Origin of the sequence: Streptomyces sp. NPDC051133, from assembly GCF_040682635.1 — a bacterium.
In the GTDB taxonomy this organism is placed as follows: Bacteria; Actinomycetota; Actinomycetes; order Streptomycetales; family Streptomycetaceae; genus Streptomyces.
The window spans coordinates 1-56,476 of record NZ_JBFBBK010000017.1 but is presented as its reverse complement, the minus strand read 5'-3'; the positions used below and the strand labels follow the sequence as shown (position 1 = coordinate 56,476).

Here is a 56,476-nt window from a genome sequence, read left to right as displayed (position 1 = left end):
GCGAGGGTGAGGACGGTGCCGTGGACGCGGGCGGCGACCAGGTTCGCGGCCACCAGCGCCGTCGACCCGCCGACGGAGCCCGCCGTGTGCACCCGGAGCATGGGCTTGCCGACGGCGCCGAGCGCGTCGGCGAGGTACAGCTCGGGCATCATCACGCCCTCGAAGAAGTCGGGCGCCTTGCCGATGACGACGGCGTCGATGTCGGCCCAGGTCAGCTCGGCGTCCTCCAGCGCCCTTCGCGCCGCCTCCCGGACGAGTCCGGCGATCGACACGTCCCGGCGGGCGGCCACGTGCTTGGTCTGGCCGACGCCTACGACGGCCACGGGCTCCTTGCTCATCGGGGATCCCCTTCGAGTACGGCGACCAGGTTCTGCTGCAGGCAGGGGCCGGAGGTGGCGTGGGCGAGGGCGCGGTCGGACGCGCCGCGGTGGATGCGGGCGGCGGCCTCGCCGATGCGGATGAGGCCGGCGGCCATCACCGGGTTGGCGGCGAGCGCCCCGCCGGAAGGGTTGACACGGACGTCGTCGCCGAGGCGGAGCGCCTTGCGCAGCACCACCTCCTGCGAACTGAACGGCGCGTGCAACTCGGCGGTGTCCACGGGCCGTTCGAAGGCACCGGCCTTCTCGGCGGCCAGCCGGGACGAGGGCGAGTCGGTGAGGTCGCGGACGCCGAGTCCGTGCGCCTCGATGCGGTGGTCGATGCCGCGGATCCAGGCGGGCCGCGCGCACAGTTCCCGGGCCCGGTCCCCGGCGGCGAGGAGCACGGCGGCGGCGCCGTCGGAGACGGGCGGGCAGTCTCCGGTGCGCAGCGGGCGCACGGCGTAGTCGCCGGGCGGGGTACGCCCCTTGAGCTGGGCGTGCGGGTTGGCCTCCGCGTCCGCCCGGCTGCGGGCGCCGACGGCGGCGAGGGCGGACTCGTCGGTGTCCCCGGCGTCGAGGAGTGCCTGGGCCTGGAGGGCGGCGAGGGCCACGGCGTCGGGCCACAGGGGCGCCAGGTAGTACGGGTCGAGCTGACGGGTCAGCACGTCCCGCACCGAGCCCGGCGAGCACTTGCCGTAGGAGTAGACGAGCGCGGTGTCGGCGTCGCCGGTGAGCAGCTTGGTCCAGGCCTCGTACAGCGCCCAGGCGCCGTCCATCTCGACGTGCGACTCGGAGATCGGCGGCCAGGCGCCCACGCCGTCGAGGGCGAGGGTGAAGGAGAAGGCGCGGCCGGCGAGGTAGTCGCTGGAGCCGGAGCAGGTGAAACCGATGTCGGCGGTCTTCAGGCCGGTCTGCGCGAGGACCTCGTGCAGCACCGGCATGAGCATCTCGACCTCGGAGGACTCCGCGGTGGAGCGCCGGTGGCCGGTCTGGGCGAAGGCGACGACGGCGATGTCCCGGACGCGGGCTTCTTCGCTGGTCACAGCAGCTCCTTGTACGTCTCGTAGTCCGCGTCGGGCTCGCCGGTGGGCCGGTAGTGGTCGGGATAGCGCGCTCCCTCGGTCCACACCGGCTCCACGCGCAGTCCCATGCGGACCCGGTCGTAGGGGATGCCGCCGATCCGGGCGTGCAGGGCGAGGTCGGCGCCGTCGAGGGCGATGTGCGCGTAGACGTACGGGACCTCGATGTCGAGATTCGCCGTATGAGCAGCCTTGATGTTGACGATGCAGAAGGTGGTGACCGTGCCCCGGGGGCCCACCTCGACCTGTTCCGTCGTGGCGAGTCCGCAGGTGGGGCAGGCGCCCCGCGGCGGGACGTACACCTTGCGGCAGGCGGGGCAGCGTTCGCCGACGGTACGGCGTTGCGAGAGGGCGTCGATGTAGGCGGTCTGGGCGCGGCCGGGCGAGTAGGTGTAGTCGAGGCGGGCGGGGGCGACGATCCCGGTGACCGGGGCGTCGAACGCGCCGCTGTGGCCCGCCGGTCGCTCCACGGCCCCGTCGTACGGCTCGAAGCAGGCGATGTCGGTGATGGCGCCGGTGCGTTCCGCGGCCCAGCGGACGCGTACCCGCATGCCGGTGCGGACGGCGTCGGGGCCGGGGGCGTCGAGGGCGTGCAGCAGGGCCGTGTCGGCGCCGTCGAGCCGGACCAGGACCCAGGCGAAGGGGGTGCCGAGGGGCTGGCCGCGGCGCGGCTCGTGGTTCCACGCCCAGGTGGTGACCGTGCCCGTGGGGGCGACCTGCACCAGATCGCGGATCTCCTCGGCGGTGACCGGGTCGTACTCGACGGGGGGCACGAGGATGCGTCCGTCGGTGGTCCGCACGCCGAGCACGACGCGTTCGCGCAGGCCGGTGAGGAAGGCGCTCTGGACGGGTCCGAGGGAGCGGGTGAAGGGGAATTCGACGACGAGGGGGGCGCTGAGGACTTCGGACATCCTGACGGACTCCTTCGACGGATCAGGCGCGCGACGGATCAGGCGCGCGACGGATCAGGTGCGCGACGGTTCAGGCGCGCTTGTAGACGGGGGGCCGCTTCTCCGCGAAGGCGCGGGCGCCTTCCTTGGCGTCGGCGGTGTCGAAGACCGGCCAGCCACGGGCGAGTTCGGCGGCGAGCCCGTCGGTCTCGGTCATCTCTGCGGTCTCGTACACCGAGGCCTTGACGGCCTCCACGGCGAGCGGCCCGCAGGCGTTGATCCGCGCGGCGATCTCCAGGGCCTTTTCGAGGGCGGTGCCGTCGGGCACGACATGGCCGATCAGGCCGATGGCGGCGGCCTCCGGGGCGCTGTACGGGCGCCCGGTGAGCAGCATCTCCAGGGCGTGGGTGCGCGGGATCTGGCGCTGCAGCCGGACGGTGGAGCCGCCGATCGGGAACAGGCCGCGCCTGACCTCGAACAGGCCGAACGTCGCGGACTCGCCCGCGACCCTGATGTCGGTCCCCTGGAGGATCTCGGTGCCGCCGGCGACGCAGTGGCCCTCGACGGCGGCGATCACCGGTTTGCGGGGGCGGTGATGGCGCAGCATGGCCTTCCAGTGCAGGTCGCGGTCGGCCTTGAGCCGGTCCCGGTACTGCTCCCCCGCCATGCCGTTCCCGGCCAGCGCCTTCAGATCCATGCCGGCGCAGAAGGCGCCGCCGGCCCCGGTGAGGACGACGGAGCGGACGTCGTCGTCCTCGTCGGCCTCGACCCAACCGTCGTACAGGCCGACGAGCATCGGGAGCGAGAGCGCGTTCCTGGCGTCGGGCCGGTTGAGCGTGAGCACCAGTGTGGCGCCTTCGCGCCGGACGGTGAGGTGTTCGGTCCCACCCATGGGCCATCTCCCCTCGGTAAGAACGAGAACAGGTTGCAGGAGCCGGGAAGGCACTTCAAGGGTTTTCTGACAGACAGTCAGATTTATTGACGCGGGCCCTTCCCAGTTGCCACGCCCTTTGCTCTGATGACCGACGAACCGACGGATGCGCCTTTCTTCGTCCGGCTGCCGGGGTCAGGAGGAGCGGTGGAGTACAACCTTGCCGATCTGTTCGAGTCGGTCGTCGACGTGGTTCCGGACCGCGAGGCGCTCGTGTACCTCGACCACCCCGGCACGGGTGCCGAGCGCCGCCTGACCTACGCCGAACTGGACGCGGCCGCCAACCGCGTCGCGCATCACCTGATCGACAGCGGCATCCGCCCCGGGGAGCACCTGGGGCTGCACCTGTACAACGGCGTGGAGTACCTGCAGACGGTGCTGGGCTGCCTGAAGGCACGGGTCGTCCCGGTCAATGTCAACTACCGGTATGTCGAAGAGGAGTTGGTGTACCTCTACCGGGACGCCGACCTGGTCGCGCTGGTCTACGACGCCGAGTTCGAGGAGCGGGTGGCGGGGGCGCTGCCGCGCGCGCCGAAGCTGCGGCATCCGCTGCGGGTGGGTACGGCGCCGGCGGCCCGGGTACCCGGGGCGGTGCCCTTCACCGACGCGGAGGCGGCCGCCTCACCCGGGCGGGGCTTCGCGGCGCGCTCCGGCGACGACCAGTTCATCGTCTACACGGGCGGTACGACGGGGATGCCCAAGGGCGTGATGTGGCGCCAGGAGGACCTGTTCTTCGCCGGGCTGGGCGGCGGGGCGCCGACGGGTGAGCCGGTGAAGGCCCCGCAGGAGCTGGCCGAGCGGGTGGCCGCGGGCGGCTCGGGGATCACCTTCTTCCCCACTCCCCCGCTGATGCACGGCACCTCGACCCTCACCGCCTTCATCGGCTTCGGCTTCGGCCAGCGTGTCGTGCTGCACCGCAAGTTCGTCCCGGAGGAGGTGCTGCGCACGATCGAGCGGGAGCGGGTCACCAGCGTGTCCCTGGTCGGCGACGCGATGCTCCGGCCGCTGATCGACGCGCTGAGCGGGCCGATGAAGGGCACGGACTGCTCGGCCCTGTTCAGCGTCTCCTCGTCGGGCGCGATCATGTCGGAGACGGTGCGCCGGCAGTTCCGGGACCTGGTACCGAACGCCGTGCTGCTGAACAACTTCGGCTCCTCGGAGTCCGGGTTCAACGGCACCGCGACGGACGACTCCGGACCCGAGCGCGGCTTCCGCATCCGGGTCAACTCCCGCACCCTGGTGGTGGATCCTGCGACGCACGAGCCGGTCGCCGTCGGCGAGATCGGCCGGGTCGCCCAGTGCGGCCATGTGCCGCTCGGCTACTACAACGACCCCGCGAAGACGGCCGAGACCTTCTTCGAGAAGGGCGGGCGGCGCTGGGTGCTGCTCGGCGACATGGCGACGGTCGACGAGGACGGTGTGGTCACCGTCCTCGGCCGGGGCTCGCAGTGCATCAACACCGGGGGCGAGAAGGTGTACCCGGAGGAGGTCGAGCAGGCGCTCAAGGCCCATCCGGACGTGTACGACGCACTGGTCGCCGGGGTTCCGGACGCCACCTGGGGCAACCACGTGGCGGCCGTGGTGCAGCTGCGCGCGGGAGCGCCGCGCCCCTCGCTGGCCGACATCCAGGGCCACTGCCGCACCCGGCTGGCCGGCTACAAGGTCCCCCGCCAGCTGGTCATCGCGGAGTCCATCCAGCGCTCGCCCAGCGGCAAGGCGGACTACCGGTGGGCCCGGGAGGTGGCGGTGGCGGCCGATCACCGGTAGGCGGTCGGGGCCGTTCACCGGCAGGTGGTCGGGGCCGTTCACCGGCAGGTGGTCGGGCCGATCACCGGCGGGCGGTGGCGGTCGCTCACCGGCGGTCGAGGAACTCCTCCAGCACCGCGAGGAACTCCTCGGGGCGGGTCTCGTGCACCAGGTGCCCGGCGTCGACGGTGACCAACCGGGCGTCCGGAATCAGCTCCGCGAGCCGGGCGACCTGGTCCTGCGGGACGAGGCTGGTGGGGCCACCCGCGATGACCAGCGTGGGCATGGTGATCCGGCCCATGTGGTCCCACCACACAGGATCGGGCGCGTTGCGCTGCTCGTCGGCGGTCAGCACCATCGCCCAGTCGAACGGCAGCTCCCCCTCGGGCCGTTCGGCGCGCGGCCGGGGCGGGTCGAGCGGCACGGGCGCGCACACGTCCTCCAGGACCAGGCGCCGTACGGCCTCGGGGTGACGCTGGGCCAGCAGGTAGGCGACGAGACCGCCGAGCGAGTGGCCCACGACGTCGGCGCCGTCCGGGCCGAGCGCGGCGAGCAGGGCATGGACGTCCTCGCACATCGTCTCGGCCGCGTACTCGCCCGGCCAGTCACTGCGGCCGTGGCCGCGCAGGTCCGGGGCGTACACCCGGCGCGGGCGCGGGGGTGCCGCGAGCCGTTCGGCGACCCGGGTCCAGTCCGCGCCGTCGGCGCCCCGGCAGTGCAGCAGCAGGACGGGCGGGGCGTCGGCCGGGCCCCAGGCGCGGTAGGCCAGGGTGATGCCGTTCGCCTCGACGGTGTGCGGCGCCGTGACGTCCGTGCCGTGCGCGCCGTCCGGGCCGCGCGCTCCCGGGCCGCTCACTCCGCCGACGGCACGGTCGTGTCCGCGGGGGCGCCGAGGAAGGCGAGCACGCGGCCGGCGAAGCGCTCCGGATCGTCCAGCCAGGGGTAGTGACCGGCGCCGGGCTGCACGGCGACCTCACCCCGTGGGAAGGCGTCGGCGGTGCGGCGGGCGAGGTCGGGGCGGGGGCCGCCGTCGAGTTCGCCCGCGAGGACGAGGACCGGTGCGGAAAGGGCGGCGAGGGCGGTGCGGGTCGCGTCCGGCGTGAAGGCGCCCTCGCCGAAGTAGGCGTCACCGGCCTCCTCGTTGGTCTGCGACAACTCGGCGTCCGTGTGCGTCCGGGCAGCGGCGTCCCAACGGCCGAAGAAGAAGGGCAGGAACACGTCGTCGAACTCCGCCTCACCGGCCAGCCAGGCCCGGAAGGCGGGGAACGCCTCGGCGAACCAGGGCTCGTCCGCGCGCAGTCGGGCCGCCGCCAGCCGGTCCTCGGGGGTGGCCCGCATGCCCAGCGCCGAGGGATTGGGAGTGATCAGCACCAGCCGTCGTATCCGGTGCGGGTGACGGGCCGCGTAGAGCATCGCCAGGGCGGCGCCGGCCGAGTGCGCGAGCAGATCCATGTGCTCCAGCCCCATGTGTGCCCGCCACACCTCCACGTCCTCCACCATCCGGTCGCACCGGTACGTCGCCGGGTCCGCCGGCACCGCGGAGTCACCGGTGCCCCGCAGGTCGAGCAGGGCCAGCCGGCGGTGCGCGGTCAGGCCGCCGAGGTCCCCGAGATAGGCGGAGGCCCGCATGGGGCCGCCGGGCAGGACGACGAGCGGGTCCCCGTCACCCCGCAGGTGATAGGCGAGCCGGGTGCCATCGGCCATGGTGAAGTGCGGCATGCGCCTGATCGTCTCAGTCTTCGGGACGACTCGACCAGCCATTTTCGTCTCGTACGAAAAATCTCCGCAGCCCTCTTGCCTGGAACCGCACGGCCTGAATTACTGGCCCCGAACACATCGACCGAATGATCGGTCGTCCGGAATGTGAGGCTGACGAGGGAGACGTCCCGATGGCGGATGCGACGGACCTGCTCGACGCGGGCGAGCGGCTCGGGCCCGAGGAGCTGCGGGCGCTGCAGCTGGAGCGGCTGCGCGCCTCGCTGCGGCACGCGTACGACCACGTGCCGTTCTACCGGGAGTCCTTCGACAAGGCCGACGTCCGCCCGGAGGACTGCCGCTCCCTCGCCGATCTCGCCCACTTCCCCTTCACGACCAAGGCCGACCTGCGGGCGAACTACCCGTACGGCATGTTCGCCGTACCCCGGGAGAGGATCCGCAGGCTGCACGCCTCCAGCGGGACGACGGGACGCCCCACGGTGGTCGGCTACACGGACAACGACCTCTCCCTGTGGGCCGACATGGTGGCCCGGTCGATCCGGGCGGCCGGCGGGCGCCCCGGGGACGTCGTGCACGTGGCCTACGGATACGGCCTGTTCACCGGCGGCCTGGGCGCGCACTACGGTGCCGAGCGCCTCGGCTGTACGGTCGTCCCGGCGTCCGGCGGCATGACGGCCCGGCAGGTGCAGCTGATCCAGGACCTGGAGCCCGGCGTCATCATGGTGACCCCCTCCTACATGCTCACGCTGCTCGACGAGTTCGAGCGGCAGGGCGTCGACCCGCGGGGCACCTCGCTGCGCGTCGGCGTGTTCGGGGCCGAGCCGTGGACCGAGCAGATGCGGCGCGAGATCGAGGAGCGGTTCGGGATCGACGCCGTCGACATCTACGGGCTGTCCGAGGTGATCGGCCCCGGTGTGGCGCAGGAGTGCGTGGAGACCAAGGACGGCCTGACCGTGTGGGAGGACCACTTCTACCCGGAGGTGGTCGACCCGATCACCGGCGAGGTGCTGCCGGAGGGCGAGCGGGGCGAGCTGGTGTTCACTTCGCTGACCAAGGAGGCCATGCCGATCGTCCGCTACCGCACCCGCGACCTGACCCGGCTGCTGCCCGGCACGGCCAGGGTCTTCCGGCGGATGGAGAAGATCACCGGGCGCAGCGACGACATGGTGATCCTGCGCGGGGTCAATCTGTTCCCGACCCAGATCGAGGAGATCGTGCTGCGCACTCCCGGTGTGGCACCGCACTTCCAGCTCCGGCTGACCCGGGAGGGCCGGCTGGACCGGCTGACCGTCCGGGCCGAGGCCCGCCCCGGCGCGACTCCCGACGCCCGGGAGGCGGCGGCCCGGTCCATCGTGGCGGCCGTCAAGGACGGCGTCGGCGTCTCGGTCGACGTGGAGATCGTCGAGCCGGAGTCGCTGGAGCGCTCGGTGGGCAAGATCCGGCGGATCGTGGACCTGCGGCCCCGGGTCGCCGGCTAGGGCCTTTCCTTCAGATGTGCGTGCCGGACCCCGCGACCCCGGCACGATCCGAAGGAGGGGGCCTGTCGGTCCGGGAGACGCAGCTCACACGCGTCCGTGTCACAGGGGGCCGGGCCGTCCCGTCTCAGGGGTGTATCCACGGACCACCACGGAGGAGCACACCATGGACGCGCGACTGGACTACTTCGCGAGCCCGACCGCGGGCAAGGCCCTCAAGCACTTCATGTCGGCGGGCAGGGCGCTCAAGGACTCGCCGCTGCCGGCCACGACGCAGGAGCTGGTGGCGCTGCGCGTGAGCCAGATCAACGGCTGCGCCGTCTGCGTCGACATGCACACCAAGGAGGCCGCCGCCGCCGGCGAGACCCCGGTGCGGCTGAACCTGGTCTCGGCGTGGCGGGAGGCCACGGTGTTCACCGAGGCCGAGCGGGCCGCGCTGGCACTGGCGGAGGAAGGGACCCGGGTCGCGGACGCGGCCGGCGGCGTCGGCGACGCGGTGTGGGCGCACGCAGCCGCGCACTACGACGAGGAACAGCTCACCGCCCTGGTGATCCTGGTCTCCTTCATGAACTCGGTGAACCGGCTGAACGTCATCACCCGGCAGCCGGCCGGCGCCTACGAACCCGGACAGTTCCACTGACACAGCCGGGCGGAACGGTGCACGGGAGAGGACGCGGTGTGAGCAAGGCCGAGGAGTTCGAGGAGCTGCGGCCGCTGCTGTTCTCGGTCGCCTACCGGATTCTGGGCAGTGTGGGCGAGGCCGAGGACGCGGTGCAGGAGGCCTGGCTGCGCTTCGACGGCTCGTCGGCCCGGCCGGTGTCGGCCAGGGCCTACCTGTCGGCCACGGTGACCCGGATCTCGATCGACGTGCTGCGCTCCGCGCGCGTGCGGCGCGAGCGGTACGTGGGCCCCTGGTTCCCCGAACCGCTGCTGAGCGATCCGTACGAGGACCCGGCGCGGTCGGTGGAGCTGGCTGACTCGGTGTCGATGGCGGCACTGCTCCTGCTGGAGCGGCTCAGCCCGCTGGAGCGGGCGGTGTTCGTGCTGCGGGAGGTGTTCGCCTTCGGGTTCGACGAGGTCGCCGCGGCGGTGGGGCGTTCCGAGGCGGCGTGCCGGCAGCTGCTGGTGCGGGCGCGGCGGCACATGGAGGCCGGGCGGCCGAGGTTCGCGGCGGACCGGCGGGAACGGCAGGAGCTGGCGACACGGTTCTTCGAGGCGTTGAAGGACGGCGACGTGGACGGACTGCGACAGCTGCTCGCCGCCGATGTCCAGTTGACCGGGGACGGCGGCGGCAACGCCCCGCAGCTGGCCGGAGCCGTCGTGGGCGCACAGAAGGTCGCCCGGCTGCTGGGCACGGTCTTCCCCTGGCTGTTCCGGATCGGTGTGTCCCTGGAGCCGCACGAGGTCAACGGCCAGCCGGGGGCGATCCTCCGCGACCGGGACGGCAGGGTGCTCCACACGCTCGCCCTCGACGTGCTCGACGGGCGGATCCAGGCCGTGCGCACGGTGGTCAACCCCGACAAGCTCGGCCACATCGGCCCGGTCGCCGACGCCTGGGCCGTCGACCGCGAGGTGAGGCAGGCCCGGCGGCGGTGAGCCGGCCCGTCGGGGGTGAGCCGGCCCGTCGCGATGAGCCGGCCCATCGGGATGAGCGGGCCCATCGGGATGAGCCCGCCCGTCGGGATGGGCCCGCCCGTCGGGATGGGCCCGCCCGTCGGGATGAGCCCGCCCGTGGGCGGCCGGACCGACGCCCGGCGGGACCGCGGGAGCCACCGGCCGACCGCCGTCGCATCGACGTACCCCGAAACGTCGTCGGCGGCCTATACTCCCCAGCCATGACGGACAGTGCCCCCACCCCGGACCCGGACCTGGTCAACGCGCTGCGGGCGCTGTCGAACCCGATGCGGCTGCAGATGCTGCGCTGGCTGCGCGAGCCCGGGCGCCACTTCCCCATGGAGGCGGCCATCGCCGACCCCGCCGAGGTGGGTGTGTGCGTGAGCCACATCCAGGCCAAGGCCGGGCTGGCCCAGTCGACCGTGTCGGCCTACATGGCCGAACTCCAGCGGGCCGGGTTGGTCCGGGCGACCCGGGTGGGCAAGTGGACCCACTACAAGCGGGACGAGCAGCGCATCGCCGAACTGGTCACCGAGCTCGGACGGACCCTCTAGAGCCGCACCCGCGCCTCCTCCTCGGCGTGCCACCCTGGCATTCATATCGAAATTCTGCGATATTACGAATCGACGATTCACGCTGTCCACCTCAGCGAGGGAGCACACCGATGGACCTCGGCACGTTCGGGATCTACACCTTCGACTTCGAACACAGGCCGGCCGCGCGGATCCGCGACTCCGTCCAGGAGCTGGAGGAGCTGGGCTGGGGGACGCTCTGGGTGCCCGAGCTGCTCGGGCGGGACGCGTTCACCCACGCCGGGTACCTGCTCTCCTGCACGCGACGGCTGACCGTCGTCAACGGCATCGCCCGGATCTGGTCCCGGGAGGCACGCCGGACGCACGGCGCCGCCCTGCTGCTCGCCGACGCCTACCCGGGCCGGCATGTGCTGGGCCTGGGGTTCGGCGGGGACCCGCGCCCGGGGGTCAAGCCCCTCGCCGCGATGGCCGCGTACCTCGACGAGCTGGACACCCTTCAGACGCCCAACCCCCGCCCGGACCGACCGGTCCGGCGCCTGCTGGCCGCGTACGGCCCGAAGATGCAGCGGCTGGCCCGCGACCGCGCCGACGGCGCCCAGACCTACCACGTGAACACGGCGCACACGGCGCAGGCCCGGGAGATCCTCGGACCGGAGGCCTTCCTGGCCGTCGAGCACGCGGTGCTGTTCGAGAGCGACCCGGTCCGGGCCCGCACCCTGGCGCGCGAGCACCTGCACGGCTATCTCGGGACCCCGTACAACATCGCCAAGTTCCGCCGACTCGGGTACACGGAGGACGACCTCCGCGACGGCGGCAGCGACCGCTTCGTGGACGACCTCGTGTTCTGGGGCGACCCGGACACGGTCGTGCGGAAGCTGCACGGCCACCTGGACGCGGGCGCCGATCACGTGGCCGTGCAGGTGATCGGCGTCGAGCCGGGCGCGTCGGCGCTGCCGCACTGGCGGGTGCTGGCCGACGCGCTGCTGCCGGCGAGGAGCCCGGCTAGCCGCCGAACCGGTCCCGCAGCTCGCGCTTGAGGATCTTGCCGCTGGCGTTGCGCGGCAGCTCCGCCACGAACAGCACCCGTTTGGGCGCCTTGAAGGGCGGGAGCTTCTCCTTGACGTGCGCGACGAGCTGTTCCTCCGTCACCTCGCCGCGCGCGACGACGACCGCCGTGACGGCCTCGATCCACCGCTCGTCGGGCAGTCCGATCACGGCGGCCTCGGCGACGGCCTCATGGCTGTAGAGGACGTCCTCAACCTGGCGCGAAGCGACCAGCACACCACCGGAGTTGATGACGTCCTTCACCCGGTCCACGATGGTGAAGTACCCCTCCGCGTCGCGCACCGCGAGGTCGCCGGAGTGGAACCAGCCGTCCCGGAAGGCCTCGGCGGTCTCCTCGGGCTTGTCCCAGTAGCCCTCGCACAGCTGCGGTGAGCGGTAGACGATCTCGCCCGGGGTGCCGTCCGGAACGTCCTTGCCCTCGTCGTCCACGACCCGGGCGTCCACGAACAGCACGGTACGGCCGCAGGAGCCCAGGCGGCCCTCATGCTCGTCGGGTCCGAGGACGGTGGCCAGCGGGCCGATCTCGCTCTGCCCGAAGCAGTTGAAGAAGGCGAGCCCCGGCAGGCGTTCCCGCAGCCGCCGCAGCACGGGCACCGGCATGATCGAGGCGCCGTAGTAGGCCTTGCGCAGGCCGCCGAGGTCGCGGGTGGCGAAGTCGGGCCGGCCCGCCAGGCCGATCCACACGGTGGGCGGCGCGAAGAGGCTGTCCACGCGGCCCGTCTCGATCAGCTCGAACAGCCGGTCGCCGTCCGGGGCGTCCAGGACGATGTTGGTCGCGCCCACGGCGAGGCAGGGCAGCAGGAAGACGTGCATCTGCGCCGAGTGGTACAGCGGAAGCGCGTGCACCGGCCGGTCCCCGGCGCTCAGGTCGAGGGCGGTGATCGCGCTCAGGTACTCGTGCACCAGCGCGCGATGGGTCATCATCGCGCCCTTGGGCAGGGCGGTGGTCCCGGAGGTGTACAGCAGCTGCACCAGGTCCTCGGTGCGCGGCTCGGGCCCGTCGTACGGCGGTACGTCCGGCAGCCGCGCGAGCAGCGAGTCCTCGGCGTCCCGCAGCGTCAACACCCGTACGCCGTCCGGCACATGGCCGGCCAGGCCGGGGTCGGCGAGCACCAGGGTGCTGCCCGACTGGCCGACCAGGTAGGCCAGGTCGTCACCGGTGAGGTTGTGGTTGACCGGCACGTGCACCAGGCCGGCCCGGGCGCAGGCGAGGAACGCGATCAGGTAGGCGTCGGAGTTGTACCCGTAGGCGGCGACCCGGTCGCCGGGGGCGATGCCCTGCGCGAGCAGCAGGGAGGCCGCGCGGGAGACGGCGTCGTCGAGTTCCTCGTACGTCCATGCCCGCGCGTCGTACTCCAGCGCGATCCGCGCCGGGGTGCGCCGGGCGCTGCGCCGCAGCACCCCGTCGACCGTGCTGCCGTGTCCCTGCGTCATGGCTCATGATCCTGGGTCCGTCGCGGAGGGAGGTCAAGCACCCGCGGGGCGGCAACGGTCCTTCGCCGCAGGCGCCTTCTGCTTCCGCGTGCTTCCGTGCGCCCCTGTGGAGAAACGTTTTTGGACACCGGGCAGCGTTGAACCTGGGCAGGACATGATGCAGTCAACTCCGTGACAGATGCACCGGTTTACGCGTCACGTCGGACAGGAGATACCCATGAGTCGTGCTGTGTCTGAACAGAAGCGAACGTGGACGACAGGTACTGCACCCGGCATATTCCCACTCCTAGGCCACGGTATCGCCTTCTACCGCCGGCCGTTGGCTTTTCTGAATTCTTTGCCCGCGCACGGGGATCTGGTCGAGATACGGCTGGGCCCCCAGCGCGCCTGGATGGTGTGCCACCCGGAGCTGGCGCACGAGGTGCTCATGGATCCGCACACCTTCGACAAGGGCGGCCCGCTGTACGACAGGCTCGGGAAGCTGATGGGGGACGGTCTCGTCACCTGCCGCCAGCCGGCGCACCGGGACAAACGCAGGCTGCTGCAGCCCGCCTTCCGGCCTTCCCACGTCGCCGTTTACACGGACCTGATCACGGAAGAGGCCGACGCGGTGTGCGCGACGTGGCAGGCCGGCCGGACGGTTCCCGTCACCGAGGCGATGATGGGCCTCACGACCCGCGTGATCAGCCGGGTGCTGCTCTCCGACTCACTGGACGACACCACGGCCGCCGAGGTGCGGGACTGTCTCACCGATGTCGTCCGGGGTCTCTTCGTCCGCACGGTCGTACCGATCGACGCCCTGTTCCGCCTGCCCACACCCGCCAACCGCCGCTACCGGCGGGCGCTCGCCCGGCTGCACGCCATCATCGGCACGGTGATCGCGGAGCGCCGCCGGGGCGCCGACCGTGACGACGTGCTGGGCACCCTGCTGGCGGCGACGCGCGGCGACGGCGAAGCGAAGGCGATCACCGGCCAGGAGGTCCACGACCACCTGATCACGCTGCTGCTCACGGGCGCCGAGACGCAGGCACTGAGCCTGGCCGCCGCCTTCAGCCTGCTGGCCCGCCATCCGGAGGCGGAGCGCCGCCTGCACGCCGAGCTCGACTCCGTCCTCGCCGAAGGCCGGCGCCCCGGTCCCGACGACCTGCCGCACCTCGTCTACACCCGGTGCGTCGTCTCCGAGACGCTGCGCCACTCGTCCCCCGGCTGGCTCTTCACCCGCGTCGCCACCAGGGACACGGAACTCGCCGGGTGCCGGCTGCCCGCGGGAGCCGCCGTTCTGTACAGCCCCTACCTCCTGCACCACGACCCCGCGTCGTTCCCCGACCCCGAGCGCTTCGACCCGGACCGCTGGCTGCCGGGCCGGCCCACCGTCGGACAGCGCCGCGCGATGATGCCGTTCTCCGCGGGCGGCCGCAAATGTCTCGGCGACGAGTTCGCCATGGTGGAGGCCGTGCTGGCGCTGGCGACCCTCGCCGGCCGCCGACGGCTGCGCCATCTGCCGGGGTACGTCGAACGGCCACCGCGCCCCGGGATCACGATGGGGCCGCGCGCCCTGGTCATGGCCTGCGAGGCCCGTGCACGAGCAACGGGCGCCCCGCGCCCGTCGGAACCCCGGACGGCAGGAGACCACCATGTCGGCAACGCATGAGGAAGTCACGCTCGGCCCACCGGACGAAACGGCGGTCCTCAGCCTCCGTGACCTGATCGACGCCCACCTCCGCATGCCGTTCCCGCGCCGGCGCAACCCCCACGCGTCCGAGGCCGCGGCCGGGGTCGACGCATGGCTGTGCACGTGGGGTCTGAGCGACGAACCGGGCGTGCCGGAGATGATCGCCCGGACCCGCCCCGCCGAACTCGCGTGCTGCACCAGCCCCACCGTGGATTCCGGTCTCCTCCGGATCGTGGCCCGCCAGATCGCCTACCAGTTCGTCTTCGACGACCTTGCGGAGGACGTCGGCCGGCGCTCCCCGGACGCGCTGCTGCCCATGCTGTGCGAGAGCGTGGAGATCCTGCGTGACGACCGGCCGCCCACCACTCCCCTCGGAGCGGCCCTGGCCGATCTCCAACGGCGGGTCAGGGAGCGGAGCACACCCGCGCAGGCCGCGCGGTGGGCCTGGCAGAGCCGTGAGTACGTGCACGGTCTGCTGTACGAAGCGGTGGCCCAGTCCCCGCGGGTCCTCCTGCGGACCCGGGACTGCACCTCGATACGGTCGCTGACCGCGGGCGTCCAGCCGTTCTACCCCCTGTACGAGGCCGCCCAGCCACGGGAGCTGACCGCCGCCGAGCTCCACCATCCCGGTGTGCGGCGGCTGAGCCGCCTGTCGGCCGACGCCGCGGTGTGGACGGCCGACCTCTTCTCCGCGGTGAAGGAACGGCGCTCCGGCGAAATGATCAATCTGGCCCTGGCCCACCAGCGCGCACACGGATGCTCTCTGCAGACCGCCGTCCTCCTGGCCGTCCAGCAGATCAACCGCACGATCGAGGAGTTCCAGGAGCTCCACGAGGAGCTGGCACCGGAGCTGAGCCCCGCGGGCGCCGGCTACGTGCAGGGCATGATCGGCTGGATCCGCGGGTGCTACGACTGGTCGCGCACGGTGCCTCGCTACGCGGATGCGGCGTCGGTGCCTGCCGTGCCGTAGGCACTCCTGGCGTGCTCCCGGGACAGCGCCACCGGGAGATGCCCATCAGTGGGTCCTACCCCACGGATGGGCATTCTCCCACCTGCGGTCCGTGATTCACCCTTTGGTGCCCAAACCGGGCTGACCCACCGGGACGGGGCGTACGCTCGGCTCCGCGAGCCGAGCGACAGAAGGCGGTACGGCACATGGCGACGGAGCCGCGGCACCCGGTCACGAAGCAACGGACGTTGATCGAGCGCCGACGGGAACTCCAGGCCCTCGACGCCGCGTTCCGGGAGCTGCGACGCACCACCGACGGCGTGCCGCGAGCCAGGCGCAGGGGTCTGCTCGCCTTCAGCGGGCCCGCCGGACTGGGCAAGACGGCGCTCCTCACGGAAGCCCGCGACCGGGCCGCGGCCCGCGGATTCACCGTGCTGTCGGGCCGGGGCGGCGAGAAGGAACAGGGGTCGGCGTTCCGGGTGGTGCGCCAGGTGGTGCAGCCCTCTCTGGCCAGGATGGAGGGGCCGGAACTCCGCGCTTTCCTGGGCAGTTGGTACGACGTCATGGCCGCCGTGCTCGGTCTGGAGGCGCAGGGCCCCGCACCGGACCCGACCGGCGTCCGCGAAGGCCTCGACTGGGTCATGACCCGGCTCACCATGAAGAAGGCGCCCGTCGTCCTCTTCCTGGACGACCTGCACTGGGCGGACGCCGAATCCCTCAGCTGGCTCGTCTCGTTCGCGTCGCGGGTCGACGACCTTCCCCTGCTGATCGTGGTCGCCTACCGGCCCGACGAGCTGCCGCCCGAGGCGCGCGAACTGCGCGCGCTCGCCGGGGATCACGGGGAGCGCCCCCACGGCCTGGCGCATCTCACCGCCGACGGCGTGGCCCGGATCATCAGGAAGGAAATCGGCGCGGCGGCGGAGGACGTGTTCTGCAAGGAGTGCTGGTCGGCCACCGGCGGCAGCCCGTTCGAGGCGGTGGAGCTCGCCTTCGGGCTCGCCGAGCGGAGACTGACCGGCACCGTGAGCGACCTGCCCGCGATGCGTGAGCTCGCCGCGGCGATCAAGGGCCCGGGGCTGATCGAGCGGCTGGAAGGGCTCGGCACCGCGACCGTTCGCTTCGCGCACACCGCGGCCGTCCTGGGCTCGCCCTTCTCGCCGCGGCTCGCCGCGACCATCGCGGTGCTCGGCGACGAGGCCACCGCCGAGGCCACCCAGCAGCTGCGCGCGGCCCGGATCCTCTCCGAGGGGCACGGCCCCGAGGGGGAGCTGGAGTTCGTCCACCCACTGATCGCCACGACGATCTACCGGTCCATCCGCACCGGTTTCCGCGCCGGTCTGCACAACGCGGCGGCGGAGGCCGTCCTCACCGCGGGGTACGGCGCCACGGCGGCCGCCCGGCATCTGCTGGAGGTGCCCTGCGAGGGCAGCCCCGAGACGGTCGCGTGTCTGCGCGAGGCCGCTCGCGAGTACCTGCGCGCCGGGGCCACCGAGTCGGCCCGGCGGCTGCTGACCCGCGCGCTGCAGGAGCCGCCCCAGCCCGAGGACCGTGCCGCGGTCCTGCACGAACTCGCGTGCGCCACCTTCCTGATCGAGCCGACGGCCACGGTGCGCTACCTGCGCGAGGCGCTGGCCGAGCCCGACGTCGACCCCGATCTGCGCGCCTCCGTCGTCTACCGGCTGACGACGGCGCTGGCCCACACCGACCGGCTGGCCGAGGCAGTGACCGTGGCCGCCGAGGAGGCGAAGCAGGCCACGAATCCGCGGGTCAAACTGCGGATGCAGGCGGATCAGTTCGTGTGGAGCACGATGCGTGCCGACGATCCCGACTCACCCGCCCGCTCCCGGAGGCTGGCGCGTCTCGCCGAGCAGCTGCCCGGCCGCAGTCTGGAGGAGCGCTACATCCTGGGGCTGCGGGCCTGGGACGCCGTCCTGCGCGGCGAACCACGGCAGACCGCCCTCGCGTACGCCGAGAAGTCCCTGCGCGGCGGCATGAGCTGGACCGACGAGAACCGGGGCTTCGAGGTACCCCTGTCGGTCGCGCTGGTGTTCATGTACGGCGACCGGCCGCGCCGGGCCGAGGAGTTGTTCGAGAAGGGGATCGCCGAGTGCGCGGGCAAGGGCTGGCACGGCTCCCATCTCGCCTTCGGCCAGACCATCGCCGGCTACGTCCGCTACCACCGGGGCTGCCTGGCGGAGGCCGAGGACCTGGTCCGGGAGGGGCTGCGCACCGCCGACAAGGTGGACGGGGTGGTGGCCGCCCGGTGGTACGGGGTCAGCGTCCTGATCCAGACCCTGCTGGCCCGTGGGCGGGTCGTCGAGGCGCGCGCCCTCGCCGACGAGCACCACTTCGGTGACATGACGCCGAACGCCGTCATCTACCCCGACCCGCGCACCGTGTACGCGGAGCTGCTGCTGGCGGAGGGACGCCACGCCGAGGCGGCACCGCTGCTGTCCTCGGTGGGAGACTGGCTGGACAAGCGGGGCTGGCGGAACCCGGCCTGGTGCCCGTGGCAGCTGCACCTCGCCTCCGCGCTCGCCCCCACGGCCCCGGACAGGGCGGCCGGCCACGCACGGGACGCCGTGAAGCGCGCCCGGGACTTCGGCGCCGCCTCCGCCGTCGGCCAGGCCCTGCACACGCTCGCGGAGGTGACCGGCGGGCCGGCGGCGCTCGACCTGTACGCGGAGGCCGTCGACCACCTGGAGCAGTCGCCCGCCGCCTACGAACTCGCCCGCGCCCAGGTCGGCCACGGCGCGGCGCTGTCCCGCCACGGGCGGCTGCAGGAGGCCGCCGACCGGCTCTACCGAGGGCTGGAGGGAGCCGTCCACTGCGGGGCCGAGGCGCTCGCCGCCCGGGCCAGGGCGCAGCTCTCCGCGTCCGGAATGCGTCCGTTGCCGCTGCGGTACGCGCAGGCGGACACGCTCACCGCGCAGGAGCGCCGTACCGCCGAACTGACCGTGCAGGGACACTCCGCGGCCGTCGTCGCCAAGGAACTGCGCCTCACCGAGCAGGGGGTGCGGCATCTGCTGTCCAGCGTCTACCGCAAGATCGGCACCGACGCCGTCGGCCTCGCCGGGTTCCTTCAGGCGTGAACCCGGCGCCGCCGGTGCCGTGGGGCGGTCACACCGCCCGCGTCCGGCCCTCCCAGTACGGGTCCCGCAGCCGTCGCTTGTACAGCTTGCCGTTGGGGTCGCGGGGCATCTCGGCGATGAAGTCGACGCTCTTGGGCCGCTTGTAGCCGGCGAGCCGCTCGGCGCAGTGGTCGAGGAGGGCCGTGGCCAGGGCCGGGCCCGGCTCGTGACCGGGGGCCGGTTCGACGACGGCCTTGACCTCCTCGCCCCAGTCGTCGTGGGGGATGCCGAAGGCGGCGGCGTCGGCGACGCCCGGGTGGGCCAGGAGCACGGACTCGATCTCGGCCGGGTAGATGTTGACCCCGCCGGAGATGATCATGTCGATCTTGCGGTCGCGGAGGAAGAGGTAGCCGTCCTCGTCCAGGTAGCCGAGGTCGCCCACGGTGAAGAAGTCACCGATGCGGTTGCTGCGGGTCTTGGCCTCGTCCTTGTGGTAGGAGAAGCCGCCGGTGTTCATCTTCATGTAGACCGTGCCCAGCCGGCCGGGCGGGAGCCGGTTGCCGTCGTCGTCGAAGACGGCGAGCTCGCTGATCGGCCAGGCCCTGCCGACCGTGCCGGGCTTCTTCAGCCAGTCCTCGGCGGTGGCGAAGGCACCGCCGCCCTCGCTGGCCGCGTAGTACTCCTCCACGCAGTGCCCCCACCAGTCGATCATGGCCCGCTTCACATGGTCCGGGCAGGGGGCGGCGCCGTGGATGGCGTGCCGCATGGCGGAGACGTCGTAACGGGCCCTCACCTCCCGCGGGAGCGCGAGCAGTCGGTGGAACTGGGTGGGCACCATGTGGGTGTGGGTGCACCGGTAGGTGTCGATGAGGCGGAGCATCTCCTCGGGGGTCCACTTGTCCATGAGCACCAGGCGGTGGCCGATGTGCAGGGACGCGCCCGCGAACTGCAGCACCGCCGTGTGGTAGAGCGGCGAGCAGACGAGGTGGACGTTGTCGTCGAACGGCCGGATGCCGAAGATGCCGAGGAAGCCGCCCAGATAGGCCTCCTCGGGCGCCTTGCCGGGCAGCGGGCGGCGGATGCCGCGCGGGCGTCCGGTCGTACCGGAGGTGTAGTTCATGACCCAGCCGAGTTCGCGGCCGGCGGGCGCGGACTCCGGCTGTCCGTCGAGGAGCCGGGCGTACGGGCGGAAGCCGTCGGCCTCGCCGACCGCGTAGCGGTGGGTGGCGGGCAGGCCCGCCTCGTCGGCGGCGGCGCGCGCGGCACCGGCGTACCGCTCGTGGGCGATGAGCACCTTGGCACCGGAGTCGGCGACGATCCAGGCGATCTCCGGGCCGACGAGGTGGTGGTTGACGGGGACCAGATAGAGGCCGGCCTGGGTGGCGGCCAGGTAGGCGGTGAGGAACTCGACGCAGTTGGGCAGGACGACGGCGAAGGCGTCGCCGCGCTCCAGGCCGGCCGCGCGCAGCCCGTGGACAAGCCGGTTGGCGGCGCCGTGCAGACGGCCGGCGGTCCACTCCTCGCCGTCGGGGCCGACGAGGGCGGTGCGGTCGGGGTGCTGGGCGGCCTGGGCCCAGAAACCTGCGGGGGGTGTGCTCACGACTGGCCGCTCCTTCCGGCGATGCGGTTGATGCGGTCCACGGCCCGCTCGAAGCCGCGGGTGAGGTCGTCGACGACGGCCTGGACGCTGCGTTCGCTGCTCATCCGGCCGACGATCTGGCCGACGGGCGTGCCGAGCAGCGGGTCGATCTCGTACCTCTGGATGCGGGACACCGCCTCGGCGACCAGCAGGCCCTGCAGTGGCATGGGCAGGGTGCCGGGTCCGGCCGGGTCGTCCCAGGCGTCGGTCCACTCGGTGCGGAGCTGGCGCGCGGGCTTGCCCGTGAGGGCGCGGGAGCGGACGGTGTCACCGGACCCCGCGGCGAGGAGCTTGCGGGTGAGGGCGGCCGAGTGCAGATCGGCCTCTGTGGTGGTCAGCCACAGGGAACCCAGCCACACCCCCTGAGCGCCGAGTGTGAGGGCGGCGGCCACCTGCTGTCCGCTGCCGATGCCGCCGGCCGCCAGGACGGGCAGCGGGCCGACGGCCTCCACGACCTCGGGCGTGAGCACCATGGTGGCGATCTCCCCGGTGTGGCCGCCGGCCTCGTAGCCCTGCGCGACCACGATGTCGATGCCGGCTTCCCGGTGCTTGCGGGCGTGCCGGGCGCTGCCCGCGAGGGCGGCCACCAGCACACCCCGTTCGTGGGCGCGGGCGACGACGTCGGCGGGCGGGGAGCCGAGGGCGTTGGCGAGGAGCCGGATCGGGTAGCCGAAGGCGACGTCGAGCTGGGCGCGGGCGACCTGCTCCATCCAGCCGGTGATGCGCCACCCGGACGCCTCGCCCTCGGCCAGCTCGGGGACGCCGTACCGCGCGAGGGTCTCGCGCACGAACTGCCGGTGCCCCTCGGGGATCATCGCCTCGACGTCCGCCTCGGTGACCCCTTCCACCTTCTTCGCGGGCATGACCACGTCCAGCCCGTACGGTCTCCCGTCGGCGTGCGCGTCGAGCCGGTCGAGGTCGCGTTCGAGATCCTCCGGGGCCGTGTAGCGGACCGCGCCGAGCACCCCGAAGCCGCCGGCCCGGCTGATGGCCGCGGCGACGGCGGGGAACGGCGTGAAGCCGAAGACGGCGTGCTCGATTCCCAGGCGCTTGCTCAACTCCGTCTGCATGGGCGCAGGATGCCGCAGCCGCCCCGCTGACGGAAGACCCGTTCTGACGTTCCGTCAGATTCTTTGTGCCGTCAGATTCTCTGTCCCGTCAGATTCGGTTCCGGCGTCACGCGGTCGCTTCCAGCACGGCCATCGCCGCGTTGTGCCCCGGCACCCCGCTCACCCCTCCCCCGCGCACGGCCCCCGCGCCGCACAGCAGGACGTTGGCATGGCCCGTCTCCACGCCCCAACGGCCGGTGTCCGCTTGCGCGTAGGGCCAGGACAGGGCCCGGTGGAAGATGTTGCCGCCGGGCAGCCGCAGGTCCCGTTCGAGGTCGAGCGGGGTCTTGGCCTCGATGCAGGGGCGGCCGTCGGCGTCGGTGGCCAGGCAGTCGGCGAGGGGTTCGGCGAGGTGGGCGTCGAGCTGGGCCAGGGTCGACTTCAGCAGCTCCTCGCGGACGCCGTCGTTGTCCCGGTCGAAGAGCCGGGCCGGGGTGTGCAGGCCGAACAAGGTGAGCGTCTGGTAGCCGCGCTCGGCCAGTTCGGGCGCGAGGATGGTGGGGTCGGTCAGGGAGTGGCAGTAGATCTCCGAGGGCGGGGTGGCGGGGAGTTCGCCGGCGGCGGCCTGGGCGTGGGCGGTGGCGAGCTGTTCGTAGCCCTCGGCGATGTGGAAGGTGCCGGCGAAGGCCTCGCGCGGGTCGGCGGCGGGGTCGCGCAGCGTGGGCAGCCGCTCGAGCAGCATGTTGACCTTGAGCTGGGCGCCCTCGGCCGGCTCGGGCGCCCGGTCGCCGGTGAGGGCGGCCAGTTCCTGCGGGGAGGCGTTCACCAGGACGTGCCGGGCGGCGGCGACTCCCTCGCCGTCCGCCGTGCGGTAGGTGACCTCGGCCCGTCGTCCGTCGGTGTCGATCCGGACCGCCTCGTGCCCGGTGGCGACGACCGCCCCGGCGGTGCGGGCCGCTGCGGCGAGGGCGTCCGTGAGGGCGCCCATGCCGCCGACCGGCACGTCCCAGGCGCCGGTGCCGCCGCCGATGACGTGGTAGAGGAAGCAGCGGTTCTGGGCCAACGTGGGATCGTGGGCGTCGGCGAACGTGCCGATGAGGGCGTCGGTGAGGACGATGCCCCGGACCAGGTCGTCGTGGAAGTTCTCCTCCACGGCGACGCCGATCGGCTCCTCGAACAGCGTGCGCCAGGCGGTTTCGTCGTCGATGCGGCGGCGCAGCTCGTCACGGGTGGGCAGGGGCTCGGTGAGGGTCGGGAAGACCCGCTCGGCGACCCGGCCGGTCATGCCGTAGAAGCGTTCCCAGGCCGTGTACTCGCGTTCGGTGCCGGTCAGCCGGGCGAAGGCCTCCCGGGTGCGCTGCTCGCCGCCCCCGACGAGCAGTCCGGTGGGCCGCCCGGCCCGCTCCACGGGCGTGTACGAGGAGATGGTGCGGGAGCGGATCCGGAAGTCCAGCCCGAGATCGCGCACGATCTTCCGCGGCAGCAGACTGACCAGGTAGGAGTAGCGCGAGAGGCGTGCGTCGACGCCGGCGAACGGGCGGGTGGAGACGGCGGCACCGCCCGTGTGGTCCAGCCGCTCCAGCACCAGCACGGTGCGGCCGGCCCGGGCCAGGTAGGCGGCGGCGACGAGGCCGTTGTGGCCACCGCCGACGATGACGGCGTCGTACGCGCGGGATCCCTCGTTGGCAGACATGGTTCTTCGTAACACAGGATGATCCCGTTCGGCGAGGGCGCGTTCCAGCGGCCCCCGGCCCGTCCGGTGGCCGGCCGGCCCGCGCCGTGGACCGGTCCCCGGCCGGCCCACGGCGCGTCGTTCATCGTCCGTCGCCCCCGGGCCCCGACCGCGGGGGACCGTACGGCTCGATGGACGGATTGGCGTACGGGCCCGACACGCCCGGACTGCCGGTGATGCGCGCGGCCGCCTCCTCGGTGACCAGCAGCGCGTACAGGCCCTGGGCCGGGTCCACGGACACGAGTCCGTACGCCTCGTCGGCCTCGGCGGGCGTGAGCCCGTACCGGCGCAGGGCGTCGTCCAGCGTCGCCCCGGCGGGCAGGGTGACCGTGACGAGGACGGTGGGGCCCTGGGTCATGACGTCTCCTCAGCGATGACGGCCGTTCTTCCTGCGGCGGCGCACCGCCTCGACGATGGCGGCCGCGTCGATCGTGCCGTACCCGTAGTCGAAGTCGAAGCCGGCCATCCCGAGGTCGTCCGCCGTACGGCGCAGCAGGACGCGCAGTTCGGCCGGGGACAGCTCGGCGACGGGAAGCTGGGAGCGCACCGCGGCCACCACACCGGCCGCCACGGGACAGGCCGCCGAGGTCCCGCTGTCGGGCTCGTCCGGCCCGAACGCCTTCGATCCCGCGAAGTGGGTGTACGTGCAGACGTCCGGCTTGCGCCGGCTGAGCCGGCCCGGCCCCTGCGAGGAGTAGCCCACGCGGGCGCCGCGGAGGTCGACGCCGCCGATGGACAGCACGCTGGGGTGCGAGTTGGCGCCGTTGATCGAGCGGTCGGGCCAGGCACAGCGGACGTCGGGACACTCCCGTCCGCAGTTGCCGGCGGCGAAGAGGACGTCCGCGCCGGCCTCCACCAGGGCGCTGACGGCCAGGTTGAAGGGGTGCGCGGGGTTGTCGGAGTAGTTGCCGGGGTGGCCCGGCGGGAAGTCTCCGCGCGGGTCGAAGGAGCCCCAGCTGTTGCTGACCACCAGCGCGCGCCGTTCCTGCGGCATCCCGTCCAGGACGGTCCGCAGGTGGGCGAAGGCCTTGACGGCGTCCGTGAGCAGCGCGAGCAGGGGCTTCGGGCGCAGGATGGGCAGGTCGAGGAGGGTGGCTCTGGGGGCGGTGATCCTGGTGTCGAAGGCACACATCGAGCCGTGGTCGACCGGGAAGCGGCCGAAGGTGCCGGTGACCCCGTCCGGCTTCCAGCTGCGGGCCTCGTCGACGGTCACGTCCTGCCCGAGGACCTCGGTCACGTGAGCGACGTTGATCCCCGTGTCGAGGATGGCGAGGGCGACGCCGTCGCCGTCCATGCCCTCCGACTTCAGGTGGTCGGTCAGCTTGTTCTGGATGTCGTGCCAGTCGCCGACCGGGCCCTCGCCGCCGCAGGTCGGCAGCGTCTCGATGACCGGGTCGGAGAAGATGCCGACGATGTCGCGGCGGGCCGCGGACAGCATCGCGTAGCGGCTGGCCACGTCGTAGTCCTGGATCTCACCGCGCACGACGACGCCGGCGTGCTCGGGAGCCATCGAGTAGCGGACGGACTCCAGCGACAGGGGGTCCGCTCCCGGCGCCGCGGGCTGCGGCCGGGGCACGGCCACCGGCTCGAACTGCGGGTCGAGCGCGATTCCGGGCAGCTCACCGGCGATCTCGCCGACGGTGGTGCTCACCTGGGGGTCGATGACGGCCGCGACCACATCGGGCTCGGGCCGCAATTGGATCATGACACGCACGCTTGGCTCCAAACGCTGTGCGGGCGGCGGCGCCGATCCTTGGATCCGGCGCGCGGGCCGCCTCTGCGGAAGGTGGGATCCCACCGGTGGCCGACCGGCCGGTCGCCGGGTTCGCTCCACCGGGACGCGAGTCACCATCTCAGGGGGCGCCGGCCGACGGCACCGCCAAACAGGCGAAATACCATTGGCACATGCCAAAGGCAGTTCGGCGGCAGCCGTGACGACCCCGGTGTCAGCGCCCGCCGAACGCGTGCCGGCGCCCGACCACCGCGACCCTGCGGTACAGCTCCCACGCCTCCGTGTTCCGGCCCAGGCGCTCCAGGCAGTGGGCCTCGTCGCTGCGGCCGGCGAGGGTGTCGGGGTGGTCCGGGCCGAGGAGGTGTTCGCGGACCGCCGCGAGCCGGCGGTACTCCTCCAGCGCCGCCGTCCAGCGGCCCAGCCAGCCGAGGGCGACCGCGACCTCGCGGCGGCTGACGAGGGTGTCCGGGTGGCCGGGGCCGAGGACGAGCTCGCGCAGCACGCACACCTCACGGGCCTCGGCGAGGGCCTCCTCCCAGCGGCCGAGCCGCCCCAGGTTGACGCCGAGGCCGTGCCGGGCGCGCAGGGTCTCGGGGTGGGTGGGGCCCTGGGCGCGGGTGCGGTCCTCGGTCAGCGCGCGGTACAGGCTCAGGGCGTCCGCGCTGCGGCCGAGGCGGCCGAGGCTGAGAGCGGTCTCGTAGCGGGCGGCGAGGGTATCGGGATGGTCGGCGCCGAGCACCCGCGCCCTGGCCCCGGCGACCTCGCGGTACCCGTGCAGGGCCTCCTCCCAGCGACCCGACCGGCCCTGGGCGTAGGCGACCTCGCAGCGGGAGACCAGGGTGTCGGGGTGGTCCGGGCCGAGCACCCGGGCCCGGTCCGCGGCCACCTCCAGCGCCATGCGCAGGGCGTCGTCCGGGCGGCCGAGCCGGCCCAGGGTGCAGGCGACGTTGTGCCGGCAGCGCAGCGTGTCCGGGTGGTCGGGACCCATGGTGCGCATCCGCGCGGCCAGCACCGCGGTGTACACCTCGTGCGCCTCGAAGTGGCGGCCGAGCCGGCCCAGGACGTAGCCGGTCTCCTGGCGGGCGGCGAGGGTGTCGGGATGGTCGGCGCCGAGCACCCGCGCTCTGGCCTCGGCGACGTCCGTGCAGGCGGGCAGTGCCTCGGCGGCGCGTCCGGCGCGGACCAGGGCGAAGGCGGCCTGGTAGCGGCCGGTCAGGGTGTCGGGGTGCTCCGGGCCGAGCAGCGCGGCCCGCTCGGCGGCCACGGCCCGGTGTATCTCGCCCGCCTCCGCCCAGCGGCCGAGGCTGGCCAGCCGGACGCCCTCACCGTGCCGTGCGTCGAGGGCGGCGAGCGCCTGCGGCGGCGGCTCGGACAGCACCGCGACCGCCGTGCCCGCCGGACGGGTCGCCCACCGGCCGGTCAGGGCGGCGCCGGGATCGGGTGGCAGGGCACCGAGCCCGGCGCCGACCGCCTTGTGGCCGGTGGTCATGCCGCGGGTCCAGGACGGCAGGCGGCCGGCCCGCGGCCGGACCGGGGGCGGCACGGCCGGGGCAGGCCGGGGAGCCGCCCGTCCGGTCTGGATGCGGCGGAGCAGTTCCCGGGCGTCGTGGGGCCGTTGCTCGGGTCGTTTGGCCAGCAGGTCGAGGATGATCCGGTCGAGCGGGGCGGGCAGTTCCGGGCGCCGCTCGCGCGGGGGGCGGGGCGGGGTGTCGCGGTGGCCGATGAGGACCGACCACGGGTCGTCCAGGTCGAACGGCGGTGCCCCGGTGGCGATTTCGTACAGCACACAGCCGAGCGAGTACAGGTCGCTGCGCTCGTCGACCTCGCCCGCGCCGATCTGTTCCGGGGACATGTAGTGCGGGGTGCCCAGCGCGATGCCGGTGCCGGTCAGCCGGGCGGCGACGCCGATGTCGTGGCCGAGGCGGGCGATGCCGAAGTCGCAGATCTTCACCGTGCCGTCGGCCAGCCGCACGATGTTGGCGGGCTTCAGGTCCCGGTGGACGATGCCCTGCCGATGGGTGTGGGCGAGGGCGGCGGCGACCTGCCCGGCGATGTCGACGACGTCGTCCACGGGCAGCGGATGCCCCTTGTTCTCCTCCAGCAGCCGGCTCAGGTCACAGCCGTCGAGCAGCTCCATCACCAGGTACGGCACCCCGTCGGACTCGCCGAAGTCGTGCACGACGGTGATCCCGCGGTGCGAGAGCGCGGCGGCGACCCTGGCCTCGCGCCGGAACCGCTCGCGCAGCACCCGGCCGGCCGACGGGTCGAGATGCGGCCCGAGCGGTTTGAGGCACTTCACCGCGACCTGCCGGCCCAGGGACTCGTCCCGGGCCCGCCACACCTCGCCCATACCGCCGCGCCCGATCAGGTCGAGCAGCCGGTACCGGCCCTGAACAAGCCTGTTCTCCCCCATAGCGATCCGCCGCCCCCGTCGCCGTCCGCCCTGCCCCGCCCTGCCCTGCCCTGCCCTGCCCTGCCCCCAAGGCACCGTCGCCGGACCGCACCCGACCCCGCCACGCGGTCCGATCCGCGACAGACCCCCCTGCTCGTCCAGTATGGCGGCCTATCGTCCAAGTTTGTACGGTGCCGGACGCACCAGGGGACCGGGCCTCGCCACGGCGCGCAGGATGTGTTTGGGCGGGAGCTGCCGGCGCACACGTGCGGGAACGCACCGCAGCAGGGCGCCCGCGGACCGCAGCCGCCGGGTGACGGTGGCGGGTGCGGGGGCCGGCCTGCCGTACAACTCGTGGGCGTACGGCGGCAGCGCGGCGTAGGCCAACTGCGCCACGCGCCGCCACAGCACCTCGCGCGCCGGTACGAGGAGCGGGTGCGCCGGTGGGCGGAGGAGGAAGTCGTCCACCTCGCGTGCCTCGGGTCCCGCGGCCGGCTCGGGGCCCACCCGCGCGAAGTAGGCGGCCAGTTCCGCGCGGCTGCCCGGCACGGTCGCCGGATCGAGGCCCACCAGGCGGGCGCCGACCCGGTGTTCGGCGACGTACCGGTCGGCCTGGGCGTCGGTGAGCGGGAAGCCGGAGCGGCGCAGCACGTGCAGACGTGACCACAGCCATCGGTCGTCACCTCGTTTCGCCGCCGACTTGTGAGTTCCTGCCGGGATTGTCCGTGGATCATTCACTCGAAGGGGTGACCGTCCCATTCGTACGGCCCGGATCCGAGGCGTAGGCGCCGGCGGCCGGCTGGAGTGATGCGGTGCCGACCGGGCATGTGGTTCCTCGGGCTCGTCCGGCAGCCCTCGACGCTCTGTCTGCACGGCCCCTTGGGAGAGTTGGCGTGATACTCGACGGCATTCCGGCACCCCCTGCTCACGACGGCACGCCTGACGCGGCGGCGCGCAAGCAACGCCTGCGCCGCCGCCTGGAGCGGCTGATCGGCGTGGCCGCCACCGAAGGCAACGAACTGACACCCCTGCGCAACGGGGACGAGATCTTCCCCGCGATGCTCGAGGCGATCCGCGCGGCTCGGCACACCATCGACATGATGACGTTCGTGTACTGGCGGGGTCAGATCGCCCACGACTTCGCCGTCGCGCTCGCCGACCGCGCCCGCGCCGGGGTACGGGTGCGACTGCTGCTCGACGGCTTCGGCGCCAAGGAGATCGAGCAGCGGCTGCTGGACGTCATGAGCGCCGCGGGCGTGCAGGTGGCCTGGTTCCGCAAGCCCGTGTGGCTGTCTCCGTTCAAGCAGAATCACCGCTGTCACCGCAAGGCCCTCGTCCTCGACGAGCACACCGCCTTCACCGGCGGCGTGGGCATCGCGGAGGAATGGTGCGGTGACGCCCGCAATCCCGCGGAGTGGCGGGACACCCACGTCCGGGTGCGGGGTCCCGCCGTGGACGGCATAGCGGCCGCGTTCGCGCAGAACTGGGCCGAGTGCCACGAAGAACTCTTCGACGACCGCGACCGCTTCATGGAACATCCGCAGCCCGGCTCGTCGGTGGTGCAGGTCGTCCGCGGCTCGGCGAGCATCGGCTGGCAGGACATGCAGACCCTGATCCGGGTCATGCTCACTTCCGCCGAGGAACGTTTCCGGCTCGCCACCGCCTACTTCGCTCCCGACTCCTACTTCGTCGACCTGCTGTGCGAGACCGCGGGTCGCGGGGTCCGTGTCGAGATCCTGCTGCCCGGCCCGCACACCGACCAGCGCGCCTGTCAGCTCGCGGGCCAGCACCGCTACACGCGTCTGCTGCAGGCCGGCGTGCACATTCGCCAGTACCAGCCGACCATGATGCACGCAAAGATCATCACCGTGGACTCGGTCGCCGCGCTCATCGGATCCACCAACTTCAACCGCCGGTCCATGGACCACGACGAGGAGGTCATGCTCGCCGTCCTGGACGAGGAGTTCACCGCCGCGCTCGACCGCGACTACGACGAGGACCTGAAGCGCAGCACGGCCATCGACCCCGCTCGATGGAGACGACGGGCACTGCTTCAACGCGTCAAGGAGGTCTCTGTCACCCCGGTCCGGCGCTTCCTGTAGGCCGGCCGGAATCCCCGGAACGACGACGGTGCCCCCTCAGTGAACCCAGGTGCGAGCAGCGGAGGTGAGACCATCCGCCTCATGGAGGATGTCGACGGCCGGACGGCGCGGTCATGGGCGGCGCTGCGCCGGACGCCGGTCGCCATCTGGGACGACGACGTCACGGACTGGGCCGCCGCGCTGACGTATTACGCGGTGCTGGCCCTGTTCCCCCTGCTGCTGGTGCTCCTCTCGGTCCTGGGGCTCACCGTGCCCACGGCCAAGCCGGAGGTCATCGACCGCCTGTCGCAGGCCGTGCCGGTCACGTCCCGCGCCATGCTGCGCAGCACCCTGCGGCAGATGGCCGGACAGTCCTCGACGGCCTGGACGCTGGTCTTTCTCGGAGGTTCGGCAGCCCTGTGGTCGGGCTGCAGTTATCTGAGCGTCTTTCGCCGGGCGTTGCACGCCATGCACCGGATCGACGCGCACCGGCCGGTCTGGCGGACCGCGCCGCGCATCATCGCCACGGCCCTCGTCCTGATCGGCCTTCTTCTGACGTCCACCGTGGCGCTGTTCCTCACCGGCGGCCTGACCCGGCGTCTGGGGCGGGCACTGAACTGGGGTACCGGGCCGCAGGCGGCCTGGGACACGCTGCGGTGGCCGGTCGTGGCCGCGGTGGCCGTCGCCCTGGTGCTCGTCCTCTACCGTTCGGGCCCCGATTCCTCCCGTTCCGTGGGAAGGATGGCGCCGGGCGGGGCGCTGGCGGTCGTGCTCCTGCTGACCGTCTCACTCGGAATGGCGGTCTACACCTCCCACGTCGGCACCTATCACCGTCTGTACGGCTCGCTGGGCGGCGTCGTGGTCTTCCTGATCTGGCTGTGGCTGTCCAACCTGGCCCTTCTCGTCGGCGCGCAGTTCAACGCCGAGCTGGCGAAGTCCGCGCATGGGGAGGGAACCGATCGTCCGGTACCTGCGACGGACCGTCCCTGACCCCCGCGGGGGTGCTCGGCCCGCGGGTGCTCGGCCCGGTCGGGTGGTCGTGCCCCGCAAACACTGCTTGGGCTCCGGTTCCCCGGGTAGGGCGATGGAATATGGGGTGTTCCTGCTCCTGCACCACCCGAATCTCACGGAAAGTGATGGGCTCGTGACTCTTCCCGGCAGTGCCGACGGCCGCGCGGAGGGGTCGGGGGAAGATGCGAGCGTCGGCGCACGCGAGATCGCCGATGCCGTGGAGCGTCTTGCGACCCTGTGGTCCGTGGCCGCGCAGGAGGCGACCGTGCGGTTGTCCCCCCACCAGCTGCGGGCGCTTCGGGCCGTCGAGGCGGCACCGGAGGTGAACCTCACGGGCCTGGCGGAGCGACTGGACATAGGGCTGCCCACCGCCAGCCGTCTCTGTGACCGGCTTGAGGCGGCGGGGTTGCTGGAACGGTCCCTTCACCCGAGCAACCGCCGGGAAGTTCTGCTGACGCTCACAAGTCAGGGACGCCGTGTTCTGGGGGATGTGGCGTGCCGGCGGGCCCGGGCCCTGGCCGGGGTGCTGGCGGCCATGGAACCCGCGGAGCGGTCGGCCCTGATCCGTGGCATGAAGGCCTTCCTCCGCGCGCCGGACTGATCGCCTCCCCCGTCGGCCGAAGCCGGCACGGAGTCAGCGGTCGCGCCCGATCCCTCGGGTCGTCCCGGCATCGCGTCCGGTCCAGTCCAGGCAGACGACGGCGGCGTCGGAGACCAGCCCTTGGTCGCCGACGTGCTCGACCAGGCCGGCCACGACCGAGCGCGCCGCCTCGTGCGGCGAGGTCTGCCGGGTCGCGCCCAGGATCTGGCGCAGAACGACCTCACCGAACACCTCTCCGGCCGCTGACCGGGTGCCGTGGACGCCCGTGCTGATGACGACCAGGCGGTCGCCCGTCTCGACCTGGAAGGTCTGCTCCTCGTACAGGGTCTCCTCGAACATGCCGAGTGGCAGCTGGGCTTCGAGCTCGATGTGTTCGATCGTCGTACCGCGCTGGCGGTAGACCTGCGGAGATCCCGCGTCCACGGCACGGACCGTGCCGGTGGCGAGGTCGAGACGCAACAGCAGGGTGGAGGCGTACAGCTTGCCTCCGTACTGGGAGAAGACGGCCTGGTCGGCGAGGCACGCCTGGTCCGCGAGGCCGATGCCGGCGCGACGGGCGTTGCGCAGCGCGCCGACGGCGAGGCTGGTGAGCAGGGAGGCTTCGATGCCCTGGCCCATTCCGTCGGTGACGGTGAGGGTGACGTGGTCGGCGCCGGTGGACCAGTCGTAGTTGTCGCCGCCGATGGCGTAGGCCGGCTCCAGGTGAGCACCGATGACGTATTCGTCGCGGGCGCACCCTCGCCCCGGGAGCAGCTGCCACTGCATCTCGGCCGCGAGAGTGAGACGGCGGGTGCGGCGAGCCATGAGGTACAGGTCGGTGTCCCGGGCGGCCGTGACGACCTCATGGCCCAGCGCGGTGGCGAAGTCGCAGAGCCGGAGCACCGTGCCGGGCTCGGCCGAGGTGGCGGGCACGCGGACGCAGAGCACTCCGAGGCGGTCACCGCGGACGGACACGGGCAGGTGAACCAGCTGCGTGGCCGGGTCGGACGTGACTTCCACCACCGGTTTCTGCGTCGTGAAAGCGGTACCGGCGGGGCCGTCGTGCGCGGAGACCGGATCGCCGGTGTGCGGCAGATGGGTGACGGGCTGCAGGACCGTCAGGCCGTAGTCGGCGAGGAGGAGCGTCACCTGCCGGGCGCCGAAGTCCTCGGCCAGCAGACGGCCCGCGGTGGCCACCAGGGCGTGCGGCGGAACCATCCGCAGCCGGGCTTCCGCGGACGGGACCCGATCCGAGGCATTCACGGTGTCTCCATCCTCTTCCCCTGTGGCCGCCACGCTACCGCGAACGGCTCCTGGTCCGGGACGGCCGGCGCAGCCGTGCGCCGGAGGGGGAGACGTGGCATGCCCGGGACGTCAGGCGGAGTCAGGGCGCCGGACCGGGTGACCGCAGGCCAGGACGGCCACGCAGGTGTCATCGCGTACGGGGCTGGCGGCGCTGCTGGCGTCCCTGAGGACGGCCGCCGCGACCACTGCCGGGTCGTGGGTGAGCAGGTGGGGGTCGTCGGGCGGCACCCACCGGGCGGGCAGCCCGTCGCTGTGCAGGACGAGCAGGCTTCCCGCCCTCCAGGGCAGGCGGCGAACCGGTACCGTCGCCGGGAACTGCGCGCCGACGATGCCGGGGTGGGAGACCAGGTGTTCCCATGCTCCGGCGGTGTGCAGCCGGGCACCTGTGTTGCCGACCCCCGCGAACGCGAGTTCCCGGGTCTCCGTGTCCAGCTGGGCCACGGCGACCGCCGCCCCGCGGGTGGGCCGCAGTGCCGGGTGCATCCGGTGCAGTATCTCCGCGGGTGGCAGATGTCCGGCGCGGTGCAGCTCTGCGACCGCGGTGCCGGACGCCTGAGCGGCCTTGGCTCCGTGGCCCAGGCCGTCGGCGAGCAGCAGGGTCAGCCGTGAGCCGGAGCGGACGCAGCTCCAGGCGTCACCGGAGTGCTCGGCCCGGCCGAGCGGGACGTCGACCCCTCCGGCCCGGCAGGCGGGCGCCATGTCCTCCTGGGCCGCGGTGCCCTGGCCGATACGGGCGACCGCCACGGTGCCTCGACGGGTGCTGTACAGGTCGAACGCGCTGGAGATGCGCCGGCAGGTGCCCAGACCGGCACCGAGGGACGCCTCGCTGGTCGTGTAGCCGTCCCGCATGGCCGCGGTGACATCACGGATGCCGGGGCCGTGGTCGAGGGAGACGAGCTGCACCGCCGGGCCACGACAGGCCCCTCCCGGACGCTCCACGAGGCCGATCACCAGGCGGCCGCCACCGGCGTGCTTGAGCAGATTGGTCGCCAGCTCGGTGGCCACCAGGGCGGCGACCGCGGTGCGGTGGGCGTCCAGGCGGGCGCGGGTACTGGCCTCCTCGGTCGCCACCCGCACGTCCCGCACCCTGGTCGAGTCGTGCACCGGGATGTCCCAGACGCGTGTCACCGGGACCTCGCAGGAGCGCCTGGCATTCCGGCGGCCCAGGCGGTGACGGTCACGACCGTGCCCCGGCCGGGTGCGGTGTCGATGGTGAACTCGTCCATCAACCGCTTGGCTCCGCTCAGTCCCAGCCCCAGACCGCCCCCGGTGGTGTAGCCGTCGGTCATCGCCAGCTCGACGTCGCGGATGCCGGGGCCGGTGTCCGCGAAGGCCAGCCGGACTCCCGGTGTCGGGCCATCGGTCGACGGAGTGATCCTCACTTGTCCTCCACCGCCGTGGACCAGCGTGTTCCGGGCCAGCTCGCTGGCCGCGGTGACCAGTTTCGTCTGCTGCACGAGGCCGAATCCCAGTTCGGCGGCGATGCGCCGCACCTGGTGACGGACCCACGCGAGATCCGCGTCCGAGCCGATGGGCAGGCTGGTCGTGGCGGCGAGTTCGGAGGCCGGTGTCATGTGCTCCCCTCTCGTCCGCCCGGCGCGGCGCAGGGACCACTCGCGGCGCAGGGACCACTGCGGAGCAGCTCAAGAGCACGTTCGACGTCGAGCGCCGTCACCAGGCCGGGCAGGGTCAGGCCCAGCTCGACCAGAGTGATCGCCACGGCGGGCCGCATCCCGCACAGGACGGTACGAGCGGCCGGCAGGCGCGCGACGGCCGCGATCTCGGCGATGACCCGCCCCAGGAACGAGTCGACGATCTCGGCGCCGGAGACGTCGATGACCACGCCGGTCGCCGCGCTGTGGGCGACGCGGTGGGTGATGTCCTGCTGCAGCTGCTCGGCCGTACCGTCGTGCGGTTCCCCCTGAAGGCCGACCAGCAGGATGCCCTCCAGGGCCAGGATCGGCACCGTGGCCGAGTCGCCCGGACGGGGGGGAGTCATCGCGGGTTGACACCGGCCGTACGGAGTGTGTCCTGTGCGCCCCGCCTGTCGAGCGCGTAGGCCAAGGCGTCGGCCAGCGAGTTGCGCGTGAGGACCGAACCCAGGTCGATGCCCAGATGCACGATGGTCTGCGCTATGGCCGGGCGGATGCCGGAGACTATGCACTCGGCGCCCATCAGCCGGGCCGCGGCGACCGTCTTCATCAGGTGCTGGGCGACGAGCGAGTCGACCGTGGGGACGCCGGTGATGTCGAGTATCGCGTGGTGGGCCCGCTCCTCCACGACGGCCTGCAGCAGCGACTCCATGACCACGTGGCTGCGGGCACTGTCCAGCGTGCCGATCAGGGGCACCGCGACGATGCCGTCCCAGAGCCTGATCACGGGAGTCGCCACTTCGAGCAACTGCTGCCGCTGCCGCGCCATCACTTCCTCGCCGGCGCTGACCGTCGTGTCCATGATCACCAGACGCAGGGTACCCATCAGCACGGTCAGAGCCAGCAGTACGTCCTGTGCCTCGGGATCGGCCGGGCCGGAGCTCTCGCCGCGCAGCAGCCCGACGGCCGCCACTCGCAGGCCGGCGGCCTCGTCCGCGATCTGGGCCGGCGTGAACCCGCCGCGAGAACGGGAGGCGGCCATACGTCCCAACTGCTCGCGGGCCGCGTCGAACCCGGGGGCCGCGATGTCCTCCAGCCGCCCGCTCGACGCCACCTCGGACAGGGCGTCCACGACGGTCTTGCACGCCTCGACGGCCTCGTCACGGGACACGGTGAAGACCGTACGGAACAGAGGCGTGTCCGCCCACCGCTGGGCGAGCTGCTCACGCCGGCGATCCAGGAAGGCTCCCAGTTCCCGCGCCGCCGCCTCGGCCGCTGCCTGCTCCGACACCCGCATCGCCCCCCCTTGAGAACAGGCCGCTGCGCCACGACCGGCACACCACAGCCAACTATTGCCACATGACAAGCAATGCTTCCGGCGGCGCCGGGGAAACGACACAGCATCGCCACATACGCGGCCGACGGCACGTACACGGCCGGCGGCCGGCGGTTCAGCGTCCGCGCCAGTCCAGACAGAGCACCAGGGCGTCGTCCTTCGGGACGGACTGCCCCCGGTGACCGGTCAGCTCTCGCAGAATGGCGCGCGGCACCTCGGCGGCCGGCAGCAGGCGCGTGGACATGATCGCCCGGGCCAGGGCGGCGTCTCCGTACGCCTCCCCGCCCGGCGAGGCGACCGCGTACACCCCGTCACTGACGAAGACGAGCCGGTCCCCGGGCTCGACCTGGAACTCCTGGGCGACGTAGTCGGTCTCTTCGAACATGCCCAGCGGCAGCTGCGCCTCGAAGGTGACGCGCTCGACCACGCCGTCACGCAGCCGCAGCAGTTGCGGGGAGCCGGCGTCCACGAGCTTCGCCCTGCCCGTCGCCAGGTCGAAGTCGAGCATCAGCACCGAGAGATAGCAGCGTCCCTGGTAGTGGGCGTACACCGCCTGATCCGCCAGGCACGCCTGGTCGTCGATGGCGATGCCGGCCCGCCGGGCGTTGCGCAGGGCGTTGATGGCGAGGTTCGTCAGCAGGGAGGCTTCGATGCCCTCCCCCATGCCGTTGGTGACGTAGAGCGTGAGGCGGTCCGCCGTGGCGGACCAGTCGAAGTTGTCGCCGTAGATCGCGTACGCCGGTTCCAGCTGGGCGCCGAGTTCGTACTCGGGGCGGGAGCAGGCGCGGCCGGGCAGGAGCTGCCACTGCATCTCGGCGGCCAGGGTCAGCCGGTCCTTGCGCCTCGCCTGCAAGTAGAGATCGGTGTCGCGCTCGGCCACGACCACCTCGTGCCCGAGCACCTCGGCGATGTCCGCGAGCTCGCCCAGCAGGTCGCGCGCGCCGTCCCCGTCCGGCAGGGTGACCGTCAGCACGCCCAGCCGGTCCCCGCGGACCGTGACCGGCAGGTGGACGTGCACGGCAGCGCCGTCGACGTCCTCCACGAACGGCTCCTGGGAACCGAACGCACGGCCGGCGGGGCTGTTGTGCACCGAGACCGGAGTCGCGGTCAGGGGCAGCACCGACACCGGCTGCAGCGCGGTGAGGCCGTAGTCGGCCAGATAGAGCTCGACGGACCGTGCCGCGTACTCCTGGACGAGCACATGACGCACGGCGTCGAGCAACTCGTGGGGGGCCGCCGTGCGCAGAGCACGCTCAGCGGTCACAAATCTGTTCACGATGGCAGATACACCAATCTTTCGACGGACACACACGAGCCTCGCCCAGGCGACGAGGCCACCCGATCCGGGCCGCACCGGCCGTCCCATCCCTTGCCGCTGCCGCCACCTAGTACGCTGGCGACCGTCCGAGGTGCCTGCGAGAGTGTGACGGTGACTGTCTTCCGCCCCCGCCCCGAATCCGTCGAGGTCGCGCGCGTGACCTTGACGGCCGTGGAGTTGCTGGAAGTCCTGTGGGGCCGGGCCTCGACCGCGCCGGCCTCTCCGTCCCAGATGCGCGTTCTCCTGATGGTCGAACACCAGGACGGCATCAACCTGCGCTCTCTGGCCGATTCTCTCGCCTCCACACCTCCGTCCACCAGTCGGCTCTGCGACCGGCTGGTGGCCGCCGGCTTCATCGACCGCGAGGTCAGTCCCAGCGACCGGCGCGAGGTACGGCTGCATCTCAGCGACCGCGGTCGCGTCTTCCTCGACGACCTGCGGGCACGCCGGGAGCAGGAGTTGCAGGCCGTGCTGGAGCTGATGCCCGCCGCCAAGCGCACCCAGTTCCTCGCGGGGCTGGAGGCGTTCTGCGACGCGGCGGCGTCCCAGATACACGAACACGCCCCGCACACCGGACACCGGACCGCCTGAGTGCACGCCCGGGCCGACTGAGTGCACGGCCGCGCCGCCGAGCGCCGCGATGCCGCGAAGCCTGGACGACCGGCGCACGGAGCGCTCCCCGCCCACCGGAACATTGCGGATCCTTCCCCGTGCAGTGCGACGTCCGCTACTTTGTTGCCTCACGGTCATAATTGTCAAATGGCAACTGTTGTGCCACGAGAACCATGACGCCTCGACGGAGCGGCGGGCGTCCGGGACGCGAGGTCAGCCGGGAAGGACTCGACACAGGGGGCGGTGAAGTCCCCGCGTGTGCTCCGGCGCCGCTCGCGGAGGGTCGGCGAGCTCGGGCTCGCCCACCTGCTCGGCGGTCTGCACGGTCGTCGTCATGGCGCGCTCCTCCCGGTCGATCGGCCCCGGCCCTCGCCGGTCCGGCTCCGGCAAGCACCCGGATACCCCGGCCGCCGACCAGCACTCCTGCGCCTGTCGCACGGCGTCACGTACAACACCGCCGGCGCCGGCCTCCGCTGCACCGCCATCGACCCCTACGGCCCCGAGGGCCGGGCGCAGATGCGCGCCCGGCCGCGCGACGCGGACCTCCTCGCCGGCGGGAGTGGCCCGCCGGCAGGCCAGGCCCTTTGGCCGGGGGCTCCTACCGCCGCACCCGTGGCATCCCCAGACCGATCCAGGAGATGATCTCGCGCTGGATCTCGTTGTTGCCGCCGCCGAAGGTGAAGATGACCGCGGAGCGGTAGCCGCGTTCCAGTTCGCCGTGCAGGACGGCACCCGCCGAGCCCTCCCGCAGCGGTCCCGCGGCGCCCACGACCTCCATGAGCCAGGCATAGGCGTCCCGGCGTGCCTCGGAGCCGTAGACCTTGACGGCGGAGGCGTCCTGCGGGGTGAGCGTGCCCTGCTCGACGGCGGTGACCATCTGCCAGTTGAGCAGCTTCATCGCGTCGAGCCGGGTGTGGGTGCGGGCCAGCAGCCGGCGCACCCAGGACAGGTCGGCGACGCGGCGTCCGTCGACGAGCTTGGTCTCCCGCGCCCAGCGCTGGACGTCGTGCAGGGCGCGGATGGCCATGGTGCCGTGCGCGGCGAGGGTGACGCGTTCGTGGTTGAGCTGGTTGGTGATCAGCCGCCAGCCCTGGTTCTCCTCGCCGACGCGCCGGGAGACGGGGACGCGGATGTCCTCGTAGTAGCTGGCGGTGGTGTCGTGGGAGGCGAGGGTGTTGATGACCGTGCACGAGTAGCCGGGGTCGGAGGTCGGCACGAGCAGCATGGTGATGCCCTTGTGCGGCGGGGCGGCCGGGTCGGTGCGCACGGCGAGCCAGACCCAGTCCGCGGTGTCGCCGTTGGTCGTCCAGATCTTCTGGCCGGTGACGACGTACGCTTCGCCGTCCCGTACGGCCCGGGTCTTCAGCGCGGCCAGATCGGTGCCGGCGTCGGGTTCGCTGTAGCCGATCGCGAAGTCGATCTCGCCGGAGAGGACACGCGGCAGGAAGTACGCCTTCTGCTCCTCGGTGCCGAACCGCATCAGGGTCGGCCCGACCGTGTTCAGCGCCATCAGCGGCAGCGGTACGCCCGCCTGGGCGGCCTCGTCGAAGAAGATGAACTGCTCCATCGCGGTCATGCCGCGCCCGCCGCACTCCTTCGGCCAGCCGACGCCGAGCCACCCGTCCGTGCCCAGCCGGCGGATGGTGTCGCGGTAGAACCGCTTCTGCGCCGCCGGGTCGGCGTACCGGGCGTAGGCGTTGTCCGGGACCAGTTGGGCGAAGTAGGCGCGCAGTTCGGCGCGCAGTCGCTGTTGCTCGGGTGTGTGGTCGAGGTGCACGGCGCCTCCAGGCTCCCCAAGGGCGGTCCTGACGGCGCACACCGTAGAACGTGTTTCAGAAATTGGGAATGGCGGGCCCCGTGAGAATTACGGCGGTCACACGAGGGTCTCCCGGAACTCCGCGCACGCGTCCGCGCAGGCCCGGCACGCGTCCGCGGCGGACTCGGCGCCGGGATACGCGTCGAAGGCGTGTGCGCATTCGAGGCAGACCGAGCGGCACCACTCGACCCGGACCCGGATGCCGTCCTCGTCCGTGCGGTTCTCCTCGCACAGCACGCGGCAGGTGGCGTCGCACACCTCCGCGCACATGATGCCGAGCCGGCGCACGCGCTCCTGGCGCTCCGTGCCGTCCGGGTCGACGAGGCTGGCGCGCACCGCACAGGCCCGGGCGCACTCCGTGCACGCCTGCGCGCAGAGGAAGCGGTCCTCGAGGAACCGGTAGAGCTGCTGCTGGGAAGTCGGCGATGTCACACCGTGCGGGTAGCCGGGGCCGGGAGAGGCAAACCACCGCCGCCGTACCCCGCGGGGCCCGCGGCCGGTTTCCGCCACCGGCGAGCCGCCGGGTCGCGGCCCGTCCACGGCCGGCCACGGGCCGTGTCCGGTTCGTCCTGTTCTGGGTGGGGTATTCCTGTCCTATGAGTACCGCATCGATGCAGTTGGCCGCTTCGAGCGGCCTGATGAGCCTCTTCCTGTTCATCGTGGCCGTGGCCGTCCTGGCGCTGCTCGCGGGCGGCTTCTGGCTGACCTCCAGGGTCCGGTCCAGCGAACCTCCTCGGCCGCGTCCCGAGGAACAACCCCAGCTGCCACCGGATGGTCCGGTGCGCGAAGTCCGGCAGAACAGGGAGTCCCAGGAGGTACCGCAGACTCCCAAGGGCGGGCGTCCGCTCACCCCGTACGAACTGAGCAACATGGACAGCAAGCCGAGCGAGTCCACGGACCGCCCGCGCTGGAGCAAGGGGTCCAGCGGCTCGTTCGGCGGTGGCGGACTCGGCGCCCACTGAGCCCCGGGCCCCCTGCAACCCGCGGAACACCCACCCCCGTCACCGCTCCGGCCCGCCGAACGCCCCCGGGAAGTCTTCAGGAAGTCTTCCGGGCGGCGTCCAGGCGGCCGACGCGGGCCACGTTCCGCACGTCCTCCGGGTCCTGGCTGGGCGCGGCCGCGAACCAGGCGTCCAGGATCTCCTTCAGGACCGGCTCCGAGGTCAGGCGCAGGCTCAGCGCGAGGACGTTGGCGTCGTTCCAGCGGCGGGCGCCGTCCGCCGTGCCTGCGTCCGGGCACAGGGCCGCGCGCACACCGGGAACCTTGTTGGCCGCGATGGACGCACCGGTACCGGTCCAGCAGCACACCACCGCCTGGTCGGCCTCGCCCTCGGCCACCTCGCGGGCGGCCGCCTCGGAGCAGACCGCCCACCCGGCGTCGGCACCGGGACGCAGCGCGCCGTGGGCGGTGACCTCGTGGCCGCGCCGCCGCAGCTCCGTCACCAGGAGACGGGCCACGGGTTCGTCCATGTCGGAGGAGACGGAGATCCGCATGCTCCGGAGCGTAGCGCCTGTCATGACGAACGGCCCCGCAGGGCCGTTCGGGTGGTGCGGACGGGCGGTCGCCGGATCAACGGTGTTGAACGGGCGGCCGCCCGATCGAGAGTAATGGACGGGCGGTCGCCGGTTCAGGGGTGATGGACGGGCGGTCGCCGGATCAGGGGTGATCGGGCTGCTGCGCCGGAGGTACTCCGCCGCCTTCGCCCCCGCCCTTCGTGCCCTTGTCCGAGCCGTGCGGACGGGCGCCCCCGCGGCGGGCGGCGGCCTCGCGGGCCTTCAGCTCCCGGCTGTCCTGCGGGGTGGCACCTCCCTTGTCACTGCGCCGCTGTTCGGGCTGCTGCGGATTGGACATGCGCCGGACTCCCTCCGGGTGGTGCGTTCGCGTGCGGAGTCCGGGTTCCCCGGGCCGCGCGGGTGACTCACCCGGTCCGGCGGTCAGTACCCGGTGGAGATGTTCGAGGGCGTCGAGCAGGACGGAGCGGTGGTACCAGCTGAGCCACGCCGCCGTGTCGGAGGCCAGCAGCCCGTAGGACTCGGCCTGGGCCGCGGTCGGCCGGTGGCCGGGCTCGGGCCAGTGCAGGGTGATCACGCCCGTGCAGGAGCCGGCCGGGGACAGCACGGGGATGCTCTGCAGGGCGCGGGTGCCCGTGGTCAGCAGGGCCCGCCGGGCCTCGTCGGAGAGCAGGGTGTCGACGGCCACGTCGGGCACGCTCACCCGGCGTCCCCGCAGCCGGGCGACCGTGTCGGCCGTGCCGTCGTCCCGGCCGCGCACGAGGTGGTCGAGGAACGTGTCCGCGCAGCCGTGGTGGTTCTCCAGCATCAGCGTGTTCACCGCCGCGTCGACGAGTTGCACGTATCCGGCGGGCGCCCGCCCGATGGCGAGCGCCTCGTGCAGCACCGCGTCGATCATCTGCCGCCGGTAGCGGGGGTCCCGGCCGCCGCGGCCCAGGATGCGCAGCTGCGGCACCGGCAGCGGGCGGCGGCCCGGGAACCACTCCTCGCCCTCCGGCGCGCGGGCCACCACGATGGCGGAGACGAGGACGCGCAGCGGCACGTTGTACCGCTGGGAGGTCTCGCGCAGCACCTGGAAGGCGCTGCCGGAGTCGGGCAGGCCGTAGCGGACCATGAGGGTGCCCTGCGCCATGCCGATCACCGGGGCGGTGCGCACCCGGGCCCGCAGCGCCCGGACCTCCTTGTGCAGGTCCTCGTACGAGGGGCGCAGCGGATCGGTGATCTGCGACCGCCAGGCGGGCAGCTCCTCCACCCGGGTGGAGGCGCGTGCCAGTTCGCGCAGCGCCTCGTCGAGGGTGGCGAACAGCCGGACGCCGTCCAGCCGGGCCAGGTGCACCGCCTCGCGCACTCCGGGGCGGGCCCGGACGATGATCAGGTCGGGGCGGCCGCCGCGTTCCCGGGTCGTCTCGCTGAGCGTGTGCAGCACGGCGGCGCCGCCCAGCTGCACATGGGCCATGTCGAGGACGGGCCGCAGCCCCGCGCGGTCGGCCTGTTCGAGGTGGCCGCGCAGCTCCTCGGACCAGGCCTGGGCGCCCTGGGCGTCGAGGGTGCCGGACATGCGCAGCAGCAGGGCGCCCTCGGCGGGCAGACCCTCGACGACCGAGGAGTCGATCACGAGGGCGGCCGGGGCGGCCGGCGGGGCCGGCCGGTCGGAAGAGGCTTTCATGGCATCACCCAGTCGGGACGTCACACAGAACTCGGTCGGCCTCTTCCTGACCTCGTACCACCTTGCACGCCCGGCGCGCGGCCTTCGACCGCGGCCTCGGCCGGGTCGCCGTCACCCGGCGCCGGCGATTCGGGGTGCGCCGCCGGGCTCGTCTCCAGGGCGTGCAGGGCGGACGCCAGGCTGGCGTGCACCCGTACGCCGGGCAGGCCGGCCGTCATCAGCGCCTCCCGCACGTGCGGTCTGGGCTGTACGACGGGCAGGGCGCGACCGGAGAAGGCGAGCACCCCGGTCGCGCGGTCCAGGGAGCGCACCGCGGCGGCGCAGGCGAGGTACACCTCGGTCATGTCGAGGACGGGGTGCTCGCCGTCCCGGCCGGCCTGGGCGATGTGCTCGGCGAGCGCCTCGGAGAACTCCAGCGCGTTGGAGACGTCGACCGTGCCGCGGGCCTTCAGAACCCTGACGGTGCCGACCTCGGGACGGTGCTCGTGGACGGTCTGCAGCAACAGCGGGGCCGCGCCGCCGGGGCGGACGCCGGCACGGCCGGGCCGGCCGTTTTCCATGGGGTGGGGCCTTCCTTGAGGGCGGAAGGATCAGCCGGCCGCGTCTTGACCGGGAGCATCACTGTGCCTGCGCCATGGACGTGGCGCAACGATTCTGCTGGGTGTGTCGGCGAGCGGATCGGGCGTCTGCCGACGCGGCGGCGTGCAGGGGCATTCCTGCGGGCGCGCACCAGGGTGGCCAGCCGGCTCTCCGGGGCCGGGTGGGGGCCGGGTCGCACCGGTACGGCACCTGGGGCGGCCCGGCGGCGGCGTGGCGAACACGCGGGCGAAGGGGGTTTCCCCGGCACCGTGCGTATCGGCTCGGCGCGGTGTCGCGGGTGACCACCGTGGCTGTCATCCTCCGGTGGCCCCCACCGCGTCGGCGACCGGGCGGGTACGGCTGCTGCGACCGTGCTCGGCGGGGTGCACGCCGCTCCCCGCCCGCACCGTCGGGCCCGCCGCCGGTCCCCAGGCGCAGCCGGCGAGCGTCGGGCATGCGGCAGGGGGCGCGACGGTCGTCCTCGGGCCGCCCCGGACGGGTGCGGCCTGTAGCCGTCCTCAACAGGCGCGCGCCGACCGCCCTGCTGGGCCCGCCGCCGGTCCCGAGCCGCAGCAGGCGAGCGTCGGGCATGCGGAAGGCGGGCGCGACGGTCCTCCTCGGGCCGCCCCCGGACGCATGGGGCTTGTAGCCGTCCGCAACGGGCGCGCGCCACCCACCGTGCCGGGCCCGCCGCCGGTCCCCGGCGCGACGGTCGTCCTCGGGCCGCCCCGGACGGGTGCGGCCTGTAGCCGTCCCCAACGGGCGCGCGCCACCCGCCCTGCTGGGCCCGCCGCCGCTCCCGAGCCGCAGCCGGCGAGCGTCGGGCATGCGGAAGGCGGGCGCGACGGGGTCGTCCTCGGGGCGCCGCCCCGGGCGGGTCCTGGTCAGTGGGTGTGGGCCGGCTGCGGTCCGCGCCGGCGTGGGCCGTCGCCGGGCCGGCGCAGCAGTGTCAGGCAGGTGGCGGCGACCTCGCCGGTTCCGATGCGCAGCAGGCGGGCGTCGGGGGTGCGGCCGTGGGGGTCGCCGGGTGGGCCGGGCTTCCAGAGGGCCAGGTGGGCGGGGCTCGGGGGCGGGCCCCACAGGCGGGGCGAGACGGGGCCGTACAGGGTGACGGAGCGGGTGCCGTGGGCCACCGCCAGGTGGGCCAGGCCGGTGTCGCCGCTGAGCACCAGGGACGCCTCGGCGACCAGCGCGGACAGCTCCCCGAGGGGCAGGCCGCCGGTCAGCACGTCGGTCGCGGGCTGTCCGCCGCGCTCGGCGACCGAGCGCACCAGGGTGTCCTCGTGCGGCCCGCCGGTGAGCACCACCCGGTGCCCGGCCGCCCGCAGGCACCGTACGACGGCGGCGAACCGCTCCCCCGGCCAGCGGCGGGACCCCGCGGCGGCCCCGGGGTGCACGAGGACCGCGTCCGGCGCCGGGGAGGGCACGTCCGGCCGGGGCAGCCGCAGGTCCAGCGGGTCGGCCGGGATGCCGTAGGCGTGCAGGAAACCGCACCAGCGCTCCCGTTCATGGGCGTGCGCCCGCCAGAGCGGGCCGTCCGGGCAGGCGTGGGCGAGCAGCCGGTGCGGGCGCAGGGCGGCGAGTGCGTCACGGCTCGCGGGCCCGTTGCCGTGCAGGTCGATCGCCACCCGGGGCGGCGGCCCCGGCCAGTGCGTCAGGGACGGCACCGCCCGCCCGGGCGCCTCGGCCGGGAACACGGCGTCGACCGCGCCGGTGGCCAGGGCGAGTTCGGTGAGGCCCGGCGGCTGGGCGAGGACGATCCGATGACCGGGAAAGGCCCGCCGGATCCCGCGCAGTGCGGGCACACCGGCCAGCAGATCACCGAGGCCCAGGGCCCGCAGCACCAGGACGGTCGGGGGGTGCGGGATTCGGGTCACCGGTCGGCTCCCTCCGAGAGACGGGCGCCGGCGGTCGGACGTGGGCCACCGGTCACCAGGGGTGGCCCCCTGCCGGGGGTGACGGGGACAGCGCGGCGCGGCGGGCCAGGCCGGTGGTGGAGCGGCCGTCGAGGTAGGGCAGCAGCAGGACCTGGCCGCCCCAGCTCTCCACCAGGGGCTGTTCGGGCAGTTCGGTGCGCGCGTAGTCGCCGCCCTTCGTCCAGATGTGCGGGCGCAGTTCGCCGAGGATGCGCTCGGGTGTGTCCTCGGGGAAGACGGCGACGGCGTCGACGCACTCCAGGGCGCGCAGCACCCGGACCCGGTCGGCGGCCGGGACCAGGGGGCGGCCGGCGCCCTTGCGGCGGCGTACGGAGTCGTCGGAGTTGACGCAGACGATCAGGCAGTCGCCGGCCCGCCGGGCGGCCTGGAGAAGGGCGACGTGACCGGCGTGCAGCAGGTCGAAGCAGCCGCCCGCGGCGACGACGGTGCCGCCCGCGGCCCGGACCCGGGTGGCGGTGCGCACGGCGTCCGCGGTGGTGTCGCCGTCGGCCGCCGGGGTCTGCGCGGGGGCGTCCGGCTCGTCGGGGGCGGCCACCGCGCGGGCGCCGCCCTCGGCGACATAGCGGGTGGCTGCGCTCACGGCGGCCTGGACGGCGGCCTCCGTGAGCTCGCCGTCGGCGAGCAGCCCGGCGGCGGCCGCGGCGAACCGGTCACCCGCTCCGCAGGGGTCGCCGGACGCGGTGGCCGGGGTGGGCACCAGCAGCGGGGTCTCGCCGTGGGAGAGCAGGGCGCCATGTTCGCCGAGGGTCACGGCGACGGCCTGGGCCTGCCAGGCCCGCACCAGGGTGCGGGCGTCGCGGGCGGCCATGCGCAGCCCGGCGGCGCCGTCGGCGCCCTCTCCGTCGCCGGACCGCCGGGCGAAGGCGCGGGCCTCCTGGGCGGAGGGGGTGGCCAGGCGGACGCCCGGGACCGGGGCCCTGCCGCGCACATGGGGGTCCCAGACGAGGGCGGCTTCGGTGTGGGTGAGCGCGTCGCGCAGGACGTCGGCGGTGCCGCGGCCGTAGTCGGCGACGAGGACGCCGGCGGCTCCCGCGACCGCGGACACCGCCTCCCGGGTCGCCTCGCGCGCGTGCCCCTCCCCGTCGTCCAGGCGCAGCAGCGGGCGGTCCCCGGCCATGACGCGGGTCTTGCTGCTCAGGGTGCCCTCCATCGGGACCTCCACCAGCTCGACCCGGCCGGCCAGCAGCTCCCGCAGGGTGTCGCTGGCGGGATCGTCGCCCAGGGCGGTGACCAGGGTGACCGGGCGGCCGTCGGAGGCGGCGAGGCAGGCGGCCAGCGCGGCCCCGCCGGGGCGGGAGTTGCGCCGGGTGCCGTGCACCACCGGTACGGGCGCGTCCGGTGCCAGCCGGTCGGCCCGGCCGCACAGGTCGTGGTCGAGCAGGGCGTCACCCACGACGACCAGAGGTGTGCGCGAGGTGGTCATGCGTGTCCCTTCCTCGGGGCGACGGGGGTGCCGGGCGTTCCGGTCCCGGACCGGCCGACGGTGCGGACCCGGCCGACGAGCGGGCCCACGCCGCCCGGCCCGCCGTCGACGTCCGGTCCGCCGCCGCCGTCGACGTCCGGTCCGCCGCCGGTGTCGCTGTCCGGTCCGCCCCCGGTGTCAGTGTCCGGTCCGCCACCGGTGTCCGGTCTCCCGCCGGTGGCCGGTCTCCCGTTGACGCCCGTCCTGCCGTGGGCATGCGATCTGCCGTCGACGCCGTCACCGGCGGCCTCGTCGGCCTCGCCGTGCTCCACCGCCCGGTCGAACGCCTCGCAGAGCATGTGGACGGCGACCAGGTGCACTTCCTGGACGGTGGCGGCGACCGCGGCGTCCACGCACAGCGCGTCGTCGGCGCCGAGCTGCAGCGGGTTGGGCGCCCGTCCGGTCAGCGCCCACACCGTCATGCCCAGGCGGTGCGCGCGGTCGGCTGCGGCCAGCAGGTTGGCGCTGGCGCCGCTCGTGGACAGCAGCATCAGCACGTCGCCGGGGCGGCCGTGGGCGGCGGTCTGGCGGGCGAACACCTCCTGGACGCCGTAGTCGTTGGCGATCGCGGTGGTGGAGGAGGTGTCGGCGTGCAGGGCTACGGCGGAGAACGGCGGCCGGTCGTCGCGGTAGCGGCCGACCAGCTCGGCGGTGAGGTGCTGGGCCTGCGCGGCGCTGCCGCCGTTGCCCGCGACCAGCAGCCGGGAGCCGCCGCCGAGCCGCCGGGCGAGTTCGGTGCCCCAGCGCTCGACGAGCGGGCCGCGGTCCCGGAACGCCTCCAGGGCCTTCACCAGGTCGTCGCAGTGCGTGGTGTCCACGCCGGTCTTCGTGCCGGTCACGGTCTTCATCGGACGACTCCCGAAAGCGAGGGGATCGAGGACACGGCGCCGTACACCCCGGCCACACCGTCGGCCACCCGGTCCCAGGTGTAGTGGGCCAGCACCCGTTCGCGGCCGGCGGTCCCGTACCGGGCGAGCCGGTCCGGGTCGGCGAGGAGCGAGCGGATGACCGCGCCGAGGTCCTGGTCGTCGTCGGCCGGCACCAGCACGCCGGTGCCGCCGTCCACGACGGTGTCGAGCTGGCCGCCCACCGCGGTGGCCACGACCGGCGTGGCGCAGGCCATGGCCTCCAGCGGGACGATGCCGAAGGGCTCGTACAGCGGCAGGGACAGCACCAGGTCGGCGCCGGCCATCAGCCGGGGCATGCGGGCGCGGCTGACCCCGCCGAGCAGGGTGACGCGGTCGAGGACCCCGTACTCGCCGGCGAGGGCGGTGAGGCGTGCGGCTTCCGGTTCGGTGCCGAGCAGATCGGCCTCGGGGCCGCCGGCGACGAGGAGTTCGGCGTCGGGGACGCCGGCCAGGGCGCGGATGGCGCGGTCGAAGCCCTTGCGGGGCACCAGCCGGCCGACGGCCAGCAGCCGTCTGCGCGCGCCGGGCGGGCGCGGCCGGACGACCGGCGTGAATTGGTCGGGGTCGACGCCGCAGGGCACGACGCTGATCCGGTCCTCGGGCAGGCCCATGGCCTTCAGCTCGGCCACCTCGTCGCTGCAGGTGGCGATGATCCGCGTGCACTCGTGGCCGATGGCCTCCTCGATCGCGAGGCGGTCGGCCGGGCTGGTGTCGGCGTCCCCCTGGTAGCGCTTCTTCACGGTGCCGAGCGCGTGGTAGGTCTGCACGACGGGGATGCCGAGGCCCTGGGTGGCGGTCAGGGCGGCCAGGCCGGACATCCAGAAGTGGGCGTGCACCACGTCGGGTGGGCGGGCCGCCCACTGCCGGGCGAGGAAGGCCCCGAACTCGGCCATGTGCGGCAGGAGTTCGTCCTTGGGGACGGGGGTGGGCGGGCCGGCGGGCACATGCACCACCTGCACGCCGTCGATGAGGGTCACCCGGTCCGGCAGTCCCGCCGAGTCCCGCCGGGTGTACACGGTGACGCGGTATCCCCTGCGGGCGAGCTGCCGGGCGAGCTGCGCCACGTACACGTTCTGGCCGCCCGCGTCCGGGCCGCCGAGCGCGGCCAGTGGACCGGCGTGCTCGGAGACCAGGGCGACGCGCCCGGCCGTGTGCGGAATGCGGCTCATCGGGTGACCTCCTTGATCAGGCGCTCCCAGTCGTCGAGAAAGCGCCGCTCTCCGTAGCGGGCCCGGGCCGCGGCCCGGGCCGCCTCGCCGGTGCGGCGGGCGAGTTCGGGTTCGGCGAGGTAGGCCCGTACGGCGTCCTCCAGTACGTCGAGGCGGTTCGAGACCACGCCGGCGCCCTCGGGCACCGCCTCGCGGACCTCGGTGGTGTCCAGGGCGACCACCGGCATGCCCAGGAACATCGCCTCCAGCAGGGACAGGCCGAGCGAGGTCCAGCGCACGGGGTGCAGATAGAGCCGGCACCGGGCCATCTCCCGGTGCAGCTCGGCCTGCGGCAGGTCGCGGCTGCGGCAGCGCCCGGGCGGCAGGCCGAGGTGCCCGGCGAGTCCTTCGGTGCGCATCCCGAACACGTCCAGGGGCGCGCAGCGGGCGAACCGGGGCAGCAGGTCGGTGCCGGTCGTACGGCCCCTGCGGACGGGCTCGTTGACGACGACGGCCGCGCGCCGCTCGGTGCCGGTCCACCGGTGGCCGGGGTCGACGACGCCGTGCTCGACGACCTCGGTCGGGGCCCGGCCGCTGTCCCACATCAGCCGGTTGAAGTGGGTGACGTGGACGACGGGGATCGCCGACTGCCCGGCCAGCGGGTGGGGTTGCCGCTCGGGCGAGGCGTCGGGGCTGTTGTGCTCGACGTACACGGCGGGCACGTCGACGCCGGGCCGGCGGCCGGTCCAGCGCAGGGCCAGGTCGAGTTCGTGGGGGCGCTGCAGGACCATCAGGTCGATGTCGCGCTCCCGCAGCTCCTGCGGGGTCCCCTCCTCGACGGACGCCGGCCAGTCCCAGGTCAGGGCCCGGCCGAGCCCGTCGGGTCCGCGGTCGTCGGTGACCGGGACCAGGTAGGTGTGCGGGCCCCGCACGAAGGCGGTGAGCCATGATCCGTGCACGTGCCAGACGAGGATGTTCATCAGAGGCGCTCCTGGATGAGCTTGTGCACCGCGCGCACCACGTCCTGCCCGGTGACCTCGTCCAGGCAGGGGTGTCCGGGCACCGGGCAGGTCAGGGCCCGGGTGTCCGCGCACGGCGCCGACTGGTCGCCGAGCAGGATGGCCGGGACGCCGTACGGCGCCCACCGGTCGGCCGGGACGACCGGTGCGAACAGGGAGACGACCGGGGTGCCGACGGCGGCGGCGAGATGGGCGGGTCCGGTGTTGGCGCTGACCACGACGTCGGCCGCGCGCAGCACGCCGGCGAGGGTGTGCGGGCCGGTCCGGCCGCCGAGGTCCACGGCCAGGCCGTCGCTCACCCGCCGGGTGAGGTCCCGCTCGTCCGCGCCGCCGGTGACGACCACGCGGTGCCCGGCGTCGGCGAGCAGTGCGACCGCCTCCGCGCAGCGGTGCGGGCTCCACGCGCGGGCGGGGGCGCTGGCGCCGGGGTGCAGGACGACGTAGGGGCCGTGGCCGGTGAGGCCGCTGGTGTCGGGCGGCGGCAGGACGCGCAGGCGCCCGTCGTCGCCCCGGGGTGGCGGGAAGCCCAGGGCGGTGGCGGTGTCGAGGGCCGCCTCGGCCTCGTGGCGGCCGTCCCGGCGCCGGTGCCGTACGTCCAGCAGCCGGCCGGGGTGGTCGGCGCTGTCGGCGCCGACCCGGCCGACGCCCGCCAGCTTCAGCAGCAGCGCGGTGGGCAGCGGGCTCTGATGGTAGGAGGTCAGGATCAGCGCCGTGTCGAAGGCGCCGGCGCGCAGCCGGCCGAGCAGGGCCTCGATGCCGGCCCGGTCCACGTCGGGCGGGTCGAAACCCTCCCAGGGCGCCTCCCAGACCAGGACGTCGTCGACGCCGGGCAGCAGCCGGGCGGCGTCGGCGCCGCGCGGGCCGCACAGCAGGGTGACGTGGGCGGAGCGGTCGGCGACGGCGCGGACGGCGGGGCCGGCGAGCAGGACGTCCCCGAAGCTGTCGAGACGGACGACGAGGGACTTCATCGCGACGGCCCTCCCGTCGTCGCGCCGAGGGCGCCGCGCACGGCGCTGAGCAGGTCGGGGGCGCTCTGCCCGGCGAAGCGGGCCACTTCCCGCGGTGCCGTGGCCGGATTCGGTACGAGGATGCCCCGGGCGCCCGCCGCCCGTGCGGCCAGGACGTCCGCGGCGATGTCGCCGATCACCAGGCACGCGGCGGGCGGGACGCCCAGGCGATCGGCGGCGGCGAGGACCAGTCCGGGGCGGGGCTTGCGGCAGGCGCAGCCGGCGTCCGGGGCGTGCGGGCAGAACACCCAGGTGTCCAGGCCACCCAGGAGTGCGTCGGCGCGCGCGTTCACCCGGCGCACGTCCTCGGCGGTGAGCAGTCCGCGCCCGATGCCGGACTGGTTGCTCACCACTGCGGTGGCCAGGCCGTGGGACCGGGCCAGCGCGACGGCCTCGGCGGCACCGGGCAGCAGCCGGACGCGGTCGGGGTCGCCGTTGTGGGGCACGTCCGCCACGAGGGTGCCGTCGCGGTCGAACAGCACGGCGCGGAGCGCGGTCACCCGGCACCTCCGAGGGGTTCGGCGTGCCGGTGGCGGACGACGCCGCGCAGCCAGTGCCGGACGGCGAGGGGCGGGATGAGCACGCTGGTGCCGAGCATCCCGGCGATCTCGCGGGTGGTGCGGGGGCCGGGCAGGATGCGGGCGAGGGCGAACTCGGCGGTGCCCAGCGTCCACAGGGCGGCGCAGGCCGCGGCGGCCCGGCGGCGGCCCACGACGGCGCAGGCGGCCGCGGCGACGGCGGCACCGGTCACCGCGAGGTGGCGGGGCAGCCGTCCCCGGGGTGCCTGGGCGCGGGACCACCAGTCCCGTCCGTGCAGCCGGTTCATCAGGACGTCGTCGGCGTTGCCGCGCTGGACGGGCAGCGAGGCCCACCAGTGCGCCGGGCGGACCGGGTGGCACGTGACCCGCTTGCCGCGCTTGAGGGTCCAGCCGGCCCGCTCCACGCGCAGCGCGAGGTCGGCGTCCTCGCGGAAGGCCCGCGGGAAGCGCTCGTCGAAACCGCCGGCCCGGGTGAGCGCCGGGGTGCGGTAGGCCATGTCGGCGGTGGCCCAGGCGGCGTTCTCCAGGCCCTTGGTGTTGCGTTCCCAGTCGGTGGGCCGGCGGTCCAGGGGCAGGGGGACACGCAGCTGTCCCTGGATGCCGCCGACCTCCTCCCCGGCCTCCCGCAGGTCCTCGGCGAGCAGCCGGGACCAGTCCGGCAGCACCTGGACGTCGTCGTCCAGGAAGACCGTCCAGGGCGTGCGGACGGTCCGCCAGCCGGCGTTGCGGGCGGCGGCCGGGCCCCTGCCGCCGGTGCGCAGGGTGCGTATCCGGTCGAGCAGTTGCCCGGCCGTCTGCAGCGGCAGGTCGCCGTCGGGGGCGGGCCGGTCGTCGACGACGACGACCTCGTGCGGGGGGTGCCCGTGGGCCGCGCCGAGTGCGCGCAGGCACTCGGCGAGGCAGGGCCGGCCGATCGTCGGGACGACGACGGTGTATGCGGGTGCGTCGCTCATGCGAACGCCTTCCCGCGGCGGATCGCGAACGGGCCGAGCACCAGCAGGTCCACGGGGGCCGAGCCGAAGCACTCCAGGGCGTCGCGTGGGTCGTCGACCATGGGCCGTCCGGCGGTGTTCAGGCTGGTGTTGACCACCACGGGCAGCCCGGTGCGCCGCTCGAACCCGTCGATCATCCGCGCCACCAGTGGCTCCTGCTCCCGGTCCACGGTCTGGATGCGGGCGGTGCCGTCCACGTGGACCACGGCCGGGATGCGGCCCTTCCACGCCGTGGCCACGTCGTGCACGAACAGCATGTGCGGGCTGGGCAGCGGGCCGTCGAAGATCTCGGCCGCGCGTTCGGCGAGCACCATGGGCGCGACGGGCCGGAACTCCTCGCGTCCCTTGACCGCGTTGAGCCGCTCCAGGTTGCCGGCCGTGCCGGGGTGGGCGAGCAGCGAGCGGTGCCCGAGCGCCCGCGGACCGTACTCGCTGCGGCCCTGGAACCAGGCCACGATCCCGTCGGCGGCCAGTGCCTCGGCGGCCGTCTCGGCGATGTCCGCGGGCTCCTCGTACGGTACGGCGGCCCGCTCCAGCCACCGGCGCAGCTCGGTGTCGCTCCAGCCGCGGCCGAGCGCGGCGGTCGGCATCGGCTCCAGGGTGTCCTTCTGGCCGGCCACGTGCGCCGCCGCGCCCAGGGCCGTACCGGCGTCTCCGGCGGCGGGCTGCACCCACACGTGACGGAAGCCGCTCTCCCGCCACAGCCGGGTGTTGGCCACGCAGTTCAGGGCGACACCGCCGGCCATCGTGAGGGCGTCCTCGCCGGTGCGCTCGCGCAGCCACCGGGCGAGCGCGAGCATCGTCTCCTCCAGGCAGAGCTGGGCGCTGGCGGCGAGGTCGGCATGGTCCTGGCTCCAGGCACCGCCGGCGGGGCGGGCCGGGACGAGGTCGGCCCAGGGGACGGGCCGGGCGCGGAATCCGCCCTGTTCATCGGCCCGGACGTACGCGCGCAGCCGGTCGGCGAAGCGCGGGGTGCCGTAGGAGGCGAGCGCCATCACCTTGAACTCGTCGCTGCTGCGCAGGAATCCGAGGTGCTGGGTGAGGTCCTCGTAGAACAGGCCGAGGGAGTCGGGCAGTTCCTGCGTGCCGAGGACGGTCAGCTCGCGGTTGGTGCAACGGCCGGCCAGGTGGGAGCCGCACTCGCCGCGTCCGTCCAGCACGAGGACGGCGCAGTCCGGGTACGGCGAGACCGGCCCGGCGGAGGCGGCGTGGGCCACGTGGTGCGGCACGAACCGCACCTTGGCGGGGTCGAGTCCGGGCAGGGCCTCGGCGAGGAACTCCGGGGCCCGGCGGGCGTACTCCTGGCGCAGGTGGTCCCAGGGGTCGTGCAGGCCCATCCGCTCGGCGGGGCGGGCGAGCGAGGGGTCGTAGGAGTAGGCGACGGCGTCCAGGTCGGACGGGGTGAGACCGGCCTGTTCGAGGCACCAGCGGGCCGACTGCGCGGGCAGCTCCCAGGCCGAGAAGGGGACGGGCCGTTTGCCGTGCTTGCGGCGTGAGAACCGCTCCTCCTCCGCCGCCGCCACGACCCGGCCGTCGGTGATCAGTGCCGCGGCGGGGTCGTGGAAGAGTGCGTTGATTCCGAGGACGTGCATGCGCTGCCTCCTGGGACTGGGCGGCGGTCGGGCGGGGATCCGGTCAGGTCTGCCGCGGGGCCGGGTCCGCGCCGGGCGGGAGGGGTTCCGGGGGCAGTGCCGCGAAGTAGGCGATGGTCTGCTTCAGCCCCTCCTCCCACGGCACCTGGGGGGACCAGCCGAGCAGTTCGCGGGCGAGCGTGGTGTCGGGCCGGCGGCGGCCGGGGTCGTCGACGGGGCGGTCGATGAAGGCGATGGGCGAGCGGGAGCCGATGAGGGCGACCACCCGGCGGGCCAGGTCGGCGACGGTGATCTCCTCGCTGCCGCCGATGTTCACCGGCCGCACGGACCTGCTCCGGGACACCCGCAGGATGCCGTCGACGGTGTCGTCCACGTAGCACAGCGAGCGGGTCTGGGTGCCGTCACCGGTGACGGTGACCGGCTCACCCGCCAGGGCCTGGGCTATGAAGGTGGGCACCGCACGGCCGTCGTGGGCCCGCATGCGGGGTCCGTAGGTGTTGAACAGCCGCACGATCCCGGCGTTCGTGCCCCTGGCGCCGGCGTGCGCGGTGACCAGGGCCTCGGCGAACCGCTTGGACTCGTCGTACACGCTGCGCGGGCCGATCGGGTTGACGTTGCCCCAGTAGCCCTCGTGCTGCGGGTGGACCTGGGGGTCGCCGTACACCTCGGAGGTGGAGGCGAGCAGGAAGCGGGCGCCGTCGCGTTCAGCGACCGTCAGGGCGTTGCGGGTGCCGAGGCTGCCCACGTCCAGGGTCTCCAGGGGCATGCGCAGGTAGTCGGCGGGCGAGGCCGGGCAGGCGAAGTGCAGCACCAGGTCGTACGGGCCCGGCAGCCGCCCGGGGCAGTCCGGCGCGGAGACGTCGCAGTGGACGTAGCGGAAACCTGGCCGCTGCTCCAGGTGGGCCACGTTCTCCCGGCGCCCGCAGGCCAGGTTGTCGGCGCAGTCGACTTCGACTCCTGAATCCAGCAGCCTCTCGCAGAGATGCGAGCCGAGGAAGCCGGCGCCGCCGGTCACGAGGGCGCGCCGCCAGGAGAACGGTATGTCACCAGTCATGGGGGCAATTCCCTTCGTCCACGTCGACGCACCGGAGAGACGCCCCTGCCTCGGGGGGTCGGCGCGTACCGCGTCACCGGGCCCGACGTCGTCGGCCCGCTGGGAAGGCACGGGAAAGAGGAGGACAGGGGCCCGGTCCGGCTCGCTCCGCCTGGACCGCCCTGGCCAGCCGCCGCTGGCTGGACGGCACTGGCAGCTGTGTTCCCCTGCCAGTTTGATTCATACGTTGGACTCTCATTGTCCGGAATCATGGGTACTCGCGCGACTCCGGCGGCCGCATTACCACGGTGGACGGGATCGTGCACGGCGACGTCACGGCGGGCCTGCCGCGGGCGCCCGGCCACGGCCGGTCCCGCTTCCTCGGCCCCCTCGGGCGGCGAGTCGTCTACAGGTCCTGAACCTGCCGAAAGGCGCGGCGACTTCGGAACCCGTGCACCGCAGCGCACGCGGACAGCAGGGTGTCGTACCCGTCCCGGCCACCGCCCCGGCGGCAACGACGGCTCCGGCGATCAACGGCTTCCCCCTCCCCCCGGACCGGCGCCCGGGACGGCACCCGGCCCCGGTGCCGGACGGCTCGTGGCATCCAGGGCCCCGGCGGCCCGCTGCCACCGGCGGCCGGGACGGGCGCCTTCGCTGGGACGGGCGCCCTCGCGCAGGGGCGGGCGCCCTCGCAGGGGCGGGACGCGCTCGCAGGGGCGGAACGCGCTCGGCGAGCGCCGGTCGCCGGAGCGAGGAGTTCGACGCTCGGGTCACCGGCCGGGGGGCAGGGAGGGCGCGTGAGGGGGGCCGGCGGGCAGGGAAGGCGCGCGGGGGGGGCGGCCGACGGGCAGGGAGGGCACGCGGGAGGGGCCGACAGGCAGGGAGGGCGCGGGGGGGGCGGCCGACGGGCAGGGAGGGCACGCGGGTCAGCGGCCGGCGGGCAGCGAGTGCGCGCCTCGGCGGCCGGCGGACTGCGCGCGGGTCAGCGGCCGGCGGGCTGACTGGACGCGGGTCAGCAGCCGGCGGGCAGACCGGGCGCGGTGAACGGTCCGGCCGTCACACACGGCCGCCGGTCGTCGTCGGCGAGGCGGATGAGGTCCGCCGCACGGCCCGGTGCCGGCCCTGCGCACCGGCATCCCGGTGGCAGCCGTCGACCCGATCGGGGTGGGGTCCGAGGTCACGGCGCGGGACCTGGCCGTGGACCGGCCGGCTGGTGGGGCCGTGAGCCGACCGGCACGGGTGCACGCACGCCGGGACACCGACCGCGGAACCTCGACCCGGCCGAGCCGGCCGCAGGTCCCACCGAGATCACCACGCAAGCCCAGGCCATGAGCCGACCGGCACGGGGGCACGCACGCCGGGACACCGACCGCGGAACCTCGACCCGGCCGAGCCGGCCGCAGGTCCCACCGAGATCACCACGCAGGACGGACGGTGCCGGCCGCGGAGCCTGGAGCACCGTGGCGGTGGGCGCTCGCCGGACCCGGCCGGACGGCCGCAGCCTGCCACTCGTTGCGCTGACATGGCCCGGGGGCCCGTGTAGCGCGCCGCGCGCGGGGCACTCGACGCGGCGACGGCCGGCCGTTCACGGGCCGCCGCGTGTCTCGCAGGAGGTAACGACATGGGTCACGGCGGAAACGTCATCCAGGAGCTGACGACCGATCATCGCGAGGTCGAGGAGATCTTCGGCCGGATCGAGATGCTGCCGCCCGGCTCGAAGGAACGCAAGGACCTGGCCGACCAGGTCACGATCGAGCTGGTGCGCCACTCGGTCGCGGAGGAGGCCTACCTGTACCCGGCGGTGCGCGAGCACATCCAGGGCGGGGACGCCCTGGCCGACAAGGAACTCGAGGACCACGCCAAGGCCGAGCAGATCATGAAGGACTTGGAGGGCTGTCAGGCCGACGATCCGCGGTTCGACACGCTCATGACGCAGCTGATGAGCGAGATCCGTTCCCATCTGACCGACGAGGAGCACAACCTCTTCCCGCGGCTGGAGGCGGCCTGCCCGGCCGACGCGCTGATGGACCTCGGTGACAAGGTGCGCCGGGCGAAGAAGACCGCCCCCACCCGTCCGCACCCGTCGGCACCGGACACTCCCCCGATGAACAAGCTGCTGGCGCCGGGAGCGGGCCTGGTCGACCGGCTGCGCGACGCGATGTCCGGGCGGGGCAAGGAGAGCTGAGAGGCCTCGGCCACCGGGCGAAGCGTCGCCCACCGTTCAGCCACCACGGTCCAGCCACCGCGATCCGGCCGGGCCTCGAAGTTGCGGTTGGAGGTGGAGGCGGAGCGCTCGCCCGGGGCCAGCTGGTCCGGGTTCATGCCGAGGCACATCGAGCAGCCCGCGTGCCGC

48 protein-coding genes and 3 pseudogenes (1 of these 51 cut by a window edge) are annotated in these 56,476 nt (G+C 73.7%); 15 read left to right on the top strand and 36 right to left on the bottom strand.

The annotated features are described in order from the left end of the window. From AB0N17_RS19035 to AB0N17_RS19020, 4 genes are all read right to left on the bottom strand, one after another. On the bottom strand, positions 1 to 338 hold the start of the coding sequence (locus AB0N17_RS19035; protein WP_366012516.1) for a thiolase domain-containing protein. It extends 829 nt beyond the left edge of the window; 338 of the gene's 1,167 nt are visible here — the first part of the coding sequence; the start codon lies at positions 336 to 338; its stop codon lies beyond the left edge, outside the window. Beyond that, a complete protein-coding gene (locus tag AB0N17_RS19030; protein WP_366012515.1) occupies positions 335 to 1,402 on the bottom strand; it encodes a thiolase domain-containing protein in 1,068 nt (355 codons plus the stop codon). The genes AB0N17_RS19035 and AB0N17_RS19030 overlap by 4 nt, the downstream gene beginning before the upstream one ends. Beyond that, entirely contained in the window at positions 1,399 to 2,349 is a 951-nt protein-coding gene (locus tag AB0N17_RS19025; protein ID WP_366012514.1) for an OB-fold domain-containing protein, read from the bottom strand. Before AB0N17_RS19025 ends, AB0N17_RS19030 begins: the two co-directional genes overlap by 4 nt. 70 nt (positions 2,350 to 2,419) lie before the next feature. After that, positions 2,420 to 3,220 carry a crotonase/enoyl-CoA hydratase family protein gene (locus AB0N17_RS19020; protein ID WP_366012513.1) on the bottom strand — a complete coding sequence of 267 codons (801 nt, stop codon included), beginning with the start codon at positions 3,218 to 3,220 and terminating at the stop codon, positions 2,420 to 2,422. 186 nt (positions 3,221 to 3,406) lie between these two features. Here AB0N17_RS19020 and AB0N17_RS19015 point away from each other — a divergent pair, with 186 nt between their 5' ends. Then, a complete protein-coding gene (locus AB0N17_RS19015) occupies positions 3,407 to 5,026 on the top strand; it encodes an acyl-CoA synthetase (protein ID WP_366012512.1) in 1,620 nt (539 codons plus the stop codon). An 85-nt stretch (positions 5,027 to 5,111) separates the two neighbouring features. Here AB0N17_RS19015 and AB0N17_RS19010 read toward each other — a convergent pair whose 3' ends face one another. Next, positions 5,112 to 5,861 carry an alpha/beta hydrolase gene (locus AB0N17_RS19010; RefSeq protein WP_366012511.1) on the bottom strand — a complete coding sequence of 250 codons (750 nt, stop codon included), beginning with the start codon at positions 5,859 to 5,861 and terminating at the stop codon, positions 5,112 to 5,114. Next, positions 5,858 to 6,724: an alpha/beta hydrolase gene (locus AB0N17_RS19005; RefSeq protein ID WP_366012510.1), complete on the bottom strand. Its 867-nt coding sequence runs from the start codon at positions 6,722 to 6,724 to the stop codon at positions 5,858 to 5,860. Before AB0N17_RS19005 ends, AB0N17_RS19010 begins: the two co-directional genes overlap by 4 nt. Before the next feature lie 170 nt (positions 6,725 to 6,894). Here AB0N17_RS19005 and paaK point away from each other — a divergent pair, with 170 nt between their 5' ends. The 5 genes from paaK to AB0N17_RS18980 all read left to right on the top strand — a co-directional run bounded on the left by paaK (position 6,895) and on the right by AB0N17_RS18980 (position 11,380). Continuing rightward, entirely contained in the window at positions 6,895 to 8,199 is a 1,305-nt protein-coding gene (gene paaK, locus AB0N17_RS19000) for a phenylacetate--CoA ligase PaaK (RefSeq protein ID WP_366012509.1), read from the top strand. Positions 8,200 to 8,362: 163 nt separating this feature from the next. Then, positions 8,363 to 8,836 carry a carboxymuconolactone decarboxylase family protein gene (locus AB0N17_RS18995; protein WP_366012508.1) on the top strand — a complete coding sequence of 158 codons (474 nt, stop codon included), beginning with the start codon at positions 8,363 to 8,365 and terminating at the stop codon, positions 8,834 to 8,836. Between the two features lie 38 nt (positions 8,837 to 8,874). Then, the gene (locus tag AB0N17_RS18990) at positions 8,875 to 9,792 is read left to right on the top strand and encodes an RNA polymerase sigma-70 factor (RefSeq protein WP_366012507.1); all 918 of its coding nucleotides are present in this window, start codon (positions 8,875 to 8,877) and stop codon (positions 9,790 to 9,792) included. Between the two features lie 239 nt (positions 9,793 to 10,031). Next, on the top strand, positions 10,032 to 10,364 hold the full coding sequence (locus AB0N17_RS18985; RefSeq protein ID WP_366012506.1) for a metalloregulator ArsR/SmtB family transcription factor: 333 nt from the start codon (positions 10,032 to 10,034) through the stop codon (positions 10,362 to 10,364). 110 nt (positions 10,365 to 10,474) lie between these two features. Further along, positions 10,475 to 11,380, top strand: a complete 906-nt coding sequence (locus tag AB0N17_RS18980) for a TIGR03620 family F420-dependent LLM class oxidoreductase (RefSeq protein ID WP_366012505.1) — start codon at positions 10,475 to 10,477, stop codon at positions 11,378 to 11,380. Here AB0N17_RS18980 and AB0N17_RS18975 read toward each other — a convergent pair. After that, positions 11,346 to 12,842, bottom strand: coding sequence for an acyl-CoA synthetase (locus AB0N17_RS18975; RefSeq protein WP_366012504.1), 1,497 nt, complete (start codon positions 12,840 to 12,842; stop codon positions 11,346 to 11,348). The two genes, AB0N17_RS18980 and AB0N17_RS18975, sit on opposite strands and share 35 nt — an antisense overlap. Before the next feature lie 217 nt (positions 12,843 to 13,059). Here AB0N17_RS18975 and AB0N17_RS18970 point away from each other — a divergent pair, with 217 nt between their 5' ends. The 3 genes from AB0N17_RS18970 (at position 13,060) to AB0N17_RS18960 (ending at position 18,555) form a co-directional block, all read left to right on the top strand. Further along, positions 13,060 to 14,493, top strand: a complete 1,434-nt coding sequence (locus AB0N17_RS18970; protein WP_366012503.1) for a cytochrome P450 — start codon at positions 13,060 to 13,062, stop codon at positions 14,491 to 14,493. Then, the gene (locus AB0N17_RS18965; RefSeq protein WP_366012502.1) at positions 14,477 to 15,484 is read left to right on the top strand and encodes a (-)-alpha-amorphene synthase; all 1,008 of its coding nucleotides are present in this window, start codon (positions 14,477 to 14,479) and stop codon (positions 15,482 to 15,484) included. The genes AB0N17_RS18970 and AB0N17_RS18965 overlap by 17 nt, the downstream gene beginning before the upstream one ends. 185 nt (positions 15,485 to 15,669) lie before the next feature. Next, positions 15,670 to 18,555 carry an AAA family ATPase gene (locus AB0N17_RS18960; protein WP_366012501.1) on the top strand — a complete coding sequence of 962 codons (2,886 nt, stop codon included), beginning with the start codon at positions 15,670 to 15,672 and terminating at the stop codon, positions 18,553 to 18,555. A gap of 28 nt (positions 18,556 to 18,583) precedes the next feature. Here the strand turns inward: AB0N17_RS18960 and AB0N17_RS18955 are convergent, their stop codons facing one another. The 7 genes and pseudogenes from AB0N17_RS18955 to AB0N17_RS18925 all read right to left on the bottom strand — a co-directional run. Beyond that, positions 18,584 to 20,134 (bottom strand): acyl-CoA synthetase, encoded by a 1,551-nt coding sequence (locus AB0N17_RS18955; RefSeq protein WP_366012499.1) that lies wholly within the window; start codon positions 20,132 to 20,134, stop codon positions 18,584 to 18,586. Then, positions 20,131 to 21,243 (bottom strand): nitronate monooxygenase family protein, encoded by a 1,113-nt coding sequence (locus AB0N17_RS18950; RefSeq protein WP_366012498.1) that lies wholly within the window; start codon positions 21,241 to 21,243, stop codon positions 20,131 to 20,133. Before AB0N17_RS18950 ends, AB0N17_RS18955 begins: the two co-directional genes overlap by 4 nt. Positions 21,244 to 21,349: 106 nt before the next feature. Further along, positions 21,350 to 22,915, bottom strand: coding sequence for an NAD(P)/FAD-dependent oxidoreductase (locus tag AB0N17_RS18945; RefSeq protein WP_366012497.1), 1,566 nt, complete (start codon positions 22,913 to 22,915; stop codon positions 21,350 to 21,352). 121 nt (positions 22,916 to 23,036) lie between these two features. After that, positions 23,037 to 23,312: a hypothetical protein gene (locus AB0N17_RS18940; RefSeq protein ID WP_366012496.1), complete on the bottom strand. Its 276-nt coding sequence runs from the start codon at positions 23,310 to 23,312 to the stop codon at positions 23,037 to 23,039. A gap of 9 nt (positions 23,313 to 23,321) precedes the next feature. Beyond that, on the bottom strand, positions 23,322 to 24,659 hold the full coding sequence (locus AB0N17_RS18935; protein WP_366012626.1) for a S8 family serine peptidase: 1,338 nt from the start codon (positions 24,657 to 24,659) through the stop codon (positions 23,322 to 23,324). A 241-nt stretch (positions 24,660 to 24,900) separates the two neighbouring features. Next, positions 24,901 to 27,099 carry a serine/threonine-protein kinase gene (locus AB0N17_RS18930; protein ID WP_366012495.1) on the bottom strand — a complete coding sequence of 733 codons (2,199 nt, stop codon included), beginning with the start codon at positions 27,097 to 27,099 and terminating at the stop codon, positions 24,901 to 24,903. Between the two features lie 150 nt (positions 27,100 to 27,249). Next, positions 27,250 to 27,741, bottom strand: a pseudogene (locus AB0N17_RS18925) (oxygenase MpaB family protein); the annotation flags it as partial. 230 nt (positions 27,742 to 27,971) lie between these two features. On the opposite strand from AB0N17_RS18925, the gene AB0N17_RS18920 reads away from it, so the two are divergent. The 3 genes from AB0N17_RS18920 (at position 27,972) to AB0N17_RS18910 (ending at position 30,771) form a co-directional block, all read left to right on the top strand. Then, positions 27,972 to 29,180, top strand: a complete 1,209-nt coding sequence (locus tag AB0N17_RS18920) for a phospholipase D-like domain-containing protein (RefSeq protein WP_366012494.1) — start codon at positions 27,972 to 27,974, stop codon at positions 29,178 to 29,180. 81 nt (positions 29,181 to 29,261) lie between these two features. Next, positions 29,262 to 30,149, top strand: coding sequence for a YihY/virulence factor BrkB family protein (locus AB0N17_RS18915; RefSeq protein ID WP_366012493.1), 888 nt, complete (start codon positions 29,262 to 29,264; stop codon positions 30,147 to 30,149). A gap of 106 nt (positions 30,150 to 30,255) precedes the next feature. Beyond that, positions 30,256 to 30,771 (top strand): MarR family transcriptional regulator, encoded by a 516-nt coding sequence (locus tag AB0N17_RS18910; protein WP_366012492.1) that lies wholly within the window; start codon positions 30,256 to 30,258, stop codon positions 30,769 to 30,771. Between the two features lie 33 nt (positions 30,772 to 30,804). Here AB0N17_RS18910 and AB0N17_RS18905 read toward each other — a convergent pair whose 3' ends face one another. The 6 genes from AB0N17_RS18905 to AB0N17_RS18880 all read right to left on the bottom strand — a co-directional run bounded on the left by AB0N17_RS18905 (position 30,805) and on the right by AB0N17_RS18880 (position 36,259). Beyond that, on the bottom strand, positions 30,805 to 32,013 hold the full coding sequence (locus AB0N17_RS18905; protein ID WP_366012490.1) for a PP2C family protein-serine/threonine phosphatase: 1,209 nt from the start codon (positions 32,011 to 32,013) through the stop codon (positions 30,805 to 30,807). A 111-nt stretch (positions 32,014 to 32,124) separates the two neighbouring features. Next, a complete protein-coding gene (locus AB0N17_RS18900) occupies positions 32,125 to 33,183 on the bottom strand; it encodes a SpoIIE family protein phosphatase (RefSeq protein ID WP_366012489.1) in 1,059 nt (352 codons plus the stop codon). Beyond that, the gene (locus tag AB0N17_RS18895) at positions 33,180 to 33,629 is read right to left on the bottom strand and encodes an anti-sigma regulatory factor (RefSeq protein WP_366012488.1); all 450 of its coding nucleotides are present in this window, start codon (positions 33,627 to 33,629) and stop codon (positions 33,180 to 33,182) included. The genes AB0N17_RS18900 and AB0N17_RS18895 overlap by 4 nt, the downstream gene beginning before the upstream one ends. Beyond that, entirely contained in the window at positions 33,626 to 34,054 is a 429-nt protein-coding gene (locus AB0N17_RS18890) for an STAS domain-containing protein (protein WP_366012487.1), read from the bottom strand. Before AB0N17_RS18890 ends, AB0N17_RS18895 begins: the two co-directional genes overlap by 4 nt. After that, positions 34,051 to 34,944, bottom strand: a complete 894-nt coding sequence (locus AB0N17_RS18885) for an STAS domain-containing protein (RefSeq protein WP_366012485.1) — start codon at positions 34,942 to 34,944, stop codon at positions 34,051 to 34,053. The genes AB0N17_RS18890 and AB0N17_RS18885 overlap by 4 nt, the downstream gene beginning before the upstream one ends. 154 nt (positions 34,945 to 35,098) lie before the next feature. After that, entirely contained in the window at positions 35,099 to 36,259 is a 1,161-nt protein-coding gene (locus AB0N17_RS18880; RefSeq protein ID WP_366012484.1) for a PP2C family protein-serine/threonine phosphatase, read from the bottom strand. 147 nt (positions 36,260 to 36,406) lie between these two features. Here AB0N17_RS18880 and AB0N17_RS18875 point away from each other — a divergent pair, with 147 nt between their 5' ends. Continuing rightward, positions 36,407 to 36,892 carry a MarR family transcriptional regulator gene (locus AB0N17_RS18875; RefSeq protein WP_366012483.1) on the top strand — a complete coding sequence of 162 codons (486 nt, stop codon included), beginning with the start codon at positions 36,407 to 36,409 and terminating at the stop codon, positions 36,890 to 36,892. Between the two features lie 619 nt (positions 36,893 to 37,511). On the opposite strand, the gene AB0N17_RS18870 is transcribed toward AB0N17_RS18875, so the two are convergent. Both AB0N17_RS18870 and AB0N17_RS18865 read right to left on the bottom strand, forming a co-directional pair. Further along, on the bottom strand, positions 37,512 to 38,690 hold the full coding sequence (locus AB0N17_RS18870) for an acyl-CoA dehydrogenase family protein (protein WP_366012482.1): 1,179 nt from the start codon (positions 38,688 to 38,690) through the stop codon (positions 37,512 to 37,514). Positions 38,691 to 38,786: 96 nt separating this feature from the next. Then, on the bottom strand, positions 38,787 to 39,161 hold the full coding sequence (locus tag AB0N17_RS18865; protein WP_366012481.1) for a ferredoxin: 375 nt from the start codon (positions 39,159 to 39,161) through the stop codon (positions 38,787 to 38,789). A 164-nt stretch (positions 39,162 to 39,325) separates the two neighbouring features. Between AB0N17_RS18865 and AB0N17_RS18860 the strand changes: the two genes are divergently transcribed. Beyond that, a complete protein-coding gene (locus AB0N17_RS18860) occupies positions 39,326 to 39,691 on the top strand; it encodes a DUF6479 family protein (RefSeq protein WP_366012480.1) in 366 nt (121 codons plus the stop codon). A gap of 76 nt (positions 39,692 to 39,767) precedes the next feature. Here AB0N17_RS18860 and AB0N17_RS18855 read toward each other — a convergent pair whose 3' ends face one another. The 13 genes and pseudogenes from AB0N17_RS18855 to AB0N17_RS18795 form a co-directional block, all read right to left on the bottom strand. Beyond that, the gene (locus tag AB0N17_RS18855) at positions 39,768 to 40,223 is read right to left on the bottom strand and encodes an RpiB/LacA/LacB family sugar-phosphate isomerase (protein WP_366012479.1); all 456 of its coding nucleotides are present in this window, start codon (positions 40,221 to 40,223) and stop codon (positions 39,768 to 39,770) included. Positions 40,224 to 40,386: 163 nt separating this feature from the next. Then, positions 40,387 to 41,907 carry an ANTAR domain-containing protein gene (locus tag AB0N17_RS18850; protein WP_366012478.1) on the bottom strand — a complete coding sequence of 507 codons (1,521 nt, stop codon included), beginning with the start codon at positions 41,905 to 41,907 and terminating at the stop codon, positions 40,387 to 40,389. Between the two features lie 20 nt (positions 41,908 to 41,927). Then, on the bottom strand, positions 41,928 to 42,467 hold the full coding sequence (locus AB0N17_RS18845) for an STAS domain-containing protein (protein WP_366012477.1): 540 nt from the start codon (positions 42,465 to 42,467) through the stop codon (positions 41,928 to 41,930). A 903-nt stretch (positions 42,468 to 43,370) separates the two neighbouring features. Beyond that, the gene (locus AB0N17_RS18840) at positions 43,371 to 44,363 is read right to left on the bottom strand and encodes a glycosyltransferase family 9 protein (RefSeq protein ID WP_366012476.1); all 993 of its coding nucleotides are present in this window, start codon (positions 44,361 to 44,363) and stop codon (positions 43,371 to 43,373) included. Between the two features lie 52 nt (positions 44,364 to 44,415). Next, the gene (locus AB0N17_RS18835) at positions 44,416 to 45,846 is read right to left on the bottom strand and encodes a PfkB family carbohydrate kinase (RefSeq protein WP_366012475.1); all 1,431 of its coding nucleotides are present in this window, start codon (positions 45,844 to 45,846) and stop codon (positions 44,416 to 44,418) included. Between the two features lie 302 nt (positions 45,847 to 46,148). Then, positions 46,149 to 46,733 (bottom strand): annotated as a pseudogene (locus AB0N17_RS18830) (SIS domain-containing protein); the annotation flags it as partial. After that, on the bottom strand, positions 46,730 to 47,962 hold the full coding sequence (locus tag AB0N17_RS18825) for a glycosyltransferase (protein ID WP_366012474.1): 1,233 nt from the start codon (positions 47,960 to 47,962) through the stop codon (positions 46,730 to 46,732). The gene AB0N17_RS18825 and the pseudogene AB0N17_RS18830, both read right to left, overlap by 4 nt. Then, complete coding sequence (locus AB0N17_RS18820; RefSeq protein ID WP_366012472.1) at positions 47,959 to 48,921, bottom strand: glycosyltransferase; 963 nt, start codon at positions 48,919 to 48,921, stop codon at positions 47,959 to 47,961. The genes AB0N17_RS18825 and AB0N17_RS18820 overlap by 4 nt, the downstream gene beginning before the upstream one ends. Beyond that, entirely contained in the window at positions 48,921 to 49,928 is a 1,008-nt protein-coding gene (locus AB0N17_RS18815) for a glycosyltransferase family 9 protein (RefSeq protein ID WP_366012470.1), read from the bottom strand. Before AB0N17_RS18815 ends, AB0N17_RS18820 begins: the two co-directional genes overlap by 1 nt. After that, positions 49,925 to 50,467: an HAD-IIIA family hydrolase gene (locus tag AB0N17_RS18810; RefSeq protein WP_366012469.1), complete on the bottom strand. Its 543-nt coding sequence runs from the start codon at positions 50,465 to 50,467 to the stop codon at positions 49,925 to 49,927. Before AB0N17_RS18810 ends, AB0N17_RS18815 begins: the two co-directional genes overlap by 4 nt. After that, positions 50,464 to 51,459, bottom strand: a complete 996-nt coding sequence (locus AB0N17_RS18805) for a glycosyltransferase (protein WP_366012468.1) — start codon at positions 51,457 to 51,459, stop codon at positions 50,464 to 50,466. Before AB0N17_RS18805 ends, AB0N17_RS18810 begins: the two co-directional genes overlap by 4 nt. Beyond that, positions 51,456 to 53,090 (bottom strand): carbamoyltransferase C-terminal domain-containing protein, encoded by a 1,635-nt coding sequence (locus AB0N17_RS18800; RefSeq protein ID WP_366012467.1) that lies wholly within the window; start codon positions 53,088 to 53,090, stop codon positions 51,456 to 51,458. The genes AB0N17_RS18805 and AB0N17_RS18800 overlap by 4 nt, the downstream gene beginning before the upstream one ends. A 43-nt stretch (positions 53,091 to 53,133) precedes the next feature. After that, positions 53,134 to 54,144 (bottom strand): NAD-dependent epimerase/dehydratase family protein, encoded by a 1,011-nt coding sequence (locus tag AB0N17_RS18795; RefSeq protein WP_366012466.1) that lies wholly within the window; start codon positions 54,142 to 54,144, stop codon positions 53,134 to 53,136. A 1,600-nt stretch (positions 54,145 to 55,744) separates the two neighbouring features. Here AB0N17_RS18795 and AB0N17_RS18790 point away from each other — a divergent pair. After that, the gene (locus AB0N17_RS18790; protein WP_366012465.1) at positions 55,745 to 56,308 is read left to right on the top strand and encodes a hemerythrin domain-containing protein; all 564 of its coding nucleotides are present in this window, start codon (positions 55,745 to 55,747) and stop codon (positions 56,306 to 56,308) included. Positions 56,309 to 56,355: 47 nt separating this feature from the next. Here AB0N17_RS18790 and AB0N17_RS18785 read toward each other — a convergent pair. Beyond that, positions 56,356 to 56,476: pseudogene (locus tag AB0N17_RS18785) on the bottom strand (aconitase family protein); the annotation flags it as partial.

Bases quoted from the DNA above. Each gene is read 5' to 3' on its own strand.
- AB0N17_RS19025 (WP_366012514.1), bottom strand. From the start codon at position 2,349: ATGTCCGAAGTCCTCAGCGCCCCCCTCGTCGTCGAATTCCCCTTCACC.
- AB0N17_RS19020 (WP_366012513.1), bottom strand. From the start codon at position 3,220: ATGGGTGGGACCGAACACCTCACCGTCCGGCGCGAAGGCGCCACACTG.
- AB0N17_RS19005 (WP_366012510.1), bottom strand. From the start codon at position 6,724: ATGCCGCACTTCACCATGGCCGATGGCACCCGGCTCGCCTATCACCTG.
- paaK (WP_366012509.1), top strand. From the start codon at position 6,895: ATGGCGGATGCGACGGACCTGCTCGACGCGGGCGAGCGGCTCGGGCCC.
- AB0N17_RS18995 (WP_366012508.1), top strand. From the start codon at position 8,363: ATGGACGCGCGACTGGACTACTTCGCGAGCCCGACCGCGGGCAAGGCC.
- AB0N17_RS18985 (WP_366012506.1), top strand. From the start codon at position 10,032: ATGACGGACAGTGCCCCCACCCCGGACCCGGACCTGGTCAACGCGCTG.
- AB0N17_RS18980 (WP_366012505.1), top strand. From the start codon at position 10,475: ATGGACCTCGGCACGTTCGGGATCTACACCTTCGACTTCGAACACAGG.
- AB0N17_RS18975 (WP_366012504.1), bottom strand. From the start codon at position 12,842: ATGACGCAGGGACACGGCAGCACGGTCGACGGGGTGCTGCGGCGCAGC.
- AB0N17_RS18970 (WP_366012503.1), top strand. From the start codon at position 13,060: ATGAGTCGTGCTGTGTCTGAACAGAAGCGAACGTGGACGACAGGTACT.
- AB0N17_RS18965 (WP_366012502.1), top strand. From the start codon at position 14,477: ATGTCGGCAACGCATGAGGAAGTCACGCTCGGCCCACCGGACGAAACG.
- AB0N17_RS18960 (WP_366012501.1), top strand. From the start codon at position 15,670: ATGGCGACGGAGCCGCGGCACCCGGTCACGAAGCAACGGACGTTGATC.
- AB0N17_RS18950 (WP_366012498.1), bottom strand. From the start codon at position 21,243: ATGCAGACGGAGTTGAGCAAGCGCCTGGGAATCGAGCACGCCGTCTTC.
- AB0N17_RS18945 (WP_366012497.1), bottom strand. From the start codon at position 22,915: ATGTCTGCCAACGAGGGATCCCGCGCGTACGACGCCGTCATCGTCGGC.
- AB0N17_RS18940 (WP_366012496.1), bottom strand. From the start codon at position 23,312: ATGACCCAGGGCCCCACCGTCCTCGTCACGGTCACCCTGCCCGCCGGG.
- AB0N17_RS18935 (WP_366012626.1), bottom strand. From the start codon at position 24,659: ATGATCCAATTGCGGCCCGAGCCCGATGTGGTCGCGGCCGTCATCGAC.
- AB0N17_RS18930 (WP_366012495.1), bottom strand. From the start codon at position 27,099: ATGGGGGAGAACAGGCTTGTTCAGGGCCGGTACCGGCTGCTCGACCTG.
- AB0N17_RS18915 (WP_366012493.1), top strand. From the start codon at position 29,262: ATGGAGGATGTCGACGGCCGGACGGCGCGGTCATGGGCGGCGCTGCGC.
- AB0N17_RS18895 (WP_366012488.1), bottom strand. From the start codon at position 33,629: ATGACACCGGCCTCCGAACTCGCCGCCACGACCAGCCTGCCCATCGGC.
- AB0N17_RS18890 (WP_366012487.1), bottom strand. From the start codon at position 34,054: ATGACTCCCCCCCGTCCGGGCGACTCGGCCACGGTGCCGATCCTGGCC.
- AB0N17_RS18885 (WP_366012485.1), bottom strand. From the start codon at position 34,944: ATGCGGGTGTCGGAGCAGGCAGCGGCCGAGGCGGCGGCGCGGGAACTG.
- AB0N17_RS18860 (WP_366012480.1), top strand. From the start codon at position 39,326: ATGAGTACCGCATCGATGCAGTTGGCCGCTTCGAGCGGCCTGATGAGC.
- AB0N17_RS18855 (WP_366012479.1), bottom strand. From the start codon at position 40,223: ATGCGGATCTCCGTCTCCTCCGACATGGACGAACCCGTGGCCCGTCTC.
- AB0N17_RS18850 (WP_366012478.1), bottom strand. From the start codon at position 41,907: ATGAAAGCCTCTTCCGACCGGCCGGCCCCGCCGGCCGCCCCGGCCGCC.
- AB0N17_RS18845 (WP_366012477.1), bottom strand. From the start codon at position 42,467: ATGGAAAACGGCCGGCCCGGCCGTGCCGGCGTCCGCCCCGGCGGCGCG.
- AB0N17_RS18835 (WP_366012475.1), bottom strand. From the start codon at position 45,846: ATGACCACCTCGCGCACACCTCTGGTCGTCGTGGGTGACGCCCTGCTC.
- AB0N17_RS18825 (WP_366012474.1), bottom strand. From the start codon at position 47,962: ATGAGCCGCATTCCGCACACGGCCGGGCGCGTCGCCCTGGTCTCCGAG.
- AB0N17_RS18820 (WP_366012472.1), bottom strand. From the start codon at position 48,921: ATGAACATCCTCGTCTGGCACGTGCACGGATCATGGCTCACCGCCTTC.
- AB0N17_RS18815 (WP_366012470.1), bottom strand. From the start codon at position 49,928: ATGAAGTCCCTCGTCGTCCGTCTCGACAGCTTCGGGGACGTCCTGCTC.
- AB0N17_RS18805 (WP_366012468.1), bottom strand. From the start codon at position 51,459: ATGAGCGACGCACCCGCATACACCGTCGTCGTCCCGACGATCGGCCGG.
- AB0N17_RS18800 (WP_366012467.1), bottom strand. From the start codon at position 53,090: ATGCACGTCCTCGGAATCAACGCACTCTTCCACGACCCCGCCGCGGCA.
- AB0N17_RS18795 (WP_366012466.1), bottom strand. From the start codon at position 54,144: ATGACTGGTGACATACCGTTCTCCTGGCGGCGCGCCCTCGTGACCGGC.
- AB0N17_RS18790 (WP_366012465.1), top strand. From the start codon at position 55,745: ATGGGTCACGGCGGAAACGTCATCCAGGAGCTGACGACCGATCATCGC.